Genomic DNA, 57,671 nt, shown 5'->3' on the forward strand with positions numbered 1-57,671 from the left:
TACGCCAACCAGGGAAAATTTCGTCATTGATATTCGGGCCACCTTGCATGTTGTTGGTGGACATTTGCCATAAGAAATTTAGTTTACCGTCTTTTAAGGCACGGCTTTGTTGTACCGCTGGATAGCCAGGTACAGTTGGGATGGTGCCTTTTGGTAATTTCCATTTTTTCTCTGTAATTTCAACGTGTTTTGGATTGGTTACTACCATGTCCGCTGGTAAACGGTGAACGAAAGTACCTACTTCACGTGCTGTACCACAAGCTGAAGGTTGACCAGTTAATGAGAACGGACCACAACCTGGTTTAGAAATTTTACCGGTTAATAAGTGTACGTTATAGATCATGTGGTTAACCCATACACCACGAGTGTGTTGGTTAAAGCCCATTGTCCAGTAAGATACTAAGTTTTGTTCTGGATCTGCGTACATCTTCGCAAGAGTTTCAAGCTGATCTTTTGGTACACCAGAAATACGGTGTGCTTCATCTAATGTATAAGGTGCAACGATTTTCTTGAATTCTTCGAAGTCAGAATCGTGCATTTTACCTGCGGTTTTACGGTTTTTCGCTGCAACTTCAAGTGGGTGTTCTGGGCGTAAACCATAACCAATATCGGTTTCACCACGTTTGAATTTAGTGTGTTTATTAACAAAGTCCCAGTTTACTTTATCGTTTTGGATAATGTAGTTTGCGATGTAGTTAAGGATTGCAAGGTCTGAATGTGGATTAAACACGATAGGCACATCAGCTAATTCAAACGAACGGTGTTCGAATGTTGACATAACCACCACTTTCACATTATCAGAAGAAAGACGACGGTCAGAAATACGAGACCATAAAATTGGGTGCATTTCCGCCATGTTTGAACCCCAAAGCACAAATGCATCGGTTTTCTCGATATCGTTATAGCAACCCATTGGTTCATCCATACCGAATGTACGCATAAACGCAACTGCTGCAGACGCCATACAGTGACGAGCATTCGGGTCGATAGTATTAGAACGGAAACCAGCTTTCCAAAGTTTTACTTTTGCGTAACCTTCGTAGATGGTTGTTTGACCGGAAGAGAACATCCCAACAGCATTTGGTTCTTTTTTCTTCAAGATGTCTTTGATTTTTTCCGCCATGATAGTGAAAGCTTGATCCCAAGAAACGGGTGTAAAGTCACCTTCTTTATGGAATTTACCATCTTTCATACGTAATAACGGAGTTTGTACACGGTCTGCACCGTACATGATTTTAGAAAGGAAGTAACCTTTGATACAGTTTAAACCACGGTTTACCTCTGCATCTGGGTCACCTTGAGTTGCGACAACTCGACCATCTTTGGTTCCTACCAATACGCTACATCCTGTACCACAGAAACGACATGGCGCTTTATCCCATTTGATGCCCATATCTTCTGCCGCATCAACCTGTTTAACAGGGATGGTCATACCGGCAGCCGCTGCTGCTGCAAGCGCAGCATTGGCTTTCATAAAATCTCTACGATTAAGTTCCATAGTTTTCCCCACTCGTTGTTGAATTTTTTAGAATATACAAAATGGCATGTATACCTAAATTATTTATTTTTCATCTAAGTAATTAGAAATTAAAGAAACGACAATTACTCCTGGGATATCTTTAATTTCATCCATAAGATCCGCTAATGCTAATTGACGGTTACTTTCAAGGGTGACCACCAATTTGCCTTCATCAGATTTTTCGCCATGAATCTCAGCGGTTGGAATCGCTAAAATGGCTTCTTTGACTTGGTTAAGTTTTTCTGGTCTGGCTTGCACAACAATGCTGCATACATACCAGTTCTCATTTTCGCTAAATTGACTCATCGATATTTGTTTCAATATTAAAAATTTTTATTGCTTTTGTTGGGCAAACGCTTAAACAAGCACCACAACCATTACAGCTTTCTAAATCTAAAATGGGTTTTGCCACACCACCAAGCTGTAATCGAAAACGGATGGCATTCATCGGACAGCTATCTTGGCAACTTCGACATTCCACTCGATTTTCTGTTAGGCACTGCGTTGTAATCTCAACTTTATGTGTCCAAGGCTCTTCTTCTAATGAGTGAAAAATCGGTTGTTCACAGACTAAAACACATTTTTGACAGAAAGTGCACTCGCCCTTGTCAAATTGTATTTCAGGAAAGCCACCATCGCCTTTTACGATAATTTGGGTTTCACATACCAGTATGCAATCACCGCATCGAGTGCATTTATCTGTAAAGTCTGCTTCGTTTACCGACCAAGGTGGACGGATAGCATTGATACCTTGAATTTTAGCGTTTTCAGAATGTAACGATTGTAAAAATTGCCCACGTAATAATTGTCTGCGAGAAGGATTTTCAATCGCCATATTTTTCTTTAAAGTTCGGTATTTTCAAGGGGAGCATTATCTAGCTCCGATAACAAAATAGTAACTACCTAAAAGGAGTAATTTTTAAGAAATATACACTTTTATTGAGGTAGATCAAGGATATTTTGAAAGGAAATTAGGGATGTAAATAAATTGTTAAAATATAAGTGAAAATGATTATTAAATAGGGCGGATAATCCGCCCTGAAGTATGCTTAAAATATTATGCGTTTTTTGTTGGGTAATCCCACCAAATATCGAATAATTCACTGATTTCGATTTGTTGCAATTTATTCTCTTCTAACCATTTTTGTACTAATTGGCGATGGCTTTCATCACATTTGCCGATTTTCTCTAAGCAAACTAAGCCTTCCCAATGTAAATAGCCGCTACCTTCATAAGCTAAGCCGTTTGGTTGAATCACTTCAGCAATAAAACGATCAACGGTTTCATCGATAGTTTCGATGCTGGTTCCTTCAGCAAATTGCCAATTCACTAAAAAGCCTAATTCTTGGAATTCAGCTAAGTGAAGTTTTTTACGTTGACGTTGATTACGAGTTTTCATTTTCAATGTTCTCCTATGTTAAGGTAATGGGTATAGTCATCATCTCGATGATTATTTTTTCTTAAAGTATAAATCCCACACACCGTGACCTAAGCGATGACCGCGCGCCTCAAATTTTGTAAGAGGGCGGAAATCAGGACGTGGAATATAATCTTGTTCGGCAGTATTGACTAAATTTTCATTAGCTGAAAGAACCTCGAGCATTTGTTCCGCATAGTTCTCCCAGTCCGTAGCCATATGAATAAAGCCATTGGGTTGTAATTTTTGGACGATTTGCTCTACAAAGTGTGGTTGAACAATACGGCGTTTATGATGTTTTGTTTTATGCCAAGGGTCTGGGAAGAAAAGCTGTAAACCGCCCAATTCGCCGTCTTTCACACAATCACGTAAAATTTCAGTGGCATCATGGCAAATCACGCGAAGGTTTTTCACGCCTTTTTCTACCGCATAAGCAATACAGGCACCCACACCAGGTGTATGCACTTCAATACCGAGATAATTTTTATCAGGATTTGCTTCTGCCATATCCACTAAAGATTTCCCCATTCCGAAGCCAATTTCTAATATAACGGGATTCGTATTGCCATAAATCGTGGCAAAATCAAAAGGAGCGTTTTGATAATCTAATCCAAGATCAGCCCAGTGATCGTTCATCATATTTTTTTGAAAATCACTTAAGCGACCCGTCCGCAACACAAAACTACGAACTTTACGTTTATAACGACCATCTTCGGTAAATTCAGCCGTTTCAACGGTTTTACGTTTTTGATCAGCAAAGGTTTTTTGCTCTTCTGTCATGGTTTTTATTCGCTCAATTAAAATTGGCGGCGATTATACACTAAAAGGCAAGGTTGTGGGATTTTTCCACCTAATTCCCGTATAATAGCGAAAATTTTTAATTGTTTTTTGTTATGAATATTGTCCGAGTTGCATTAGCCGTACCGCTTCCCCGATTTTTTGATTATCTCTATTCGCCAGACTTGACGCCAATCGTAGGTGGACGCGTGTTGGTGCCTTTTGGTTCGCAAAAACGAGTCGGGATTGTGGTGGATTTGCCAGCCTCTTCGGATGTAGCAAAAGAAAAGTTAAAACCGATTATTGATGTGCTTGATGTTGAATCACTTTTTAATTCCACAACTTGGGATTGGTTAGCTTGGTCGGCTAATTATTATCGCGCAGCCTTAGGCGATGTGTTGTTTCAAGCGTTGCCAGTCAAACTTCGTAATGGAGAAAGTGCGGTTAAAAATGACCGCACTTTTTGGCGTATTACGGACCTTGGAAAACAAGCATTAGAATCAGGCGAATTAAAACGCGCAAAAAAACAAATTGAAGCCTTAAATTTATTGCTGACGCAAGATCTAGAAAAAGGTAACAATGAGAGCAGTTCCGCAATTTGGTCAGCGCTTAAAGGCAAAGATTATGTGGAAGAGATTATTGTGCCTACTGAACAAAAAAGTTGGCAGCAAGCTTTAGGGGATAATTCTTTAGTTAATCTTGATAATCGATTGACCTTAAACAAGCAACAAGCCCTTGCATTTAGCCAGTTGCTTTTCCAAGAAGGCTTTAATGTGTGGTTGTTAGAGGGCGTGACCGGTTCAGGTAAAACTGAAATTTACCTGCAATACATTGAAGAAGTCTTAAAGAAAGGCAAACAGGTTTTAGTGCTTGTTCCTGAAATTGGGCTTACCCCTCAGACCGTGAGACGGTTCCAAGCTCGCTTTAATGTAGAAATTGATGTATTGCATTCCAACTTGAATGATACACAGCGCTTAAATGTCTGGGAGCGAGCAAGAACAGGACAGAGTGCAATCGTAATTGGCACGAGATCGGCGCTTTTCACCCAGTTTTCAGATCTTGGCTTAATCATTTTAGATGAAGAACATGACGGCTCGTTTAAACAGCAAGATGGTTGGCGTTATCATGCGAGAGATTTAGGTATTGTTTTAGCGCAAAAACTCAATATTCCTATTTTGTTAGGTTCTGCCACCCCAAGTTTGGAAAGTGTGAATAACGTACAAAATGGTAAATATCATCATTTGGTGCTATCAAAAAGGGCTGGAAATGCGACCGCACTTCGCCAGTTTGTGATTGATTTAAAACATCAACGAATTCAAAACGGCTTATCCGAGCCGCTATTGAAACGTATGCAAGAACACTTAGAAAAAGGCAACCAAGTGTTGTTATTCCTTAATCGACGTGGATTTGCCCCTGTGTTGTTATGCCATGAATGTGGTTGGATTGATGAGTGTCATCATTGCGAAAAACCTTATACCTATCACCAACACCAGCGTGTTTTACGCTGCCATCATTGTGGTGCGCAAAAAACAGTGCCAATGCAGTGTGGGCATTGTGGTTCAACGCATTTAGTCACAACGGGTTTAGGTACAGAACAACTGGAGGAAACCCTAAAAGCACGTTTCCCGCAATATAATATTGCTCGTATCGATCGTGATAGTACAGCACTAAAAGGCAAGCTTGAAGGTTATTTAGAGGATATTCAGCAAGGTAAAAGTCAGATTTTAATTGGCACCCAAATGTTAGCCAAAGGACACCATTTTCCGAATGTCACTTTGGTTGCTTTAGTGAATGTGGATAATGCCTTGTTTTCCCTTGATTTCAGAGCCGAAGAACGTTTGGCGCAGCTTTATGTACAAGTGGCAGGGCGCTCAGGCAGAGCCGAAAAACAGGGTGAAGTGGTTTTGCAGACACATTATCCGGATCATCCGTTATTAACTACCTTGCTTGAAAAGGGTTACCAAGCCTTTGCAGAAGAAACCTTAAAGCTACGCCATAATATGGGCTTGCCTCCGTTTAGTTTCCAAGCGTTGTTTAAAGCACAATGTCGTCATTCTGAAGAGGCGGAAAATGCATTGTCGCAATTAGCGTCTTTCTTCTATGAACAAAAAATAGAAGGCTTGCAAGTGTTGGGGCCGATTCCCGCACCGTTTAGCAAAAAAGCGGGGCAATATCGTTGGCAGTTGCTATTACAGCACGCTTCTCGGAAACAATTACAGGCGGCATTAAGTCGATATTCGCCAGAGCTGATAAAGTCTTCTCAAGTGCGGTTGATTTTAGACGTGGATCCATTGGATTTGAGTTAGCAAAAATTCCCTAGAAAAATGCACAGTTTTTCAGTAGAATTAGGCGTTTTTTATACTCTAAGTTTAATTTATCGAATATTTTAGGATTTTATCGTGGCTCATCGAGATTTTGCCGGTCGAAGCGGCTCAAAAAATAATAAAAAGAAAGCAAAGAAAAGTTTTAATCGCAATACCTTAATTGTTCTTGCGTTGGTGGCGGTATTAGGTTTTGGGTTAGGTCTTTACTTCTTAAAAAGTAAAACACCAGCACCAGTAGTGACGACAAATGTTCAGCCGGAAAAACCACAACCGAAAAGTGTGTTACCAAATCGCCCAGAAGAGGTGTGGCACTATATTAAAGAATTAGAAACTCGTACGGTACCGGTGGATAATAATCCTTCTTCAGTTGAAAAAAATATGCGTTTGACGGAAGAACAGCGTCAAGTGCTTATTCAAATGGAAAAAGAACAAAAGGCGGCAGAAGAAGCGAAAAAATTAGAAGCTCAACGTAAAGAGCAAGAAGCGGCGAATGCAGAAAAAGCCGCGGCTCAAGCACAGCAAGTTCAACCAGCACAGACAGTGCAAGCTCAGCCAACACAGCCACAGCAAACAGCAAAAACGGAAGTGAAAAAGCCTGAGCCAGTTAAAAAAACAGAGCCAGTTAAAAAGCCTGAACCTCCGAAAAAAGTAGAAGTAGTGAAGGCGGAACCAGCTAAAACGGAACCTGCTAAAACTGAGCAACCGAAAAAAGCAGAACCGAAACCTGCTGAACAGCAAGTACAGGCTGGCGGCAAAAAATTTGGTTTACAATGTGGTGCATTTAAAAATCGTGCGCAAGCAGAAAGCTTACAAGGTCGTCTAGCGATGGCTGGCGTAAATGCACAAATTGCGACAAGTGAAGAATGGAACCGCGTACGTGTAGGACCATTTGGTAGTCGAGATGCAGCAACAGCAGCACAAGATAAAGCAAAATCAGTGGCGAGTTGCGTTGTGATTGGAATGTAATTCAGAATTTAAAAGTGCGGTTAAAAATAACCGCACTTTTTTTATATTTTCACTTGCCAAAAAACGAAAAATCAATAAAATGAACGTTCATTCATTTTTGATGTTCATCTTAAATGACCTTTCTCATATATAACCCTAAGAATTTAATTTTTTATTATGCGACAAGTAAAAGCCTCTAAAACGAAGCTTGATGTCAGCGAGCAGATCTTTGATGCAACAGATCGTCTTATGGCAAAAGAAGGATTACATTATCTTTCTATGCATAAGTTAGCCAAGGAAGCAGGCATCGCAGCTGGCACGATTTACCTTTATTTTAAGAGTAAAGACGAGTTATTAGCACAATTTGCTCGTCGAGTGTTCAATAAGTTTGTTGTGGCGATTGAAGAAGGTTTTGATGAAAACCAATCTTTTTTCGAGCAATACAGAAAAATGTGGTGGAATATTTGGCATTTTCTGCAAGAAAATCCAACGATTCTGTTAAACATGAATCAATATCGATCTTTGCCAGAGTTTATTGAAACCTGCAAAGAAATGGAGCATTCGTGTTGGGATCAGTTTTGTATAAAGGGACAAGCAGCAAATGTGTTAGCTGATTTAGATCCTCATCTGTTATTTTTGCTGAGTCTTAAAACCGCAATGGTTTTAGCCTCAGATATTAAATATCTCGGTACGGTAGTAACCGATGCGATGTTAGAATCTGTCATTGAACGCTCTTGGCGTGCAATTCAGAAGTAGTCATTTTATTGTCTTAATGGAGTTTTCCAAATGAGTATAACTCAAACTAATAGACCAAAGCGCTCACACGTTTTCTTTTTGAAATTAGCGTTAGGCGTATTTGTGTTAATTTTTGCTGCAATGATTTTTCTTAATCATATGAAAGCAAAAGGTATTGCTGATTTCTTAGCAAATAAACCTGAAACAGCTTCTCCTGTTACCGCAATGACAGTTAAGGCTTCAGAATGGACGCCGATCATTGAAACAACAGGTCTTGTTCGTCCAAATCAAGGGGCGATGTTAAGTGCACAAAGCGCTGGAACCGTGTCTAAAGTGCTCGTGCAAAATGGCCAAAGCGTGAAAAAGGGTGATTTGTTAGTTGAGTTAGATAGCTCGGTTGAGCGTGCAAGCTTACAAGCCGCACAAGCTCAGGTGGTGTCATTGCGTCAAACTTATCAACGTTATGCAAACCTTGCGGGCAGCGGGGCTGTTTCTCGTCAAGAATTAGATAATGCAAAAGCAGCTTATGAAGCACAAGCGGCAAATATTGAGTCATTAAAAGCGGCAATTGAACGTCGCCAAATCGTGGCACCATTTGATGGTAAAGCCGGTATCGTGAAAGTGAATGCTGGTCAGTACGTTTCAAACGGTACTGAAATTGTGCGTGTGGAAGATCGTTCTTCTATGAAAGTGGATTTTGCGATTGCTCAAAACCTATTAGATAAATTGCATATTGGTCAAAAAGTAACGGCTACGGCAGATGCGCGTAAAGGTGAAACTTTTGCCGCGAAGGTTACAGCAATTGAGCCAGCAATTAATTCTTCAACGGGTTTAGTCGATGTTCAAGCAACGTTTGAACCAGAAGATGGAGCAAAATTATTATCCGGTATGTTTACTCGCTTAAATGTTGCTTTACCAACTGAGCATAATCAAATCGTTGTGCCACAAGTGGCAGTGAGCTACAACATGTATGGCGAATCGCTTTATATTTTGACCGCACTTTCCGATGAAGATATTGAGAAATTAGGCGGAGCAGAAAAAGCGGCGAATATGTACCGTGCAAAATCAATCACTGTATTTACGAAAGATCGTCAAGGTATTTATGCACAATTAAAAGGCGATGAAGTTAAAGTCGGCGATAAAATTGTGACCGGCGGTCAGCAAAACTTAAGTAACGGTGCATTAGTCTCTGTTGCAGATAAAGCGGGCGTAGGTACTGAACAACCTGCGAATAAAACGAATCTTTAATTAGGAAAAGCGAATGAAATTTACCGATATATTTATTCGTCGTCCTGTTTTGGCGGTTTCGATTAGCTTGTTAATCATTATTTTAGGTTTACAAGCGATCTCGAAATTGGCTGTGCGCGAATATCCGAAAATGACTACGACGGTGATTACGGTGACCACTGCATATCCAGGGGCGGATGCGAACTTAATTCAAGCGTTTGTTACTTCCAAAATTGAAGAGGCGGTAGCGCAAGCAGATAATGTGGACTATATGTCTTCAAGCTCTAGCCCAAGTACGTCAACTGTCACCGTAAAAATGAAATTAAATACGGATCCGAATGCGGCCTTGGCAGATGTTTTAGCTAAAGTTAACTCAGTTCGTTCTGAATTACCAAGTGGTATTGAAGATCCAACGATTTCTTCATCAACCGGTGGTTCGGGGATTATGTATATTAGTTTCCGTTCTAACAAACTTGATGCAAGCCAAGTGACTGACTATATTCAACGCGTAGTGAAACCACAATTCTTTACCGTAGAAGGTGTGGCGAGTGTACAGATCTTTGGTGCTTCGGAGTACGCACTTCGTGTTTGGTTAGACCCAGAAAAAATGGCGGCTCAAAACCTTTCGGCAACACAGGTGATGTCAGCATTATCGGCGAATAACGTTCAAACAGCAGCAGGTAATGATAATGGCTATTTTGTGACCTATAAAAACAAAGTAGAAACTACGACAAAATCGGTTGAAGAATTAAGCAACTTAATTGTGACATCAAACGGTGATAAGTTAGTACGTTTACGCGATATCGCTGATATTGAATTAAATAAATCAAGCGATAGCTCACGTGCGGTAGCGAATGGCGCAGATTCCGTTGTATTAGCGATTAATCCAACTTCGTCAGCAAACCCATTAACGGTAGCTGCGAAAGTGCGTCCGCTATATGACAGTATTAAAAATAATCTGCCGGATGCTATTGAATCTGACATCTTATATGACCGTACAATTGCGATTAATAACTCCATTAATGAAGTAATCAAAACGATTGTTGAGGCAACGCTGATCGTGTTGGTGGTGATTACCATGTTTATTGGTTCATTCCGTGCGATTTTAATCCCGGTTATCACCATTCCGATTTCATTAATCGGGGTAATTATGTTGCTTCAATCATTTGATTTCTCTATTAACTTGATGACTTTGCTGGCATTGGTTCTAGCCATTGGTTTGGTGGTGGATGATGCGATTGTGGTATTGGAAAACGTAGACCGCCACATTAAGTTAGGTGAAACACCATTCCGTGCGGCGATTATTGGTACGCGTGAAATTGCCGTTCCGGTTATTTCCATGACTATAGCCTTGATTGCGGTATATTCTCCAATGGCGTTAATGGGCGGTATTACGGGTACGTTGTTTAAAGAGTTTGCTTTAACCCTTGCTGGAGCAGTATTTATTTCCGGTATCGTAGCATTAACGCTTTCACCAATGATGACCAGTAAATTGCTAAAATCCAATGAGGCTCCAAGTAAATTGGAACAACGAGTAGAGCATACCCTTAGTAAAGTGAATGCAGCTTATGCGTATGTACTTGATTTGGTGATGGTAAACCGTAAATGTATGTTGATGTTTGCAGCAATCATTTTTGCAACCTTACCAGTGTTGTTTAAATCACTTTCAAGTGAATTAACACCTACAGAAGATAAGGGCGCATTTATAGCGGTCGGTTCTGCACCTTCTAACGTAAACATAGATTACGTGCAAAATGCGATGACACCTTATCAAGAGATTTTAACCAATACGCCAGAAGTACAGTTTGCGATGACGATTTCAGGGGCACCAAGCTCTAACCAATCTTTAAACGTTGTAACTTTAAAAGATTGGAAAGAACGCTCAAAAAGCCAAACAGCTATCATGAATGAGCTGAATGAAAAAGCGAAATCTATTCCTGAAGTGTCTGTACAAGGCTTTGCGTTCCCAGAAATTAATACAGGGGAGCAAGGTCCTCCAATTGGTTTTGTGATCAGCACATCACAAGACTACGGTGATTTAGCAAATGTGGCGGGTAAATTCTTAGAGGATATGCAAAAATCCAGCAAGTTCGTTTATACCAATCTCGATCTTAAATTTGATACTGCTCAAATGCGTATTAAGATCGATCGTGAAAAAGCAGGAACTTATGGCATTACAATGCAACAAATCAGCCGTACGTTAGGCAGCTTCTTATCTGCCGCAACCATTGAACGTGTGGATATTGATGGTCGAGCTTACAAAATTATTTCCCAAGTAAAACGTGACAATCGTTTATCTCCGGAAAGTTTTAATAAGTATTACATCACCGCAGCAAATGGTACCTCTGTTCCATTAAGCAGCTTGGTGACGGCTACATTGGAACCACAACCAAGTACATTGCCTCGTTTCAGCCAGTTAAACTCTGCGGTGATTAGTGCTGTACCGATGCCAGGTACTTCAATTGGTGATGCGATCCAATGGTTACAGGACAATGCGAAAAATACTTTACCACAGGGTTATAACTATGACTTTAAAAGTGAAGCGCGTCAGTTAGTACAAGAAGGTAATGCGCTTGCTGTAACGTTCTTACTTGCGGTAGTGATTATTTTCTTAGTCTTGGCAATTCAGTTTGAATCAATTCGCGATCCAATCGTGATTATGATTTCTGTGCCGTTAGCTGTAAGTGGTGCGTTATTAGCCTTAAATGCCTTTGGATTTGTAGGGATTGCTGGAACGACACTCAATATCTACTCACAAGTGGGTTTGATTACCCTGGTTGGTCTTATTACGAAACACGGTATTTTGATGTGTGAAGTAGCGAAAGAAGAGCAGTTAAACCACGGTAAAACGCGTATTGAAGCGATCACTGAAGCGGCTAAAGTACGTTTACGTCCAATTTTGATGACTACCGCTGCGATGATTGCAGGTCTTGTACCGTTGCTTTATGCAACAGGTGCGGGTGCGGTATCTCGTTTTAGTATTGGTATCGTTATCGTGGCAGGTTTGGCAATCGGTACATTGTTTACCTTGTTCGTGTTGCCAGTAATTTATTCTTACATTGCAAGCGAACACAAACCGTTACCAGTGTTTGATGAAAATGTGAAACCAATCGAAGGTCACATTAACGAACAACATTAATTGAAAATACTATAAAAAAACAAACCGCACTTTGATTTTTCAAGTGCGGTTTTCTTTTAGAGATTAAAAAAGCGAACATGATGTTCGCTTTTTATTTATGAAAGTGCGGTCAATTTTTTGACTGTTTTATTTAGCCATTTTTATTTTTAGCAGCTTTGTAAAGTTCCATCGCTTCAGGTAATAAGCGTTGTAAGTTTTCTTGACGGGACTCATCACTCGGGTGAGTAGAAGCTAACACATCAAGTGCACCTTTAGAACCACCAGAGGCTTTTGCCATTTTTTGCCATAAACCTGGTGCGACTTGAGGATTGTAACCTGAGCGAGCCATTAGCATTAATCCAACTTCATCCGCTTCAGTTTCTGCGCTACGAGAGTAAGGTTTATCTAAAGCAAAGTCTTTGGTTAAACCTACTGCTAATTCACTTGCGCTTGAGCCAATAACAGTAGAAAGGGCGGCATGACCTAAACTTGCTGCAATATTAGTAGCCATACCAAAATTCACTTTTGCTTTACCGTGTTCTTTTAAAGCGTGTGCCATTTCGTGACCCATTACAACAGCAATTTCATTATCGTTTAACTGTAAGGTATCCACTAAACCTGTGTAGAATGCCATTTTACCGCCTGGCATTGCCCAAGCATTCAGTTCTTTTGATTTAATGACATTGATTTGCCAGTTAAATTGTTGTCCAGTTTCATTCGCTTGGTCTGCATAAGGCACCATTTTATTAAACACTGCATGAACACGTTTTGCAGTTTTTGATGAAGTATCAATTACACCATGTGCACGCATATTACCCATTTCTTGGGTATAGCTACTTGCAGCCTGTTGATTGATAGAGGCAGAATCAGCACAGGAAGTTAATACGACACCCGCTAACGCGGCGAAAGCAAAGCTTTTAATTTGTTTTTTCATAATTAAGCCCTTTTTGGTTAAAATATCAATATTATATAAATTTCTTTATTGTTGTCGATATAAAAAGATTGCCTTTTGATTTTGTACTATTATAATAGTGCAAAATTATATTCTAGGACTTTACTATGACAATAAAAAAATCTCCTTCTTTATTAGGCGGCGCCATGATTATTGCAGGTACCGCGATTGGTGCAGGTATGCTTGCAAACCCAACCTCAACGGCTGGCGTATGGTTTATCGGCTCTATTCTTGCTTTGGTTTACACTTGGTTCTGTATGACCACATCAGGTTTGATGATCTTAGAAGCCAACTTACATTATCCTACCGGCTCAAGCTTTGACACCATCGTAAAAGATTTGTTAGGTAAAGGCTGGAATATTATCAATGGTCTTTCAGTTGCTTTTGTGTTGTATATTTTGACTTATGCCTACATCACTTCAGGCGGTGGTATTACACAAAACTTGCTTAACCAAGCTTTTGGTTCTGCTGAAAGTGCGGTCGATATTGGACGTACTTCTGGATCCTTAATTTTCTGTTTTATTCTTGCGGCTTTCGTGTGGCTTTCCACTAAAGCTGTAGACCGTTTCACGACGGTATTGATTGTTGGAATGGTAGTCGCTTTCTTCCTTTCTACCGCAGGTTTATTGAGCTCTGTAAAAACAGAAGTGTTATTCAATACTGTTGCAGAAGGTGAGCAAACTTATTTACCTTACTTATTGACCGCACTTCCTGTTTGTTTAGTGTCTTTCGGTTTCCACGGAAATGTGCCAAGCCTCGTAAAATATTACGATCGCGATGGTAGTCGTGTAATGAAATCGATCTTTATTGGTACAGGCTTAGCCTTAGTGATTTACATCTTATGGCAGCTTGCGGTGCAAGGTAATTTACCACGTACAGAATTTGCACCCGTGATTGAAAAAGGCGGCGATGTATCGGCATTATTAGAAGCATTACACAAATATATTGAAGTGGAATACATTGCGGTTGTATTGAATTTCTTTGCTTATATGGCTATTGCAACCTCATTCTTAGGGGTAACGTTAGGTTTATTTGATTATATTGCCGATTTATTTAAATTTGATGACAGCGTATTAGGCAGAACAAAAACCACATTGGTAACATTCTTACCTCCACTATTGTTAAGTTTACAATTCCCTTATGGTTTCGTGATTGCCATTGGTTATGCTGGATTAGCTGCAACAATTTGGGCTGCAATCGTGCCAGCACTGCTTGCTAAAGCCAGTCGCCAAAAATTCCCAAATGCGACTTATAAAGTGTATGGCGGTAATTTTATGATTGGTTTTGTGATCTTATTCGGTGTGTTAAATATTGTGGCACAAGTAGGCGCAAACTTAGGATGGTTTGCAAGTTTCGCAGGATAAGTTTTCGCGTTAATATTGTAGGGGCGTATCGAATACGCCCTTTTTAATTTTACATAGGAAACGAGATGAGTAACCAAACGAGCGTTTATGATAAAGAAAACTTCTTTGCGCTTTATCAAAAACTTCGATCTAACCCAATCAGTCTCAATGAAATAGTGGAAAAGCCGACGATGCTTTCCCTCTTACCCGATTTACAAGGGAAAAAATTGCTCGATTTAGGTTGTGGAACGGGCGGGCATTTGCAACTCTATTTAGAACGCAATGCGGAGAGAGTAGTAGGAACAGATCTTTCAGCTAAAATGCTAGAACAAGCTGAACAAGATCTGCAAAAGTGCGGTCAATTTTCAGGGTGTTTTTCGTTATATCAGTTACCGATGGAAAAATTAACGGAATTGTCAGAAAGTGATTTTGATGTCATTACCAGCTCTTTTGCTTTTCATTATATTGAAGATTTTCCTGCTTTATTAGCGTCTATTGCCAACAAACTTAAGCCTAACGGCACATTAGTTTTTTCCCAAGAGCATCCGATTACGACTTGTCATAAAGAAGGGGAACGCTGGGAAAAAAATGAGCAAAAACAGCAAGTCGCTTATCGTTTAAATCATTACCGTGATGAAGGATTGAGAGAGCGAAATTGGTTTCAACAACCTTTTAAAACGTATCACCGCACGACAGCAACGATTATTAATGATTTAATTGCCGCAGGTTTTCAAATTGAACAAATGGCTGAACCAATGTTAGCCGAGCAGCCACAATGGCATGATGAATTTAAAGATTTGCGGCATCGTCCCCCTTTATTGTTTATTAAAGCAAGAAAAGTGATGAATTTAACAAAATAAACTGGTTTTTGACCGCACTTTATGGTATAAATCGCACCGCTGTTTTTGGGTTTCAAAAGCAGCGTTTTTAATTATTAACAACACACACATATCATTAAGGCTTAATCGGGGTGCCAAACGGTCGATTAGCTGATATGTGGAGGCTCAACCCCAACAAAAGGAAAATATTATGGCACAAGTTTCAATGCGCGACATGATCAACGCAGGCGTACACTTCGGACACCAAACTCGTTACTGGAACCCACAAATGAAACCTTTCATTTTTGGTGCTCGTAACGGTGTTCACATCATCAACTTAGAAAAAACTTTACCTTTATTCAACGAAGCTTTAGCGGAATTAACTCGCATTGCTAGCAACAACGGTAAAGTATTATTCGTTGGTACAAAACGTGCAGCGTCTGAAGCAGTTCAAGCAGCAGCATTAGATTGTCAGCAATATTACGTAAACCACCGTTGGTTAGGTGGTATGTTGACTAACTGGAAAACCGTTCGTCAATCAATTAAACGTTTAAAAGATTTAGAAACTCAATCTCAAGACGGTACTTTTGACAAATTAACCAAAAAAGAAGCGTTAATGCGTACCCGTGAGATGGAAAAACTTGAATTAAGCCTTGGCGGTATCAAAGATATGGGTGGCTTACCAGATGCGTTATTCGTTATCGGTGCAGACCACGAACATATCGCGGTTAAAGAAGCAAACAACCTAGGTATTCCTGTATTTGCTATCGTTGATACTAACTCAACTCCAGCTGGCGTAGATTTCGTTATCCCTGGTAACGATGATGCGACTCGTGCTATCCAACTTTACGTTTCTGCAGCTGCAGCAGCGGTTAAAGAAGGTCGTGGTAACGAAGCTCAAGTTGCTGAAGAATTAGCAGCTGACGCAGAATAATTTAAGTTTTGCAATAAGGCGAAGCCCTTAATAATCAAACGATTAATTGGCATAGGGGCTAAAATTTAGCCCCTATATTTTTATCTAAAAGTGCGGTCAAAATAAATCGCATTTTCGACAGAGGATTTTTAAAATGGCTGAAATCACAGCATCATTAGTAAAAGAACTTCGTGAACGTACCGGTGCCGGTATGATGGAATGTAAAAAAGCATTAGTTGAAGCAAACGGTGATATCGAGTTAGCAATCGACAACATGCGTAAATCTGGTCAAGCTAAAGCAGCTAAGAAAGCAGGCCGTGTTGCAGCTGAAGGTGTTATCCTTGCTCGTGTAGAAAATGGTTTCGGTGTATTAGTTGAAATGAACTGTGAAACTGACTTCGTAGCAAAAGATGCTGGTTTCTTAGGTTTAGCAAACGAAGTAGCTGATTTCGCAGCAGCACACAAAGGTACCACTATCGAAGCGTTACAAGCACAATTTGAAGAAAAACGTGCTGCATTAGTGGCTAAAATCGGTGAGAACATGAACATCCGTCGTGTTGCTTACTTAGAGGGTCAAGTTATTGCTCAATACTTACACGGTGCGAAAATCGGTGTGTTAGTTGCGGGTGAAGGTTCTGTTGATGAACTTAAAAAAGTGGCAATGCACGTAGCGGCATCTAAACCAGAATTCGTGAATCCAGAAGATGTATCTGCTGAAGTGGTTGAACACGAACGTCAAATCCAAATCGACATCGCAATCAACTCTGGTAAACCAAAAGAAATCGCAGAGAAAATGGTTGAAGGTCGTATGAAGAAATTCACTGGTGAAGTTTCATTAACAGGTCAACCATTCGTAATGGATCCTTCTGTATCTGTAGGTGACTTCTTAAAATCAGTAAACACTTCAGTGTCTAACTTCATCCGTTTAGAAGTGGGTGAAGGTATCGAGAAAAAAGAAGAAGATTTCGCAGCTGAAGTTGCAAAAATCACTGGCGGTAACGCTTAATTTTCTCCATTGAGATATAAAAAAGCCGATATTGAATATCGGCTTTTTTGTTGTCTTAAATTTAAGATATTTCTCTATTTATTCGGACGAATATCAATGGCAGGGTCTGCATCTTTACGATATTTCTCTTCAATCAGTTTTTTCAGTCCATAATCGTCTTTGTCAGCTTGTTCAGAGAATAAATCTTCTTCTAATGTTAGCTTCGGATTTTTAATCCCTATCCAATTAGCGATGCCTTCTAAGAAATTTAAACCAGATTTAAAGGTTTTGTATTCCTTACGCTCGGCATCATCAGATGAAATTTTAAAGAGCGGAATATTATGATGTAATTGGCTATGGCAGTTTTGATTAAATAAAGTCACACCATGTTTATCATCTTCCTGATGACACAAACCATGATCTGAGAAATAAATCATCGAGAAAGTGCGGTGTGTTTTTTGCTCGTTTTCTTTGAGGGTTTCATACACTTTCTTAATAAAATCATCGGTTTTCTTAATGGATGAAATATAGCAATTCAAGTACTCGTTCTTTTTCTCAATGTCATTATCATTGAAAATTTTCGGATAATCTTCAACACGATCGCAAGCAAGCGGATGTGAACCATAAATGTGTAACACAATAAAGCGTTTACCTTGTGTTGGATCTTCTAAAACTTGGGTAAATTTAGGGATTAGATCAAAGTCGCTGTAGTTTGTCGAATTAAAGCTCCCACCTTTTTTCAAGAAAATGGTTTCATCAGATTTTGATGCAAGCGAGGCGACTGGTGTGTCATATTCACCTAAGAAACCTTGATTAGACAGCCAGTAAGTTTTCAGACCTGCAGACTTAATGAGATCCACTAGGCTTAAATCATAGTTTGGTTCCCATTTTTCTTTATCAGGTAACGTTAACATTAAGCGTAATGAGGCGACAGTGTTGGTTCCGGCGGATGTCATGCCATCAATCAGAGTACCATTTGCTGATGACATAAATGGTGTGTCATTGACGGGGTATCCATACGCATGCAAGTAGTCTTTTCGCGCACTTTCACCTAAAATAATCACATAATCTTGGTATTTAGAATTTTCTAATGTGGATTGTCCCCAGCTGCTTTCCTGTGACATTTTTTTCAATTTTTGCCATTCATTAACAATTTCTACACTCGAATCTATTGTTTCTTTTAATGGCGCAGCAATCGGTAAGTTGTAGCCAATCAACAGGGTAGCGAGGGCAATGAATGTTTTATTGCGATAAAATTTCACCCCAAATTTGACCGCACTTTTGTAATGTAAAAAGACTAAAACTGGAATAGCTAATGCTGCTAAATAGCTGCTCACAGGGATTTGCATGAGAAACTCTTTGGTCTCTAACATATCTGTCGCGAGAACCGATGCAATATATTGGTAGCTTGGCGCACCAAAATTTAAGCCTGTCGGCGTATAAATTGCGTGTAAGCAAACTAAGGGTAATAAAATAAAATAGAAAGATTTTCGGCTACTACTTAATAAAATAATGAAAATAGCCGTGAGTAAAATCAGACTAATAGATGGCTCAGGAAACATCCCTGAACCTCGTAAAATCAGGTAACCCGCAAGAATGGCACAAGCCAAAGAAAAAAGTGCGGTTAAAATTTGTGAGGTTTTTGATATCTTCATAAAGTTTGCCTATAAAATCAAAAGTGCACCATTTTATCGCACTTTTCTGACCAATTTCCATTTTTAACTTTTTCGCTCTTTTGCTAGAATAAGCCAATTTTTGTAACCGACAAAGGAAAAGACAAATGAGCCAACCAATTTACAAACGTATTTTATTGAAATTAAGTGGTGAAGCATTACAAGGGGATGAGGGCTTCGGTATCGATCCTTCAATCCTTGATCGTATGGCGTTAGAGATTAAAGAATTAATTGAAATGGGCGTGGAAGTTGGTGTTGTGCTCGGCGGTGGTAACTTATTCCGTGGCGCAAAATTAGCTAAAGCCGGCATGAATCGCGTGGTGGGCGACCATATGGGGATGCTTGCAACGGTGATGAATGGCTTGGCAATGCGTGATGCGCTTCACCGTGCAGATGTGAATGCAAAATTAATGTCTGCGTTCCAACTAAATGGTATTTGCGATACCTATAACTGGTCTGAAGCCATCAAAATGTTGCGTGAAAAACGTGTAGTCATTTTCTCTGCAGGTACGGGGAGCCCGTTCTTTACCACAGATTCGGCGGCATGCTTACGTGGTATCGAAATTGAAGCGGATATCGTGTTAAAAGCGACTAAAGTTGATGGTGTGTATGATTGCGATCCAGCAAAAAATCCTAACGCAAAGCTATACCATAAATTATCTTATGCAGAAGTGATTGATAAAGAATTAAAAGTAATGGATTTAGCCGCATTCACACTTGCGCGTGACCACGGTATGCCAATTCGTGTATTTAATATGTGTAAACCAGGTGCGTTACGTAAAGTCGTACTCGGTACAGAAGAAGGTACAACGATTTGTTAATTTGATAAAGTAAAAATGAAAAACGGTAGAAATGATTTCTACCGTTTTTTGTTAATTAAAATAAGTTCTTTTCCCCAGCATTAAAAATGTCATCTTGACCATTTTTGCCTGGTTTGGCTAATTGTGGTTTATCAAAGAAGCATTGTTTATCTTGTTCATAATCGCATGGCGTAGAACATGCAGGATAAATATTTGATACTTGGCAATTTGAAGCACCATCTTCTTTGCAATTTGCTAAGGCATCATCTCTGGAACGCTGACCAAGAATCCCTAATCCGAAATAAGATGTCGGTCCATTTTTCTCTGCATGTGCAACACTTAAACAAGCATTACTAAACCCAAATAGAAATTCGCAACGTTCACCACTTTCTTTTTCACACTGACTAATGGCTTCTTTTTTGGCATTTGCTAAATTTGAAGCAGGAACATCATTCCCCCATATTCCTTGTTTTTTATTTCCTTGTCTTACTGCAACTGCAGACCAAGTACGAGGTTTTAATTCTAGTTTGCTTGTATCGTAATATCCATTACATTTGAATTCTTTATCAATATCACCAAACCCAGTTTCAGCACGATGAGATTTAATTTTGCCATTCATATCGGTAAAGACATAAGTCCATTTATGGTTACCTGTAAAGACTTTTTCTTTTTTGGTATAAATGGTTGTGCCATAAGCATGATGGCCACGCCCTACCTCATATTCTAAGACATTGTAAAGCGGTCTAGCAAAACCATAAATTAAGAAAGCCTCCTTTTCACTAGAGCATTGCTTAATATCATCTGGATAAAGCCCTTTGCTTTCCATAAATTCATTGACATCTTTTCCTGACCAATAAAGTGTTGTACCAAGATGAACATAAGTGGAGCAACTGCTTAAGAATCCGCAAATAGAGGTAAAAAACACGAATTTTAATAATGGTTTTATTGAATATTTCATATGAGACTTTTTATGTTGAATCTTTTAGTGAAAATATAACCGCTTACCTTAACGATAAGCGGTTTGTTTTTATATTATGGTTTAATCCATTTTGGTTCAGGTAAGATACATCCCGTCTCATGCTCCATGTCACAAGCTGTTGCACAGAGTCCCTCAACGACAATTTTGCAATCTTTTCCTCCTTTAGACTTACATTGCTCAATGACATCTTTATTTGCTTGTTCTTTATTCCAACCAAAGCCAAAAATATCAAAATAAGTACCATTGCGCGCACCAATTCCACTTGATAAACAAATATTGCTATAAGAAGCCATTACTTTACAGTTTTTGTTACCTTCATCTTTACATTGTTCTAGCGCATCTTTTTCAGCTGCTTTTTGAGTGGAATGTGCTTTATTAGAAGCCCAGACCATTTTATTGTTATCTGCTGAATTAACTATACTCATCCATAAACTTTCTCGAGTTAATATAGAGGTAAGTTCTTTGTCATCTGTTTGCCCAAGTGCACGACAATTAAATTCTTTATCTAAGTCTCCAAATCCTGTTGCGGCACGATAAGATGTAATGTTACCGCTTAGGTCTGTAAAGGCATAAGTCCAATAATTACCAGTAAAAACATTTTCTCTTTGAGTGTAAATAGTTGTACCAAAAGCATTATAAGATCGGCCAACTTCTCGATCAAAAATTTGATACATAGGTTTTGCAAAACTATAGATAAAAAATGCTTTATCTTTTTCTTTACAAATTTTTGTTTCATTAACTGCTAACTCTTTATCTTCTATAAATTCCTTAATATTTTTACCTTTCCAATATAAACTTGAAAAAGGATTAACATAAGTGGAACAACTTGATAACCACGCTGAAGCGCAAACTATAGCAGCAATACGGAATACGTTTTTCATGTTATAAATCATACTAAAATCCTCTGTTATTAATTGAGAGCCAAGATACTATCAAATCATACTTTAAGCAATCGGAATTTATATTCAAAATAAAAGATTTAAAACTCCCTAAAAATCCAGTAAAATCACTATGTTTTATCTTTATTATTTATTGAAAAGGACAGATGAATGATTAATGAAATTAAACAAGATGCTGAAGCTCGCATGGAAAAAAGCCTCGAAGCGTTGCGTGGGCATATTGCAAAAATCCGTACAGGTCGTGCTCAACCTAGCTTATTAGATGCGATCCAAGTGGAATACTATGGTGCAGCGACACCACTTCGTCAATTAGCTAACGTTGTTGCAGAAGATGCGCGTACTTTAGCGGTAACGGTATTTGACCGTTCTTTAATCAGCGCAGTAGAAAAGGCGATTTTAACTTCTGATTTAGGTTTAAATCCATCTTCAGCGGGTACAACGATTCGCGTACCTCTTCCTCCATTAACTGAAGAACGTCGTCGTGATTTAATTAAAATCGTAAAAGGCGAAGGTGAACAAGGTAAAGTCGCGATTCGTAACGTGCGTCGTGATGCAAATGATAAAATCAAAGCATTATTAAAAGACAAAGAAATCAGCGAAAACGATCAACACAAAGCAGAAGAAATCATTCAAAAAGTGACTGATAGCTATATCAAAAAAGTGGATGAGATCTTAGCAGATAAAGAAAAAGAATTAATGGATTTCTAATTGTCGAACCATGTTTTGGGGCAGGCCAAGTGTCTGCCCTTGTTCTATTCTGATAAAAAAATAAAAGCACAAAGTGCGGTCGAAATTTTATGCAAAAACAAAATCTTGTTATTTTAGGATCAACGGGTTCTATTGGTCATAGCACCCTTTCTGTTATCGAACATAATCCCGACAAATACCATGCCTTTGCATTAGTGGGGGGCAAAAATGTTGAGACAATGTTTGAACAATGTGTGAAATTTCAACCTCACTTTGCTGCATTAGATGATGAAAATGCAGCAAAGGTATTGCGAGAAAAATTAGCTTCACACCACATTAAAACGGAAGTCTTAGCTGGACAAAAAGCCATTTGTGAGCTAGCAGCGCATCCAGATGCAGATCAAGTGATGGCAGCCATTGTTGGGGCGGCGGGATTGCTACCGACTCTTTCGGCAGTAAAAGCGAGTAAGAAAGTCTTGCTTGCTAATAAAGAATCCTTGGTAACTTGTGGCCAGATCTTTATTGATGCAGTGAAGCAGTCGAAAGCAAAATTATTGCCAGTTGATAGTGAGCATAACGCGATTTTTCAATCTTTACCGCCTGAAGCACAAGAAAAGGTTGGGTTCTGTCCTTTGAAAGAATTGGGCGTCAGTAAAATTGTCTTAACTGGTTCTGGTGGTCCTTTCCGTTATACACCATTAAACGAGTTTGAACATATTACACCAGAACAAGCCGTCGCTCACCCAAACTGGTCAATGGGTAAAAAAATCTCCGTGGATTCTGCCACGATGATGAATAAAGGTTTAGAGTACATTGAAGCCCGCTGGCTCTTCAATGCATCGGCTGATGAAATGGAAGTGATTATTCATCCTCAATCTATTATTCATTCAATGGTGCGTTATGTAGACGGCTCGGTCATTGCTCAAATGGGCAATCCGGATATGCGCACGCCCATTGCGGAAACCATGGCTTATCCAAATCGTACAGTCAGTGGTGTGGAACCATTAGATTTCTTTAAAATCAAAGAATTGACGTTTATCGAACCTGATTTTAATCGTTATCCAAATTTAAAATTAGCGATTGATGCTTTTGCAGAAGGACAATATGCGACAACCGCTATGAATGCAGCAAATGAAATTGCAGTACAAGCCTTTTTAGATGGCTATATTAAATTTACGGATATTGCGAAAATTAACCAAGTATCAGTTGAGCAAATGCCATCTTCTATAATTTCAAGCATTGATGATGTATTAGCCGTAGATAAGCAAGCACGTGAATTAGCAGCTTCGCTGATTAAAAAGTTAATGTAGAATACACCAAAGTGCGGTCATAAAATCCGAATATTTTAGAATGAAAGAACTTGATAACAATAATATTCCCGAACACGTTGCCATCATAATGGATGGTAATGGGCGCTGGGCGAAGCAACAAAATAAGCTACGCATTTTTGGCCATACAAATGGTGTGGCAGCCGTGCGCCGTGCGGTGAGTTATGCACGACAAACTGGTGTTAAATTTTTGACGTTATATGCGTTTAGCAGCGAAAACTGGAATCGCCCTGAGCAAGAAGTGAGCGCTTTAATGTCGCTCTTTATGCAAGCGCTTGATCGAGAAGTCAAAAAATTACATAAAAATAATATTCGTTTAAAGATTATCGGTGATGTTTCTCGTTTTAGTGAAAAATTGCAAGAGAAGATCGCAAAAGCAGAAAATTTAACGGGAAATAATACCGCACTGACTTTAAATATTGCGGCGAATTACGGTGGTTGTTGGGATATTGTTCAAGCGACCCAACAATTAGCTGAAAAAGTAAAAAATAATGAGATTTCGGTGAGTGATATTAATGAATCACTTTTCCAGCAACATTTAGTCACACAAGATGAGCCGCCGGTCGATTTGTTAATTCGGACGAGCGGTGAGCAACGCATTAGTAATTTCTTACTTTGGCAAATTGCGTATGCGGAATTGTGTTTTTTAGATGTGCTTTGGCCGGATTTTAGTGAAAAAGATTTTAATCAGGCAATTGCCTGCTATCAACAACGTCATCGCCGTTTTGGCGGGACAGAATAAGCGGAGAACTTATGCTTAAAGAACGTGTATTATCAGCCATTGTGTTGATTGCTTTGGTATTATGTGCCTTGTTCTTATTTACCCCATTTTATTTTGCCCTAGCCTTGGGCTTTGTGGCGACACTTGGTATTTGGGAGTGGGCTCAATTTGCTCGTTTTAAAAATCCTTTAGCGCGCCTTTGTATCGCGGCATTTTTAGGCGCATTTATCTTCCTTTGGCTTTATAACGAAGGTAATTATTTAGATGCGGGGCGAGTATTTGAAAACTACTTGCCGCTTTTATTGTTAAATTCAGTCGGTTGGTGGGCACTTGCATTAGTATTAGTGGTGACTTATCCAAGTTCAGCGAAGTTTTGGGGTAAAAATATCCCTTTACAAGTGTTGTTTGCTTTCTCTACGCTGATCCCTTTTGTTGCCGCAGTCTTACGTTTACGTTTAGATAATTATACTGCTGATCCTCATCATGGTTTATTCTTATTGCTTTATGTGTTTGTATTGGTATGGGCGGCTGACTCTGGTGCCTATTTTGCGGGACGAGCCTTTGGTAAGCACAAGCTTGCGCCGAAAGTCTCACCGGGAAAAACATGGCAAGGCGTATTTGGAGGCATGATCACCGCGGCGGTATTGGCATTTGTATTTATCCATTTCTCAGGTGAAACCTTATTAGGTAGCCGTTCAATGAGTGGTTTTGTTGTGCTTTCTGTGGCAACTGTGGCTATTTCTGTATTAGGTGACTTAGCAGAAAGTATGTTTAAACGTGAATCAGGCATTAAAGACAGTAGTCAATTAATTCCGGGCCATGGCGGTATTTTAGATCGTATTGATAGCTTAACAGCCGCAGTACCATTCTTCACATATTTCTATTTCTTTGTGTTATAGGATAGAACATGTCATTTTTGTGGTCGCTTGGCTCATTTATTATTGCAATTGCTGTGCTAGTTGCCGTGCACGAATACGGCCACTTTTGGGCAGCAAGAAAGTGTGGTATTAAAGTTCATCGTTTTTCGATTGGCTTTGGTAAAGTGATTTGGCGACGCACAGATAAATTGGGCACCGAATTTGCTATTTCAGCTATTCCGCTTGGCGGTTATGTCAAAATGCTTGACGGGCGAAATGAAGAAGTTCCAGCAGAATTAAAATCGCAGGCATTTGAAAGTAAATCTGTCGCTCAACGTGCTTTTGTCATTGCTGCAGGCCCGCTTGCTAATTTTATTTTTGCGATTTTGGCATATTGGGTGATTTATTCTGTAGGGATTCCGAGTGTTAAACCGGTCATTGAAAACGTCACGTCAAATTCACCGGCTGCAATAGCTCAAATTGAACCGAATACCCAGATTTTGGCAATTGATGGGAAGAATACCCCTGATTGGGAAACCATTAATTTATTGCTCACTGATAAGTTAGGTTCTGATTCTGTTGAGCTCACATTAACGCCTTTTGGTGAAAACCGACCTTATCAACGAACCATTAATCTGCAAAATTGGACATTTGAGCCGGATAAAGAAACAGCATTTGAAACATTAGGAATCAATCCAGTTTCAAGTAAAGTGGAGATGACTTTATCAAAAGTGGTGGAGAACTCACCAGCTAAAAAAGCGGGCCTATTGATTGGCGATAAAATTTTAGCAGAAAATTCGACCACACTTGATTGGAAAGCTTTTGTCGCACAGGTACAACAAGGTCAACCTTTTACAATCAAGGTTGAACGAAATCAGGAAATTTTTGACAAAACCTTGCAACCGGAGAAGAATCAAGATGGTAAATGGTTTGTAGGGTTAAGTCCGACGTTCTTAAAAGTTGGCGAACAGTATCGAACTGAATTAAAATATGGTATTCTTGATGCGCTACAAAAAGGTGTGGAAAAGACAGGCCAAATTTCTTGGTTTATTGTGAAGGCAATCGGGAAATTGCTTAGTGGTGAACTTTCATTTTCCAGTTTGGCTGGGCCAATTTCAATTGCTCAAGGGGCAGGCGCATCTTCTAATGCCGGCGTGATTTATTTCTTAAGTTTTCTCGCGTTAATTAGTGTTAATTTAGGCATAATGAATTTATTTCCGTTGCCAGTTTTAGATGGTGGACATCTCGTTTTTTTGGCGGCGGAAGCTATCAAAGGAAAACCTGTTTCAGAACGGGTACAAAATTTAAGTTATCGTATAGGGCTAACAATCTTGTTAATTGAAACAATTTTTGTGCTTTTTAATGATTTCTTACGTTTATAACTATTATTTTTTATAGGATAAAGTCGATGAAAAAACTTCTAATCGCAAGTTTATTATTCGGTACTACAACGAGTGTATTTGCGGCACCATTTGTAGCAAAAGACATTCGTGTTGACGGTGCTCAAGGAGACTTAGAACAACAAATTCTAGCGAGCCTTCCTGTTCGTAGCGGTCAGCGTGTAACGGATAAAGACGTAGCCAATATTGTACGTTCATTGTTTGTAAGTGGACAGTTTGATGATGTCAAAGCTTTCCAAGATGGTGATGCGTTAGTTGTGAGCGTTATCGCGAAACCAATCATTTCTGAAGTGAATATTAAAGGCAATTCATCTATTCCAACAGAAGCTTTAAAACAAAATCTTGATGCAAATGGGTTCAAAAGTGGTGATGTATTAAATCGTGCGAAATTAGAAGAGTTTGCGAAAACCTTAAGAGAACATTATAAGAGTGTAGGCCGTTATAATGCGAAAGTTGAACCAATTGTGACAACTTTACCAAATAACCGTGCAGAAATTACCCTTCAAATTGATGAGGATGATACGGCAAAACTTCGTTCAGTGACTTTTAATGGAAATGAAGCGATTTCGAGCAGTAAGTTACAAGAACAAATGGAGCTTCAACCAGATTCTTGGTGGAAACTTTGGGGTAATAAGTTTGATGGTTCTCAGTTTGATAAAGATGTTCAAGCTATCCAAGATTACTACCAAAATAATGGTTACGCAAAAGCAAAAGTAACTAAAACAGATGTTCAATTAAATGAAGATCATACAAAAGCGGATGTGACCATTGATGTAAGTGAAGGTGAAAAATATAATTTAATTTCAGCTCGTATTGTTGGTAACTTAGGTGGTATGGCTAATGAGTTACAACCATTATTGCGCGAGCTTCACTTGAACGAAACATTCAGACGTTCAGATGTGCAATACGTAGAAAGCTTAATTAAAGATAAATTAGGCGAGCGAGGTTATGGTAGCGCAACAGTTAATTCTGTACCAACTTTTGATGATGCGAATAAAACACTGGCTTTAACATTTGTTGTGGATGCGGGTCGTCGTCTATCTGTACGTCAAGTTCGTTTTGAAGGTAATACGGTTTCTGCGGATAGTACATTACGTCAAGAAATGCGTCAGCAAGAAGGGACTTGGTATAACTCACAATTAGTTGAGTTAGGTAAAGTGCGTTTAGATAGAACAGGCTTCTTTGAAAGCGTAGAAAATCGTATTGAACCAATCCAAGGTTCTAACGATGAAGTTGATGTAGTATATAAAGTCAGAGAACGTAATACGGGTAGTATCAACTTTGGTATCGGTTATGGTACAGAAAGTGGTATCAGCTATCAAGCGAGTGTGAAACAAGATAACTTCTTGGGGACAGGTGCGGCGGTAAGCCTAGGTGGTACACGTAATGACTATGGCACTAGTATAAACTTAGGCTATACAGAACCGTACTTTACTAAAGATGGCGTAAGTTTAGGTGGAAACGTATTCTATGAAACTTACGATAACTCAAAAAGTGATACCTCATCAACCTATAAACGTACCACTTATGGTGGTAACATGACATTAGGTTTCCCAGTCAATGAGAATAACTCATATTATGTGGGATTAGGTTATACTTATAATAAAATCAGCAACTTCGCGTATGAATATAATCGTGATTTATACATGAAATCGATGAATTTGACTGGCAACTCAATTAAAACCAGTGACTTTGATTTCTCATTTGGTTGGAACTATAACAGCTTAAACCGTGGTTATTTCCCAACTAAAGGGGTAAAAGCTAATCTAGGTGGTCGCGTAACCATTCCGGGATCTGACAATAAATATTATAAATTAAGCGCTGAGCTTCAAGGTTTCTACCCATTAGATCGTGATCACCGTTGGGTGTTATCAGGAAAAGCAACCGCCTCTTATGCAAATGGCTTAGGTGGTAAACGTGTACCGTTCTATCAACTTTATACGGCTGGTGGTATCGGTTCATTACGTGGCTTTGCTTACGGTGCGGTAGGTCCTAATGCGATTTATCAAGACAAATATGGTCAATGGTATCAAAGCACTGATGTCGTTGGTGGTAACGCGATGGCTACAGCAAGCGTGGAGCTTATTGTTCCAACTCCATTTGTTGGAGATAAAAGTCAAAATAGCGTAAGAACCTCACTTTTTGTTGATGCAGCAAGCGTTTGGAATACAAAATGGAAATCAGATAAAGAAGGCTTAAAATCATCTCCGATTTATGCAACATTACCTGATTACAGTAAAGCAGGTCGAGTCCGTGCTTCAACTGGTGTTGCTTTCCAATGGCAATCACCAATTGGACCATTGGTATTCTCTTATGCGAAACCAATCAAAAAATATGAAAATGATGATGTAGAACAATTCCAATTCAGTATTGGTGGTTCTTTCTAATAAATTGAACTTTTAGGTTCTATTTAAGTCAAAATCTTCGTTCTGTGTCAGTGAGTTAGCTGGCACAGAAATATTTACTAAACTAATTTAAGGAAATTCAAACATGAAAAACGTAGTAAAAGTTACCGCACTTTCTTTAGGTCTTGCACTTGCATCAGGTTTTGCTGCTGCAGATGAAAATATCGCATTCATCAATGCGGGTTATTTATTCCAAAATCACCCAGATCGCCAAGCTGTAGCTGATAAATTAGATGCTGAATTTAAACCAATGGCAGATAAACTTGCTGCAAGCAAAAAAGAAATTGATGATAAAATCGTTGCATCTCGTAAAAAAGTAGAAGCAAAAGTTGCCGCTTTACAAAAAGATGCACCTCGTTTACGTCAAGCTGAAATTCAAAAACGCCAAGAAGAAATCACTAAATTTGGTTCAGATGAAGAAGCTGCATTAAGTAAATTAATGGAAGAGCAAGATAAAAAAGTGGCAGAGTTCCAAGAGTTAAACGAAAAACGTCAAACTGAAGAGCGTGGTAAATTACTAGAAAGCATTCAAGTTGCAACGAATAATTTAGCTAAAGCTAAAGGTTATACTTATGTTTTAGATGCAAACTCTGTCGTATTTGCGGTAGATAGTAAAGATATTACTGAAGAAGTATTAAAATCTATTCCTGCAACTGAGAAAGCCGCTCCAGCAAAAACTGAAGAGAAAAAATAATAGGTTCTCATAATGCAAAAATCCTATTCTTTACAGGAATTAGCAACAAAAGTCGGCGGTACCCTTCGCGGTAACGCCGACGTTGTCGTTAATAGTATTGCTGCTCTTTCAAAAGCAGATGCAAATCAGCTTACGTTCATTTCTAATGCAAAATTTCGCCCTTTATTAGCTGAATCTAAAGCAGGTATTCTTGTGGTGTCAGAAGCGGATGTGGAATTTTGCTCACCTGAAAGTAATTTACTTATCGTTAAAGATCCTTATGTTGCTTATGCAGTATTAGCGCAATATATGGATACTACCCCGAAAGCAGCTCAAAATATCCACCCAAGTGCGGTTATTTCTGAAAAAGCTTCAATGGGTGAAAATGTATCAATTGGTGCAAATGCTGTTATTGAAGAAGGCGTTGTATTAGGCGATAACGTAATTATTGGCGCCGGTTGTTTTGTAGGTAAATTCACCAAAATTGGTGCAGGTACACAGCTTTGGGCAAATGTAAGCGTTTATCATGAAGTAGAAATTGGACAAAATTGCTTAATTCAATCAGGTGCTGTGATTGGTAGTGATGGCTTTGGCTATGCGAATGATCGTGGTCGCTGGGTAAAAATTCCACAAGTAGGACAAGTGATTATTGGTCATAATGTCGAAATCGGTGCTTGTACCTGTATTGACCGTGGCGCCTTAGACGCAACAGTCATTGAAGATAATGTCATCATTGATAACCTTTGTCAAATTGCGCATAACGTTCATATCGGCACAGGTACAGCTGTAGCTGGTGGTGTCATTATGGCGGGTAGCCTAAAAGTGGGGCGTTATTGTTTAATTGGCGGAGCAAGTGTGATTAATGGTCACATGGAAATCTGCGATAAGGTAACCGTGACTGGCATGGGGATGGTAATGCGTCCAATTACTGAACCAGGCGTTTACTCATCGGGTATCCCATTACAAACTAATAAAGAGTGGCGAAAAACAGCCGCACTTACCTTGGGGATCGATGGTATGAATAAACGACTGAAAGCCCTTGAGAAAAAACTTGGCTAAGATTTTTAAAACGTACCCTAGGGTGCGTTTTATTTTTATACAGAAATATCGTATAATTCCAGTGTTTTATTATTATTTATTTTAAAGGTATTAGACGTGTCAGAGAATCAAGTAAGTAAAGTAATTGAAGCAAAAGAAATTATGACCTTATTGCCACATCGTTATCCATTTTTATTAGTGGATCGTGTGTTAGACTACAAAGAAGGTGAATGGTTAAAAGCAATTAAAAATATCAGCGTAAACGAACCTTGTTTTACCGGTCATTTCCCTGGAGAGCCAATTTTACCAGGTGTGTTAATTCTTGAAGCTTTGGCGCAATCAATGGGGATCCTTGCATTTAAAACCCATGAATTAAAAGGTGGCGAATTATTCTATTTCGCAGGTATTGATGAAGCGCGTTTCAAACGCCCAGTATTACCTGGAGATCAAATGGAATTGAACGTTCAAGTGATTAAAGAACGTCGTGGTATTACAGCATTCACAGGTATTGCAACCGTAAACGGTGAAGTTGCTTGTGAAGCCAAATTAATGTGTGCTCGTCGATAATTAAAGAAAATTAAGGGGTAAGTATGATCCACCCAAGTGCAAAAATTCACCCAACCGCGCTTGTTGCTGATGGCGCAGTTATTGGCGAAGACGTTGTTATCGGTCCTTTCTGTATTATTGAAGGGAGCGTTGAGATTAAAGCGCGTACCGTTTTAAATTCTCATATTGTCGTGAAAGGCGACACCGTGATTGGTGAGGATAACCAGATTTATCAATTCGCCAGCATCGGTGAAGTCAACCAAGATTTAAAATATAAAGGCGAAGCAACTAAAACCATTATTGGTAATGGCAACCTTATTCGAGAACATGTGACGATTCACCGCGGCACAATCCAAGGTGGCGGTGTAACACGTATTGGTAACAACAACTTATTGATGATCAACGTCCACGTTGCTCACGATTGTCAAATTAAAAATAACTGTATTTTGGCAAACAATGCAACCCTTGCAGGTCACGTTGAATTAGATGATTTTGTTATTGTAGGTGGTATGTCTGCGATTCACCAATTTGTGATCGTCGGTGCGCACGTAATGCTAGGTGGTGGTTCTATGGTTAGCCAAGATGTGCCGCCTTATGTGATGGCTCAAGGTAACCATGCACAACCTTTCGGTGTTAACCTTGAAGGATTAAAACGTCGTGGTTTTGATAAACCAACCATGCACGCGATTCGTAACGTCTATAAAATGATTTACCGCAGTGGTAAAACCCTTGAAGAAGTGTTGCCTGAAATTGAACAAATTGCGCAAACAGAATCTGCAATTAGTTTCTTTGTGGAATTCTTCAAACGTTCTACCCGTGGCATTATTCGTTAATTAACGTTTCTTTTCTCGTTAAGAGAAAATGATGAATAACAAAGAGACCGCACTATGATTTGTTCAAAGTGCGGTCGTTTTTTAGGATAAATTTAATGATAAAAGAAAATCCGACTATTGCAATTGTTGCCGGTGAAGTGTCTGGTGATATTCTTGGTGCAGGTCTCATTCAAGCGCTTAAACGCCACTATCCGCAAGCTAAATTTGTCGGGATTGGTGGTGAGCGAATGATTGCTCAAGGTTTTGAAAGCTTTTTTGATATGGAAGAGCTCTCTGTCATGGGGCTAGTAGAAGTACTTAAACATTTACCTCGATTGCTTAAAATTCGTCGCAGTGTCATCGAACAACTTTCTGCTATTAAACCAGATGTATTTATCGGTATTGATGCACCGGATTTTAATCTTACCGTTGAACTTAAATTAAAAGAAAAAGGGATTAAAACCATTCATTACGTGAGCCCATCTGTATGGGCTTGGCGTCAAAATCGTATCTACAAAATAGCTAAAGCAACTCATCAAGTATTGGCTTTTCTTCCTTTTGAAAAAGCTTTTTATGATCGTTTTAATGTGCCTTGCCGTTTTATTGGCCATACCATGGCAGATGCGATTCCATTAAAACCAAATCGTACAGAAGCTTGCCAGACTTTAGGTATTGATGAAAAAGGACGTTATCTTGCTATTTTAGTAGGGAGTAGAGGTAGTGAAGTGGGCTTCCTTACTGAGCCATTTTTAAAAACTGCTTTGTTATTAAAAGAAAAATATCCAGACTTGCAGTTTTTAGTCCCTTTGGTTAATGAAAAACGTCGCCAACAATTTGAGGAAATAAAGGCTCAGATTGCCCCCGAACTCGATATGCATTTAATTGATGGTAAAGCACGCCAAGTGATGATTGCCGCCGAAGCGACTTTACTTGCTTCGGGTACCGCAGCGCTTGAGGCGATGTTGTGTAAATCGCCAATGGTAGTGGGGTATCGAATGAAACCTTTCACGCATTTCTTGGCAAAACGATTGGTCAAAACAAAATATATTTCATTGCCTAATTTGTTAGCGGATGAAATGCTTGTGCCAGAAATGATTCAAGAAGATTGCGAACCGCAAAAATTGGCAGAACGACTTTCTCAGTATTTAGGCGATGACGAAAGTGCGGTCAAATCTCGCAGTGTTTTAATTCAACGTTTTACAGAGTTGCATAAATTAATTCAATGTGATGCGGATAGCCAAGCCGCACAAGCTGTGGTTGATTTATTGGAGCAAAAATATGACTGATTTTGTTTATCCTGAAGGTTATCAACTATTTGCTGGGGTGGATGAAGTAGGCCGTGGTCCTTTAGTGGGTGCAGTTGTAACGGCAGCGGTAATTTTAGATCCGAATAATCCGATAACTGGTTTGGCGGATTCTAAAAAGCTCAGCGAGAAAAAACGCCTTGCACTCGCAGCAGAAATTAAAGAGAAGGCTTTAGCTTGGGCAATGGGGCGAGCAGAGCCAGCAGAGATCGATGAACTGAATATTCTGCATGCCTCTATGCTAGCAATGGAACGGGCCGTAAAAGCCTTAAAAATTCAACCGCACTTTGTGTTGGTGGATGGTAATCGTATTCCGCCTAATCTAGGTTTGCCAGCTCAAGCCGTGGTGAAAGGGGATTCACTTGTGGCTGAAATTAGCGCTGCTTCTATTTTGGCAAAAGTCGCACGGGATCAGGAAATGGAAGAATTAGATAAAAAACACCCTGAATATGCTTTTGCTCAACATAAAGGTTATCCCACTAAATTACACTTAGAAAAATTAGCGGAACTGGGTCCTTTACCAGAGTATCGTCGTAGTTTTTCACCCGTGAAGAAAGCATTAGGCATAGAAGAATAGTTAGAGTGAAAGGTCTTAAGATTAAAGGATAGAGTATGAACACCATTTTTGAGCATGCACTTTGGGTGAGTCCATTATTTTGGACATTAATACTGCTTGGTGCGGCCATTATTTTATTTGTACATAATAAAATTCGTATGGACGTGGTGGCATTATTGGTGATGCTCTCTTTTTATCTAAGTGGTATTCTCAGCATTCAAGAGATCTTAGTTGGCTTTAGTGATCCCAATATTATCCTCATTGCTTTGCTCTTCATTGTGGGGGAAAGCTTGGTTCGGACAGGAATTGCTTATCGTGTGAGTGACGGCATCTTGAAAGTTGCGGGAAATAGTGAAGCTAAAGTGCTTATTTTACTGATGCTTTCAGTGGCTGGATTAGGTGCATTTATGAGTTCTACTGGCGTGGTTGCGGTGTTTATCCCTGTTGTGATTATGATTTGCCGTCAAATGAATATTTCCCCAAAACGATTAATGATGCCATTAAGCGTGTCGGGATTAATCAGTGGGATGATGACGTTAATCGCGACAGCCCCTAACCTTGTGGTGAATGCGGAATTAGTGAAAGATACGAATCTTCGTCTTGAGTTTTTTGATTTCACACCGATCGGATTATTGATCTTAGCGTTGGGTATGGGCTATATGCTTATCGCTCGTCGATGGCTTTCAGATAATAACGATGAAAGCAATCAAGATACCATGCAAAGCTCCATGAATGAGCTAATTAATGAATATGGTTTGAAAGATCGTACCAAACGTTTGGTGGTGAAAAGTACGTCTCCTTTCGTGGGTAAAACCTTAGATCAACTTCATTTGCGTTCTAGCTATCAATTAAATGTGTTGGCGATTGAGCGTTGGAAACATTTCCGTCCAAGTTACATCATGCCTCTTGGCACATCAGAGATAAAAGCAAAAGATATTCTCATGGTGGATTTGGAACGCTGTGATTTCAATTTTGATATGTTTTGCCAGGAATTTCATTTAGAACCTGCCGAAATTAAATCCCAATCGTTTGATCAGCAAGCTCGTTCTATCGGAATGGCCGAGTTAATTATTGTGCCGAACTCTGCCTGTATTGGTAAAACCACTGCAGAGCTACAATTCCGCACAAAATATGGCTTAAATGTGGTTGGGATTAAACGAGATGGTGTGGTATTGAGTGATGCTTTTAAAGAAAAATATCGCTCAGGTGATCTACTTTTAGTAATTGGTGATTGGCGTCTTATTCAAGCAATGCGTGATCGTCGAAAAGATTTCCTGGTATTGAATTATCCGAAAGAAATGGAACGCGCTGTGCCAGCTCAACGTCAAGCACCGCTCGCCTTGATGTCCATTTTAACCATGGTAGTATTAATGGTTTCAGGTGCCATGCCTAATGTTGTGGCGGCCTTAATTGGCTGTTTAATGCTGGCTTATTTCCGTTGCGTGGATGCTAAAAGTGCTTATGACTCCATTCAATGGCCGAGTCTTATTCTGATTATCGGAATGATGCCATTTTCGACTGCTCTTCAAAAAACAGGTGGCGTTGAGTTTGCGGTGAAATGGTTAACACAAATCATTGATGGATGGGGAATGTATCCAGTATTGATTGTGCTCTTTGTATTTTGTGCATTAGTCGGGTTGTTTATATCGAATACTGCTACTGCAATTTTGATGGCACCCATTGCGATTTCTCTTGCTACACAACTTAATGTGTCTCCCGTACCATTCGCAATGGTCGTCGCAATTGCAGCTTCAGCTGCATTTATGACCCCAGTCTCTTCTCCAGTAAATACCATGGTGGTGGGACCAGGTGGCTACAAATTTGCTGACTTTATTAAAATCGGCGTACCTTTTACCTTAATTGTTATGCTGGTGACTGTTTTTATCGTGCCAATATTGTTTCCATTTTAAATGAAAGACTAGTTAACAATATAAATTTATTTACTCATAGTTTACTCTTTATTAATTCTTGAGTTGTTTACTAGATTATTTTTTGTTATGCTACCTTGCATCATCCATGATGATAAATAGTGATTATCTTTTATTTTTAACTGTTTAGTCGAGGAATTCCTTTATGAGAAAAGTAACACTTTCCGCATTAGCTATAGCTCTTGCTATGGGATTATCAGCTTGTTCATCAAGCCAAGAAGAAAGTTATGACCCGTCTTCTAATGATGTTGCAACTTTCCAACCGAATAAATCTTCATCAGAAAATAATTCGTCAAACCAATCTGCATCAAAAAATGATTCAGCAAATCAATCTGCATCAAAAAATGATTCAGCAAATCAAACAAACGAATCAAATAACCAAAAACAATCAACCCGACCTCACTTGACAATAATTGAAAAGGGACCGTTAAGTAAAGGGCACCCATCATCAGCGAAAGATTACGCTATTCCAACAACTGGTAAATTTAATGGGATTGCTTATGAGTTTCGCAGCCACTATAACACTGACAGAATTGAGAATCCAAAAGTACATCAATTATCAACGGATAATATCTACGTCTTAAACATTAATGGTAAACGCATTGATATTGCGCCAGAGGGTGTGAATCCAGCATATACTTATGTGGATAAGGATGGAGAAATTCAGTTAAGCACAGGGGCTTTTGTTAATGGTGTAGTTTTCCAAGACAGTATGCAAAATGGGATTTATCAAAGCAAAAAAGATGGAAAAACCTACGTTTATATCCAAGGTGAACTCACTCCGACAGATAATATTCCGAAAAGTGGCACAGCTCGTTATCTTGGCCTGAGTAGCTACCATGTGAATAATGATACACTACTTGAAGGTGCTCTTGATCCTGTTGAGGGCGCTCCTCCAAGATTTGGTATTGTGGGTGTTGATATGACGGCAAATTTTGAAGATAAAACGGTTGCTGGCCACCTAGTTCATACCAGTGCAGCGAAGAATAATAATGTACTAGCTGAATTAGAGGGAACTATCTCTGGAAACCAATTCAGTGGTACAAAAAATGATACAAAACTGCAAGGCGCATTCTTTGGTGAAAATGCTAATGAAATGGGTGGTGTTTATATCAATCAGAGAGAAGGTTTTAGTGGCGCATTTAGTGCGAGACATCAATGGTAGTTAAGTGCCATTAATCATATTTTAACGAGATGTTAAGAAAAAAGAGCGGTCAAAATTGACCGCTCTTTTTATCTCTCTGCGAGATTATTTATTTAATTTCGCTTTGTAAGTTGGGTTCATTAAGTTTTCTACAGAAAGGATGTCATCCAATTGTTCTTTCGTTAATAAACCTTTTTCTAATACCACTTCACGTACGCCTTTACCGGTTTGTGCACAGATTTTACCGACTAAGTCACCGTTGTGGTGGCCGATGAATGGGTTCAAGTAAGTCACGATACCAATAGAATTGTAAACGTAGTTTTCACAAGTTTCTTTGTTTACGGTAATGCCATCAACACATTTATCACGTAAGTTCACACATGCATTGCCTAAAATCTCAATAGATTCAAACATTGCTTGTACGATAACTGGCTCCATTACGTTTAATTGTAATTGACCCGCTTCTGATGCGAAGGTTACAGTTGTATCGTTACCAATTACTTTAAAGCATACTTGGTTAACCACTTCTGGCACAACTGGGTTTACTTTTGCAGGCATGATAGAAGAACCCGCTTGTAATTCAGGTAAGTTAATTTCTTTAATACCTGCACGAGGACCAGAGGAAAGTAAACGTAAGTCGTTACAGATTTTTGATAATTTCACTGCTGTGCGTTTTAATGCGCCATGTACAGAAACATAGTCGCCACAGTCTGAAGTTGCTTCGATTAAGTTCTCAGCACCAGTGCAATGTAATCCAGTTACATCAGATAAGTGTTTAACAACAGAAGGTACATAACCTTGTGGAGTATTTAAGCCAGTACCGATGGCAGTTGCGCCCATGTTTACTTCTAGTAAGTGTGCTGCAGCTGCTTTTAAGTGTTTCACTTCTTCAGCCATTAATACAGCAAAAGCTTTGAATTCTTGACCCACGGTCATTGGTACAGCATCTTGTAATTGGGTGCGGCCCATTTTTAATACTTTCTCGAATTCTTTCGCTTTATTTTCAAAACCTTGTTGTAAATAAGCCACTTTTTCAAGAAGTTTAACTACACTGTTGTAAACCGCAATATGGAAACCGGTAGGATATGCGTCATTAGTTGATTGGCTCGCATTCACATGATCCATTGGGTCAAGGTATTTATATTCACCTTTTTTGTGACCTAAAATTTCTAATGCTAAGTTTGCAATCACTTCGTTAGTATTCATGTTTACAGAAGTACCTGCTCCACCTTGATAAATATCAGATGGGAACTGATCTAAACATTTACCGTTTACTAATACTTCATCACAAGCTTTTACAATCGCTTCAGCAATGTTTTGTGGAATTGCACCCAATTCACCGTTAGCTAATGCAGCTGCTTTTTTCACCATTACCATGCCGCGTACAAATTCCGGTACATCAGAAATGGTTACATTAGAAATGTTGAAGTTTTCGACCGCTCTTAATGTGTGGATACCCCAATATGCATCCGCTGGCACATCACGTTCGCCTAATAAATCCACTTCTTTTCTGTATTGAGTCATTTTAATCACCTTTTTGGTTGTTAATTAATTTGAGGTAATTATAGGAATTTACATCGAAAATAAATTTGATATGGATCACATTTCAAATAAAAGGTGTAAGAGATATTTTCATTTCTCACATAAGTTTTTTTAGGGGAAATTAATTCAGCTATATTAATTTTATGCTGATTTTAGTTGTTCACCTATTTTCTCAAACAGTTTCTGGATGAGTTCGGCACGATGTCCTAATACTCGCACAACAAGTCCACCTTCATTTAACTGAGAAATGCCAATAAGTAGCGATTTTTCGCTTTCCTGTTGTTGAAGTATTTGGACGATTTGCTTAACTTCAGTTGGTGTTTTCTGTAAATTGAGATAAATCAATGAACCTTGATGTGAAAAATCTTCCATTTGGCTTAATGAGGTCAATTTCATTTGTTCAGGCTGCCATTGAATACAATCCAAAACAAGCAGTTTAGTTTGCCCATTGTTTTGCAAAAGCTGAATTTTCAGATGAGAAGAAAATTGACGAAATTCAAAACGTTCATTGTTTGCTACGCGGCCAATAGCCACAATCTCGCCGTAAATCAGAGTGCTATTAGGCTGCATATTGATGAATGTTTTTTGTTTAAATGCAGAATCCTTATGCAATACCAATGGGTGAGGCAAATAAAATAAACGGCTATTCTCTTCAAGCTGAATGAACGTGTTTTGTTCAGCAAAATCGCCTTCATTCATCGCCTGAACACGAGTAAAAGCCTGTGTGTTTAAAGAAAGTGCAGTCGATTCTGCGAGTGTTATTTGAATATCGATACGATCCCCAGATAAGAGCCCTGGCGAAGAAGACATCTGAATAGCATTAAGTCCATCCGTCCAAGCATCCGCATAAGCAGGTAATGTCATGACTTTAAAAGGTGGGGTAGCAAAATATTCCGCAAGCTGAGTTTTACCGCTTGGAGAAAGTTTAGTTGAGAGTTTGAGCGTACTATTCATAATTGATTAAATTTGTAAAAGTCCCCCTCCTAAAGAAGAGGGTGAGTGCTTTATCTCACTAAGGCTTTAGGTTCTTCTATATTTTTCAATAAAGCATATTTTTCAATCCAGCCAATCACACCGTCTAAATTTTCTTTCTTCATTAAGTTGGTAAAGATAAACGGCTGACCGTTACGCATACGGCGGGCATCGCGTTCCATGATACTTAAATCAGCCCCAACGAATGGCGCTAGGTCAGTTTTGTTAATCACTAATAAATCAGAACGAGTAATACCTGGGCCACCTTTACGCGGGATTTTTTCGCCTTGTGCCACGTCAATCACGAAAATAGTCACATCCGCCAAATCTGGGCTAAAGGTGGCCGATAAGTTATCACCACCAGATTCGATAAAGACGATTTCTACATCGGGAAAACGTGCAACCATTTCATCGACTGCTTCTAAGTTCATTGACGCATCTTCACGAATTGCCGTATGCGGGCAACCGCCTGTTTCCACGCCCATAATACGCTCTGGCAGAAGTAGGCTGTTTTTCGTTAAAAATTCCGCATCTTCTTGGGTATAGATGTCGTTGGTAATCACTGCGACGCTATATTTTGACGCAATTTCACGAGTCAGTTTTTCGATTAACGCCGTTTTACCCGCGCCAACAGGGCCTGCTACGCCAATTTTAATGTAGTTACGCATAATGTTCCTTTTGTGTTGATTATCGTAGAGGCGCTTTTTATATTCTCAACGATAAGTAAAAATTTAATAAAAAATGACCGCTCTTACGACATATAAAGTCGCGTATAAAGCACTTCGTGCTGCATGGAGCGGATGTCATTTGCGAGAGTTGCTGCACCCAGCCAATCAAGATTAGGCTCAAGGCTTAATTCGACAGCTTGCAAGAGCGCACTACGCAAATCAAACAGAATATCTTGCCCATCCATTTGGCTAAGTGGAATGAGTTTCACGCCATTGGTAATGGTACCAACTGCCGCATTGTAGTAAAACGCATACAGGGTATCCGCTTTGCTGAGCCCCATCGCTTGCGCTACCATCGCAAACACAATCGGGAAATAACCTTGCACGGTTTTATTCTGAATCGCTTGCTGAAATTGGCTCAACATCGGGTGTTGTTCATAGCGGATAAAAATTTTTAATAACCGCACGCCGAGTTTAAAACTGCCTTCGCGACTTTCTCGCGCAATTTTGGTCGCAGATAGCGAATGGTCTAATTCGCACAAATGGTCAAAATCATTGATAGCCATGGCTTCAAATGCGAGCGAAAGATAAGCGCCATCGTTATACACCCAGTTTTGCAAAAGCTGAGTTTGCACATATTCTTCTAAGCTTGGTTTCGTTGAAACAACACCTTGTTGAACAAAGGTTTCTAAACCGTTTGAATGGTTAAAGCCCCCGATTGGCAAAGTCGGGTCAACCAAGTGCAACAATGCGCCTAAATCTGCCAGACTTCGGTTTAATGTTGGTGCCAATTGCCGTCTCCATGATGGTGATAGCCATGATGATCGTGCGAATGACTATACGAATGCCCGTGCCCTTGTGCGGAGTTCGCTCTTAACGCTTGGCTTAAACGGCGTTCCGCTTTTTGCGGATGAAATCCTGCCGCTTGTAACCATTCAAACATCGGCTTATCGTAAGGCAATGTTACTTCATCGCCATCTAAAAACAGCGGCGAATGTTTATTGCCTATTTCATAACAAGCGCGAGCCATTTCAGGCAAGGTTTTCGGCGATAGCACAATCACTTCACTTGGTAAAATTTCAATCGCAATCACTAATTCATCGCTGATAAACACAACATCATCGTGTTTTAAACGTTGCCCTTCTTTTAGCAAGCGAAAGGCAACTTCGCGCCCCGTATTTGTGGTTTTACGCAGAATATTCCGTTCGCTTTCATACCACTGCAATGCCACGCGTTCAATGGTTTGATGCGTAATCTTGCCTTCAGCTTGAAGGCTAGTTAAATCGCCTAAAATGGTGTCCATAATAGGCAAAATAGGGTTAATGATTTTCATATTTTATATTGTTTAATTTCTTCGTTAATTGAGGCAGCCAAATCTCCCCTACCCCTCTTTGCTAAAGAGGGGGATTTTCTTTATAAATTTGCTGCCATCTGACTAATTTATATTTGCCATATCAAAGTAGAACAATGATGTAAAACCTCGCCCATTCTTTCCCCTCTTTGTTAAAGAGGGGATTTTCTTTATGAATTTGCTGTCATCTGACTAATTTATATTTGCCATATCAAAGTAGAACAATGATATAAAATCTCGCTCATTCTTTCCCCCCTCTTTAGCAAAGAGGGGTAGGGGAGATTTGGCAGAAGAAAAAACAGAGAAATTAGGTTATTTAGACCAATTTCGTAACGCAAAAAAATGGTTACGAAGTAGGCTTTGTTTCTCTTAAAACCTCATATTTTTCATTCATCTCTGCTGCCCAAGCGGTTAAATTTGGAAATTCTTTTGCAAGATCTAATCCAATTTTTTCTGCTCTAAATAAGAACCAATCAATGACTGCAACCGCCGTTAACGTACCAATGTTTAATTCCGTACCAAACGGTTTTAAATCTTGCTCAAGTCTTACAAAACTTTGACGATTACGTTCGGTTAGTTGTTGATGTCGAGCTGTCCACCATTCACTTTCAGGGCGAAGCATTTTTTCAGCCATCATCGGCACGGTGTTTTCCATAATGCCATCTGCTAAGTTATGTAAGGCGAGCGCCGCCCAACGTGGCTTGCCACTTTCTGGAATGAGTTTAGGCTCTACCTTGCCTTTTTGGTCGAGATATTCGCAAATGAGCAAACTGCCATAAAGCCAATTACCACAATTACGTTCTAACGCTGGCACTCGACCTAGTGGATTTGCCTGATTATGCGGAGAGCTTGCATCAAATGATGAACCAATTTTAATCAGTTCTGTTTTGTCTAATAGTTGTTGATATTTCAACGTTACCAGCACTTTACGTACATACGGGCTGGTGGTGGAGTACCAAAGTTTCATTGTAAATTCTCCTTAAAATTTGACCGCTCTTTTCTGCTTAGAACAAGAAATATCGTTGTCCTAATGGCACCGTATCCACGGGTTCGCAAGTAATGAGCTCACCATCTACACGCACTTCATAGCGTTCTGGATCCACCGTGATTTCAGGTGTTGCATTGTTGTGAACGAGATCTTTTTTACCCACACTGCGACAGCCTTTCACAGCAATGGTTTCTTTGTGCAAGCCGAATTTCGCACGAATATCGGCTTTTTCAGCAGCTTGCGAAACAAAGAATACTGCGGTTTGTGCTGTTGCCAAGCCTTGTGCTCCGTACATTGGACGGTAGAATACAGGTTGCGGCGTTGGAATAGAGGCATTTGGGTCGCCCATTTTTGCGTAGCTAATAAAGCCTTTTTTAATTACCACTTCCGGTTTTACCCCAAAGAACATCGGTTTCCACAACACGATATCTGCAATTTTGCCCACTTCTAATGAACCAATATGATCCGCAATACCATGTGCAATCGCAGGGTTGATAGTGTATTTCGCAATATAGCGTTTAATGCGGAAGTTATCGTTTCCTTCATTTCCTAACTCACCACGTTGCATTTTCATTTTATCTGCCGTTTGCCATGTACGAATAACGACTTCGCCAATACGTCCCATTGCTTGAGAGTCTGAACTCATAATCGAGAATACGCCCATATCATGCAAAATATCTTCCGCTGCAATAGTTTCAGGACGAATACGGCTATCGGCAAAAGCTACGTCTTCTGGCACGCGTTTATCTAAGTGATGGCAAACCATCAACATATCTAAATGTTCATCAATGGTGTTTTTCGTAAATGGACGAGTCGGGTTGGTTGAAGCGGGTAATACGTTTGGATACATCGCCGCTTTAATGATGTCAGGCGCATGGCCTCCACCTGCACCTTCCGTGTGGAAGGTGTGAATCACACGTCCATCAATCGCTTTCATCGTATCTTCTAAAAAGCCACTTTCATTTAGCGTGTCTGTGTGAATGGCCACTTGAATATCCATTTCATCTGCGACTTTTAAGGCAGAATCGATTACTGCAGGTGTTGCGCCCCAGTCCTCATGGATTTTTAAACCTAATGCCCCCGCTTCAATTTGTTCGCGTAGCGGATCTAAAGTTGAGCAGTTTCCTTTGCCGAAAAAGCCCACGTTGACTGGTAAAGCTTCTGCCGCTTGGAACATACGTTCCATATACCATGCGCCCGGTGTACAAGTAGTCGCGTGAGTACCATCAGCCGGGCCTGTTCCGCCACCAATTAAAGTCGTAACCCCACTTTCAATCGCATGTTGTGCTTGTTGCGGACAAATAAAGTGAATGTGCGTATCAATACCGCCAGCGGTCGCAATTAAATGTGCGCCATTATGTACTTCCGTGCTTGCACCGATAATCATGTTTGTCGTGACGTTATCCATGGTATCAGGGTTGCCTGCTTGTCCGATGCCGACAATACGACCATCGCGAATACCAATATCGGCTTTGATAATGCCTAATTTAGCATCAATGATCATCACGTTGGTAATGACAAAATCCAATACATTTGGATTGTCACGAATTGCCGTACCACTTTGCGCCATGCCATCACGCACGCTTTTACCGCCACCAAATTTGCACTCATCTCCTTTGGTTAATAAATCTTGTTCAATGGTTGCCCATAAATTGGTATCGCCTAAACGGACTTTATCACCAACGGTTGGGCCATAAGTTGCTACATATTGTGCTCTTGAAATTGTTAATGCCATTTTGCCCTACCTTATAATTTGCCATCAATTTGATTATGGAAGCCGTAAATGGTTTGCGAGCCTCCAAAAGCGACTAACTCGACTGATTTCACTTCACCCGGTTCAAAACGTACTGCGTTGCCAGACGGAACATTTAAGCGCATTCCACGCGCTAAAGTGCGGTCAAATTTAAGCGCATTATTGGTTTCAAAGAAATGGTAATGGGAACCGACTTGAATTGGGCGGTCGCCTGAATTGGTTACTTCGATTGTGACGGTTTTTCTGCCAACATTGGCAATAATATCGCCTTCAGCTAATTGGTATTCACCTGGGATCATTTTTAATTCCTTAGTTGTAAATTTTTTCCGATTTTTAACCGCTTGTACTTATTATCTAATCGGATTGTGCACAGTAACAAGCTTCGTACCATCTGGAAAAGTTGCTTCAATTTGTACTTCATGCACCATCTCAGCGACGCCTTCCATCACATCTTCAACGGTGAGCAAGGTTGCTCCATATTGCATGACTTCCGCCACACTCATGCCATCTCTCGCAGCTTCTTGTAAATGGCTAGCAATATACGCGATTGCCTCAGGATAGTTTAATTTTACGCCACGCGCTTTGCGTTTTGCCGCAAGCTCACCGGCTAAAAAAAGCATCAATTTCTCTTGTTCTCTTGATGTTAAGTGCATATTGTTATTCCTTGTTTTGTTTATTATGCAAGACGGGCTGAATTTTACGTAAAAAATGGCTAAATAGGAAAAACATTTTGTCATAAATTTTTTAATAACAGCCCTTGAAATCATAAAAATCTTCCTTATATAGGGTACGAACTTACAAATTTTTAAGAAGGAAATTAATCATGAATATTCGTCCTTTACACGATCGTGTAATCATTAAACGTGAAGAAGTAGAAACCCTTTCAGCTGGCGGTATTGTATTAACTGGTTCAGCAGCGACTAAATCAACCCGTGCAAAAGTATTGGCAGTAGGTAAAGGTCGTATTTTGGAAAATGGTACCGTTCAACCATTAGATGTAAAAGTTGGTGATACGGTCATTTTCAATGATGGTTATGGCGTGAAAAGTGAAAAAATCGATGGTGAAGAAGTGTTAATCATTTCTGAAAACGATATTTTGGCGATTGTGGAATAATTTAAATTAAGGAAAAAAAGAAAATGGCAGCAAAAGACGTAAAATTTGGTAACGATGCACGCGTAAAAATGCTTAAAGGTGTGAATGTACTAGCAGATGCGGTAAAAGTTACCCTTGGCCCTAAAGGTCGTAATGTAATTTTAGATAAATCATTTGGTGCACCAACCATCACTAAAGATGGTGTGTCTGTTGCACGTGAAATTGAATTAGAAGATAAATTTGAAAACATGGGTGCACAAATGGTGAAAGAGGTTGCCTCTAAAGCCAATGATGCAGCGGGTGACGGTACAACGACTGCGACAGTTCTTGCTCAAGCTATCGTAAATGAAGGTTTAAAAGCGGTGGCTGCGGGCATGAATCCAATGGATTTAAAACGCGGTATTGATAAAGCAGTAAGTGCGGTTGTTTCTGAGCTTAAAAATTTATCTAAACCTTGTGAAACTTCTAAAGAAATTGAGCAAGTAGGGACAATTTCTGCTAACTCTGACAGCATTGTGGGTCAATTAATTGCTCAAGCAATGGAAAAAGTGGGTAAAGAAGGCGTGATTACCGTAGAAGACGGTACAGGCCTTGATGATGAATTAGCGGTTGTGGAAGGGATGCAATTCGATCGTGGTTACTTATCACCTTATTTCATCAACAAACCAGAAACGGCAACTGTTGAATTAGATAACCCATACATTCTTTTAGTGGATAAAAAAGTATCAAACATTCGTGAATTACTTCCAGTATTAGAAGGTGTCGCAAAAGCGGGCAAACCATTATTAATTATTGCTGAAGATATCGAAGGTGAAGCACTTGCAACCTTAGTAGTGAACACTATGCGCGGTATCGTAAAAGTGGCAGCAGTGAAAGCACCTGGTTTTGGTGATCGTCGTAAAGCAATGTTACAAGATATTGCGATCTTAACAGCGGGTACTGTGATTTCTGAAGAAATCGGTATGGAACTTGAAAAAGCGACATTAGAAGATTTAGGTCAAGCAAAACGTGTAGTCATCAACAAAGACAATACCACGATCATCGATGGTGTGGGTGATGAAGCACAAATTAAAGGTCGTGTGGCTCAAATTCGTCAACAAATTGAAGAATCAACGTCTGATTATGACAAAGAAAAACTTCAAGAACGCGTGGCTAAACTTGCCGGCGGTGTCGCTGTAATCAAAGTTGGTGCAGCAACTGAAGTTGAAATGAAAGAGAAAAAAGATCGTGTGGATGATGCGTTACACGCAACTCGAGCCGCGGTTGAAGAAGGTATCGTTGCAGGTGGTGGCGTTGCCTTAGTTCGTGCTGCAGGTAAAGTGGCTGCAACCTTAAAAGGTGATAACGAAGAACAAGATGTAGGTATCAAACTTGCATTACGTGCAATGGAAGCACCACTTCGTCAAATCGTCACTAATGCAGGTGAAGAAGCATCAGTTGTAGCAAGTGCGGTTAAAAATGGCGAAGGAAACTTCGGTTATAACGCGGGTACTGAACAGTACGGCGATATGATCGAAATGGGTATTTTAGATCCAACTAAAGTCACTCGTTCTGCGTTACAATTCGCCGCTTCAGTAGCGGGCTTAATGATTACCACAGAATGTATGGTTACCGATCTTCCAAAAGATGATAAAGCCGATTTAGGTGCTGCCGGAATGGGCGGTATGGGAGGCATGGGCGGAATGATGTAATTCTTCCCTTTGCGAAAGAAAGTGCGATCGTTTTTCTTTATAGAAATGCGATCGCATTTTTATTTGTGTGGTGCTACACTTTAACGGTTTTCGATGATTTTATAGGTATAACAATGACAATTTCCCAAACTGAACTTAATCAACAACTCAAATCTGCCGGTATTGGCATTAATGCAACAGAATTACATGGCTTTTTGAGCGGCTTAATTTGTGGTGGGCTAAAAGACCAAAGTTGGTTACCGCTTCTATATCAATTCAGTAACGATAACCACGCTTATCCAACCGCATTAATTCAGCCAATTACCGAAATTTATGAGCAGATTGGTAAAACCTTATCGGATGTAGAAGGGTTTGATTTTGAATTGGGCTTAACAGAAGATGAGAGCGTGTTTGCTCGTGCAGACAGTTTATCAGACTGGGCAAACCAATTTTTACTGGGTTTAGGTCTTGTTCAGACAGAATTGGATAAGGAAAAAGGCGAAATTGGCGAAGCGGTAGATGATTTACAAGATATTTGTCAGCTTGGTTATGATGAAGAAGATGACGAAGAAGAGCTTGCCGAAGCCTTAGAAGAAATTATTGAATATGTTCGCACCATTGCGATGTTGTTTTACACCCATTTCAACGATGATGCGCAAGAAATAAAACCGATATTACATTAAAAGGAGCGAAACATGGATCTCGCATACATGGCGGCATTACCGCAAGAGGAATTTACAGAACGTCGTCAAAAAGTGTTAGCACAAATGCAGCCAAATTCTGCCTTATTGCTATTTTCCGAAATTGAAAAACGTCGTAATAACGACTGCGATTTTCCTTTCCGTCAAGACAGTTACTTTTGGTATTTAACGGGTTTTAATGAACCCAATGCTGCATTGTTATTGATTAAAACGGAAGATGCGGAAAAGGCGGTTGTATTTCTTCGTCCGCGAGATCCTTTGCTTGAAACGTGGAATGGTCGCCGATTAGGCGTTGAGCGAGCACCGAAAAAACTCAATGTCGATGAAGCCTATTCTATTGATGATTTCAAAACTGAATTTCCAAAATTAACGGAAAAATTGACCGCGCTTTATCATGTGTCAGATCGTCATCCTTGGGGCGATAAATTATTAGTTGAAAGTGCGGTGAAATTTTACGCTGTTTTTGATTGGCAGCCGATGTTAAGTGAAATGCGCTTAATTAAATCTCCAAACGAAATTCGCTTAATGCAACAAGCGGGACAAATTACAGCGTTCGGACATATTAAAGCGATGCAAGTGACTCGTCCAAATCGTTTTGAATATGAAATTGAAAGCGAAATTCTGCATGAATTTAATCGTCATGGGGCAAGATTCCCGTCTTACAATTCCATTATTGCCGGGGGCGATAATGCCTGTATTTTGCACTACACCGAAAATGATCAACCATTAAAAGATGGCGATCTTGTGTTGATTGATGCAGGTTGTGAGTTTGCTATGTATGCAGGTGATATCACGCGTACGTTCCCAGTGAATGGTCAATTTACCCAGCCTCAACGTGAGATTTATGAATTAGTGTTAAAAGCACAAAAACGCGCGATTGAGTTATTAGTGCCAGGTAATTCAATTAAATTGGCAAATGATGAAGTGATTCGTATTAAAACTCAAGGCTTGGTGGATTTAGGCATTCTGAAAGGGGATGTAGATAAGCTGATTGAAGAAAAAGCCTATCGCCAATTTTATATGCATGGTTTAGGCCATTGGCTTGGCTTAGATGTGCATGATGTTGGTCGCTACGACGATGATCGTAGCCGCACGCTTGAAGTGGGGATGATCATCACTGTTGAGCCAGGTATTTATATTTCAGAAGAGGCGGATGTGCCAGCTCAATATAAAGGCATTGGCGTGCGTATTGAGGATAACTTGCTAATGACTGAATATGGCAATAAAAATCTGACCGCGGCGGCACCAAAAGAAATCGATGACATTGAAAATTTAATGAAAAATTGAGAAGAATTCTCAAAATTGTGATCTAGTGCAAGTTTTTTGTGCAGTTAAGGTGCTAATATACTGTTAGATAAAAAAGACCAATCAAATCAGTAAGGAGTCGATTATGTACAAACACGTTTTAGTTGCGGTAGATCTTTCTGATGAAAGTGAATTTCTACTCAAAAAAGCCGTGGGAATTGCAAAACGCAATGATGCGCAACTTTCCATTATCCATGTAGATGTAAACTTCTCGGATCTCTATACTGGTTTGATTGATGTCAATATGTCATCAATGCAAGATAGAATTTCGAGCGAGACACAAAAAGCGCTAATTAATTTAGCAGAACATGCTGGTTATCCAGTGAAAGAAAAATTGAGCGGTAGCGGTGATTTAGGTCAAGTTTTGACGGACGCTATTGATCAGTATGATGTAGATCTACTAGTGACAGGTCATCACCAAGATTTCTGGAGTAAATTAATGTCTTCAACACGTCAAGTGATGAATACCATTAAAATTGATATGTTGGTTGTGCCACTTCGCGACGAATAGTGATCAAAAATTATTTTAGCTCTATTAAAATAACGTAAATTTTAACCGCACTTCTCAATCAATGCAGTAGAGTGCGGTTTTCTTTTTTAAGATCAGTGAAAAAGCCTTTTTCTCTAGGTCAAAATATGCAAGAATAGCAAGCTTATTTTATAAATCGTGATCGAGATAGAGACACAAGGTTTTATCAATGAAAACAACAGCAGAAATTAGACAGTCATTCCTTGATTTTTTCCATAGCAAGGGGCATCAGGTCGTCGCAAGTAGTTCACTTGTACCTGAAAACGATCCGACATTGCTTTTTACCAATGCCGGGATGAACCAATTTAAAGACGTGTTCCTTGGTATGGACAAACGTCCTTACTCACGTGCGACAACTGCACAACGTTGTGTGCGCGCAGGTGGTAAGCATAATGACTTAGAAAACGTCGGTTATACGGCGCGTCACCATACTTTCTTTGAAATGCTCGGCAACTTCAGTTTTGGCGACTATTTCAAACATGATGCGATTAATTTTGCCTGGGAGTATTTGACTTCTCCACAATGGCTCGGGTTACCAAAAGAAAAATTATGGGTAACCGTGTATGAAACCGATAATGAAGCTTATGATATTTGGCATAAAGAAGTTGGTGTGCCAGCAGAACGTATTATTCGTATCGGTGATAACAAAGGTGCGCCTTATGCATCAGATAACTTCTGGGCAATGGGTGACACAGGTCCTTGTGGTCCATGTACTGAAATTTTCTACGATCACGGTGATCACATTTGGGGTGGCCCTCCAGGCTCACCAGAAGAAGATGGTGACCGCTATATTGAAATTTGGAACGTGGTATTCATGCAATTTAACCGTCAAGCAGACGGTACAATGGAAAAATTACCACGTCCATCGGTTGATACCGGGATGGGTTTAGAGCGTATTTCTGCTGTATTACAGCACGTAAACTCTAACTATGAGATCGATATTTTCCAAAAATTAATTGCAAAAACAGCAGAAATCGTAGGAACAACAGATTTAACTAATAAATCATTACGCGTAATTGCTGACCACATTCGTTCTTGTGCATATTTAATTGCAGATGGCGTGATTCCATCAAACGAAGGTCGTGGTTATGTATTACGTCGTATTATTCGTCGTGCAGTGCGTCATGGCCACTTGTTAGGGGCAAAAGAAGCCTTCTTCTATAAACTTGTGCCGACTTTAATCGAAGTCATGGCTGAAGCAGGAAAAGAAGTTAAAGAAAAACAAGCGAATGTCGAAAAATTACTTCGTTTAGAAGAAGAACAGTTTGCTCGTACATTAGAACGCGGATTAAGCTTATTAGACGATGCGCTTGCTCAAGTGAAAGATGGTGTGTTATCAGGTGAAGTAGCCTTTAAACTTTATGATACTTATGGCTTCCCACTTGATTTAACCGCAGACGTATGTCGTGAGCGTGATATTGCAATTGATGAAGCCGGTTTTGAACGTGAAATGGAAGCACAACGTTTACGCGCACAATCTGCAAGCCAATTCGGCATGGATTACAACAATGTTATTCGTGTAGAAGGTGAAACGAAATTTGAAGGTTATACTGAATCAGAATCTTTAGCCAAAGTGACCGCACTTTTCCATGATGGTAAATCAGTAGAAAGCATTACTGCAGGTCAAAGTGCCGTGGTGATTTTAGAAAATACCCCATTCTATGCGGAATCAGGTGGTCAAATTGGTGATAGCGGTTATTTAACCTCGCAAGATATTCAGTTTAATGTAAAAGATACTCAAAAATATGGTCAAGTATTTGGTCATATTGGTGAGTTGGAGCAAGGTAGTTTAAAAGTCGGACAAACAGTCAATGCGGTTGTGGATGCAGCAAGACGTCATCAAACGTCACTTAACCATTCTGCAACACACTTATTACACGCCGCATTGCGTCAAGTTTTAGGTCACCATGTAGTGCAAAAAGGATCGTTAGTATCTGATACAGCATTACGTTTTGACTTTGCTCATCCGGAAGCGATTACCAAAGCACAGCTTAACGAAATTGAAACGCTGGTAAACCAAAAAGTACGTGAGAATTTTGTGGTTCAAACGGACGTAATGGATATCGAAGCAGCAAAAGCAAAAGGTGCAATGGCGTTATTCGGTGAAAAATATGCTGATGTGGTACGTGTTTTAACAATGGGTGATTTCTCCGTTGAACTTTGTGGTGGCATTCATGCTAAACGTACCGGTGATATCGGTTTATTTAAAATTGTGGCGGAAACTGCAGTTGCAGCAGGTGTTCGTCGTATTGAAGCGGTAACGGGTGAAAATGCAATTAATTGGTTACATAATCAACAACGCATTCTTACTCAAAGTGCAGATTTATTTAAATCTGACGTTAATACCCTTGTTGAGAAAATTCAGCAACTTCAAGATAAAGCGAAGAAAGCAGAAAAAGAATTACAAGGATTAAAAGAAAAAGCCGCAATGCAAGCGGGGTCCGATTTAGTGAAAAGTGCGGTTAAAATTAATGATGTTTCTGTAATCGTACATCAACTAGACGGAATTGAAACTAAATCGTTACGTGTGATGGTTGATGATTTAAAAAATCAACTTGGTTCAGGCGTAATTGTATTTGCATCTATTTTAGATGATAAAGTCAACCTCGTCGTTGGCGTAACAAGCGATTTAACTACTAAAGTGAAGGCTGGTGAGCTAGTGAATTTAATGGCTCAGCAAGTTGGTGGGAAAGGCGGTGGTCGCCCTGATATGGCAATGGCAGGAGGCTCCCAACCAGAAAATGTGAATCTAGCATTAACTGTCGCACAAAACTGGTTAAGCAATAATCTGTAGTACAAGCAGGTCGGTGGGATGCCGATCTTTACTTGATTGATAGGGATATCTAATAAATGCAAACTAAGGAGATAAAAGATGTTAATCTTAACTCGAAAAGTTGGCGAAAGTGTTCTCATTGGAGACGATATTTCTATCACGGTTTTGAGTGTACGTGGAAACCAAGTCAAACTCGGTGTGCAAGCGCCTAAAGAAGTATCCGTTCACCGAGAGGAAATTTACCAACGAATTCTGCAGTCAAAAGATGAACATATAGATGGGGCATCTTAGACCGACGAGTTTTATGAATGTTTTACATTCTATTTATAATTTAATTAACGTTTTTCAAAAAATTAAACCCATTGGTTTGCAAGATTTTAAAAATAACGGAATTTGAGTTATAAAGGTAGAGAAGGAACTTTTCCAACTTAAATCTATCAAAATTTAATAAATAATGACCGCACTTTTGTGTTACAGAAGTGTGGTCATTGAATATTTAAACAAAAAGGAAAATCAATGAAAGTCATTATTCCCGTAGCAGGTTTAGGTACTCGAATGTTACCCGCAACGAAAGCAATTCCAAAAGAAATGTTAACGCTTGTGGATAAGCCACTTATTCAATATGTTGTGAATGAGTGTGTTGCTGCAGGCATTAAAGAAATCGTGTTAGTCACACATTCTTCTAAAAATGCGATTGAAAACCACTTTGATACGTCTTTTGAGTTGGAAACCATGCTTGAGAAACGTGTTAAACGTCAACTTTTGGAAGAGGTTCGTTCTATTTGTCCTAAAGATGTAACTATCATGCATGTTCGTCAAGGTAATGCGAAAGGCTTGGGCCATGCTGTGTTATGTGGTCGTCCTGTCGTTGGAAACGAGCCGTTTGCAGTGGTGTTACCTGATGTGCTTTTAGCGGATTTTACGGCAAATCAAAAGAAAGAAAATCTTTCAGCAATGATTAAACGTTTTAAAGAAACACAAGCAAGCCAAATCATGGTAGCGCCTGTTGCTGCCGATGAAGTGAGTAGCTATGGTATTGCTGATTGTGGTGGCGTAGAATTAAAAGGTGGTGATAGCGTTAAAATTAACAGCATTGTTGAAAAACCATCTGTTGAAGAGGCACCATCAAATCTTGCTGTTGTTGGACGTTATGTCTTCTCTGCTGCGATTTGGGATTTATTGGAAAGAACACCTGTTGGTGTAGGTGATGAAATCCAATTAACGGATGCAATCGATATGCTTATTGAGAAAGAGACCGTTGAAGCATTCCATATGACAGGCAGAAGCTTTGACTGTGGTGACAAGATTGGCTATATGGAAGCCTTTGTAGAATATAGTCTTCGCCATGATAAATTAGGTAAAGAGTTTAAAGCTTTCCTAAAAGATCTTGCAAAAACCTTATAATAGACTGAAACCACCGAAAGGTGGTTTTTATTTATATATTTGGATTACACAATATAAAAGATAAAAAAAGAAGGCAGCTAATGATGCCTTCTTCTTTTTCTATGAAACGAAATCTTAGTTATTTTTCGCTAATAAAGTGCGGTAGATAATACCACCTAAAATACCACCGATAATTGGCGCAACCCAGAATAACCATAATTGGTCGATTGCCCAAGAACCTTGGAATAGCGCAACAGCAGTACTACGCGCTGGGTTTACAGAGGTATTTGATACAGGAATGCTGATTAAGTGGATTAAGGTTAAACCTAAACCAATTGCGATTGGCGCAAAACCAGCTGCTGCATTTTTATGCGTTGAACCCATGATGATTAATAAGAAGAATGCAGTCAATAATACTTCTGCTACGAATACCGCTTCTAAAGAATAACCTTCAGGAGAGTGTTCGCCGTAGCCATTAGATGCAAAACCTGCAGTCACATCAAAGCCCGCTTTACCTGATGCGATAAGATAAAGTGCAGCACCCGCTACTAAACCACCAACTACTTGAGAAACGATGTATGGAAGAGCATCTTTCGCAGAGAAACGACCGCCTACCACTAAACCAAGTGTTACAGCTGGGTTAAAGTGACCACCAGAAATGTGACCTATAGCATAAGCCATGGTTAATACGGTTAAACCAAACGCAAATGCAACGCCTACATAACCGATACCTAGGTTGACAGAAGCGGCAAAGATTGCACTACCACAACCACCAAACACTAACCAAAATGTGCCGAAGAATTCAGCAAAAAGTTTTTTTGACATAATAGACCTCAATATTAAACATGTCGTTATCTTCAAATAACAATAATGTATTGCGAATGCAACAGGCATTTAGTCAAAGGTAATAATTTTTAGTTCTGCAAATTATTGTAAATGTTTGTAAGTGAATGTAAGGGAAATAGCATGCTATACTTTTAGCCGTCTAGATTGTCATTTTGCTTATTTTTCATTAAAATACGGATAAATTATCAGGTTATTTAAGGTGCATTATGGCAAACTGGGATGGCAAATATATTAGCCCTTATGCAGAGCATGGCAAAAAGAGCGAGCAAGTCAAAAAAATTACAGTTTCTATTCCAATTAAAGTATTGGAAATTTTGACGAATGAGCGCACGCGTCGTCAGCTAAAAAGTTTGCGCCATGCAACAAATAGTGAATTGCTTTGTGAGGCATTTTTGCATGCTTTTACGGGGCAGCCATTACCGACTGATGCGGATTTAATGAAAGAACGCCATGATGAGATTCCTGAAAATGCCAAAGAGATCATGCGTGATTTAGGCATCGATCCTGAAAGCTGGGAATATTAATTTATCCTTTTAATCCTTCCAAAATACTGCATTCAGGGCAATCATTGCCCTGACAAGCGTTATGCCATCGTTCCAATTCCTCTACCATTTTTTGCAAGTGATGAATTTGCTCATTCAATGTTTTAATATGCTGCGTCGTAAGTGCTTTAACTTCTCGGCTACTACGATTGGGATTATCCTGTAATTGCAAAAGTTGGTGAATTTGTTGGAGTGAAAACCCAACATCTCGAGAGTGACGAATAAAACGTAGTCGTTCTAAATCCTTTTCTTCATAATGGCGATAACCGGAAAGGCTTTGCTGTGCTGGTTTTAATAAGCCGGACTTTTCATAATCCCGAATTTGTTTACTTGATAAACCGACTAATTTTGCCACTTCACTGATGTTCATAAAAAATCCTTGACCTTAACCTTATGTTAAGGTTTATAGTAAACTCAATTTCAATCTATATCAATAATTAAGGAGTAAATATGAAATCAATTACATTACATGTAACAGGAATGACTTGTGGTGGTTGTGTGAAAAGCGTCACAAGAGTGTTAGAAGAACTTAATGGTGTAGAAAAAGCCGTAGTAACACTTGATGATGGTAAAGCAGTGGTTACCTTTGATGAAAGTGCGGTCAGTATTCCACAATTAATTGAAACAATTGAAGACGCAGGTTTTTATGCAACAGAATAAAAAAATAGCCATTCAAATCGAGGGGATGACCTGCCAATCCTGTGCTAATCGGATTGAGAAAGTATTGAATCGAAATGATTTTGTCTCTGACGCGGGCGTGAATTTTGCGGCAGAGGAAGCGCACGTAGTATTTGATTCATCTCAGGCTTCAGAACAAGATATTTTGACAATTATTCAAAAAGCGGGATTTAATGGCATTCTAAAGCAAAATGTGCTGCCTAGCGCACCTAATGAAACGAAGATTAGTCCGCGTTTATGGTTGCTTTTGTTCATTAACATTCCTTTTTTAATCGGAATGATCGGGATGATGTTTAATCATCATTCTTGGATGATACCACCAATGTGGCAATTTGTTCTTGCGAGCATTGTGCAACTTTGGTTAGCCATTCCTTTTTATAAAGGTGCGATTGGTAGTATTCGAGGTGGTTTGGCCAATATGGATGTACTCGTGAGTACTGGTACGTTGGTGATTTATCTCTATTCGGTCTTTATGCTGTTTTATTATCAGTCAATGGGGCATGATGGCGCATCTCATGTCTATTTTGAAGTATCGGTGATGGTCATCGGTTTCGTCAGCCTTGGGAAATTTCTTGAGGAAAGAACGAAGAAACAAAGCTTAAACAGTTTAGGGCTATTATTACAACTCACCCCAAAACAAGTCAGTGTTCAACGTGAAAATCGTTGGGAAACGATTCCTCTCGATCAAGTAAAAATAGGCGATATTTTACGAGCTAATCAAGGTGAACGTATTGCAGCTGATGGCGTAGTTGAACAGGGGAGTGGTTGGTGCGATGAGAGTCATTTAACCGGTGAATCTCACCCATTAGAAAAAATGTCTCAAAGCCCTGTGCTTGCAGGGGCAATGGTGACACAAGGTAGTCTTATTTATCGAGCTAATCAACTCGGACAGCAAACGCTATTGGGCGATATGATGAAAGCGCTTTCCGAGGCGCAAGGTACAAAAGCACCGATTGCTCGTTTTGCCGATAAAGTTGCTGCTGTATTTGTGCCAGCCGTGTTATTGATTTCCGCGATAACATTTGGAGCAACCTGGTGGATAAAAGGTGATTGGGTTACCGCTTTAATTCATGCGGTTGCCGTGTTAGTTATCGCTTGTCCTTGTGCGTTAGGGCTTGCTACACCTGCTGCCATAATGGTGGGAATGGGGAAAGCAGTCAATGCAGGGATTTGGTTTAAAGATGCAGCATCCATGGAAGAGGCAGCGCATGTGGATACGGTGGTATTAGATAAAACAGGAACGATAACTCAAGGAGAACTCAAAATTGCCGCTGTTTGGCAACCACAAAGTGCGATCTATTCTGAGGAAGATTTATATCGCATTGCGGCTTCCGTTGAGCAAAATGCCAATCACCCTTTAGCTAAAGCGATAGTCCTGGCTGCACAGGAAAAATCACTTGAAATTCCGACCGCACTTTCGGTTCATTCTGAAGTGGGGCAGGGGATTTCTGCTCATGTTGACGGAATAGGTTTGGTTAAAGTCGGTAAGCCGACTTATTGTGAATTAACCTTACCAGATAATATGCCTCAAATTTGGCAAATCGCGAGTATTGTTGCGGTATCTGTAGATAACAGTCCAATCGGTGCTTTTGCATTAGCAGACAGTCTAAAAGAGGATAGTTTGCAAGCGATTCAACGCTTACATCAACATAATATTGATGTGGTGATGATGAGTGGTGATCAACAATCTGTCGTTGATTATGTTGCCCAGCAAGTAGGTGTGAAAACTGCACAGGGTAATTGCAGTCCACGTGACAAAGCGACTTATATTGAGAGATTACGTCAGCAAGGCAAAGTGGTCGCAATGGTTGGTGATGGTGTGAATGATGCACCCGCATTAGCAATGGCTAACGTAAGCTTTGCGATGAAATCGGGTTCTGATGTTGCAGAACAAACTGCATCGGCGACACTCATGCAGCATTCGGTGGATCAGTTAGTCGATGGATTAATGATTTCTCGTGCGACATTAAAGAATATTAAGCAAAACTTATTCTTTGCTTTAATTTACAATGTGTTAGGTATTCCACTTGCCGCATTGGGCTACTTAAGTCCTG

At 39.6% G+C, this 57,671-nt stretch carries 55 protein-coding genes (2 of these 55 cut by a window edge); 35 read left to right on the forward strand and 20 right to left on the reverse strand.

From position 1 onward, the window contains the following. The 5 genes from napA to trmB all read right to left on the reverse strand — a co-directional run. Window positions 1–1,498, reverse strand: partial view of a nitrate reductase catalytic subunit NapA gene (gene napA, locus QP437_RS06995; protein WP_285267391.1) — the 5' portion only. It extends 989 nt beyond the left edge of the window; the window shows 1,498 of its 2,487 coding nt (coding positions 1–1,498); the start codon lies at window positions 1,496–1,498; its stop codon lies off the left edge, out of view. Window positions 1,499–1,561: 63 nt separating this feature from the next. Then, window positions 1,562–1,825 carry a chaperone NapD gene (locus QP437_RS07000; protein ID WP_049367905.1) on the reverse strand — a complete coding sequence of 88 codons (264 nt, stop codon included), beginning with the start codon at window positions 1,823–1,825 and terminating at the stop codon, window positions 1,562–1,564. Then, a complete protein-coding gene (napF, locus tag QP437_RS07005; RefSeq protein ID WP_285267392.1) occupies window positions 1,812–2,354 on the reverse strand; it encodes a ferredoxin-type protein NapF in 543 nt (180 codons plus the stop codon). Before napF ends, QP437_RS07000 begins: the two co-directional genes overlap by 14 nt. 222 nt (window positions 2,355–2,576) lie before the next feature. After that, the gene (locus tag QP437_RS07010; protein WP_005696799.1) at window positions 2,577–2,918 is read right to left on the reverse strand and encodes a YggL family protein; all 342 of its coding nucleotides are present in this window, start codon (window positions 2,916–2,918) and stop codon (window positions 2,577–2,579) included. Between the two features lie 51 nt (window positions 2,919–2,969). Continuing rightward, window positions 2,970–3,716, reverse strand: coding sequence for a tRNA (guanosine(46)-N7)-methyltransferase TrmB (gene trmB, locus QP437_RS07015; protein WP_285267393.1), 747 nt, complete (start codon window positions 3,714–3,716; stop codon window positions 2,970–2,972). Between the two features lie 113 nt (window positions 3,717–3,829). Here trmB and priA point away from each other — a divergent pair, with 113 nt between their 5' ends. The 5 genes from priA to QP437_RS07040 all read left to right on the forward strand — a co-directional run bounded on the left by priA (window position 3,830) and on the right by QP437_RS07040 (window position 12,083). Further along, the gene (gene priA, locus QP437_RS07020) at window positions 3,830–6,019 is read left to right on the forward strand and encodes a primosomal protein N' (protein WP_285267394.1); all 2,190 of its coding nucleotides are present in this window, start codon (window positions 3,830–3,832) and stop codon (window positions 6,017–6,019) included. A gap of 93 nt (window positions 6,020–6,112) precedes the next feature. Further along, window positions 6,113–7,003, forward strand: a complete 891-nt coding sequence (gene ftsN / locus QP437_RS07025; RefSeq protein WP_285267395.1) for a cell division protein FtsN — start codon at window positions 6,113–6,115, stop codon at window positions 7,001–7,003. Between the two features lie 156 nt (window positions 7,004–7,159). Beyond that, entirely contained in the window at window positions 7,160–7,738 is a 579-nt protein-coding gene (locus QP437_RS07030) for a TetR/AcrR family transcriptional regulator (protein WP_285267396.1), read from the forward strand. 30 nt (window positions 7,739–7,768) lie between these two features. Then, entirely contained in the window at window positions 7,769–8,965 is a 1,197-nt protein-coding gene (locus QP437_RS07035) for an efflux RND transporter periplasmic adaptor subunit (protein WP_285267397.1), read from the forward strand. Window positions 8,966–8,978: 13 nt separating this feature from the next. Continuing rightward, on the forward strand, window positions 8,979–12,083 hold the full coding sequence (locus QP437_RS07040; protein WP_285267398.1) for an efflux RND transporter permease subunit: 3,105 nt from the start codon (window positions 8,979–8,981) through the stop codon (window positions 12,081–12,083). A 130-nt stretch (window positions 12,084–12,213) separates the two neighbouring features. Here the strand turns inward: QP437_RS07040 and QP437_RS07045 are convergent, their stop codons facing one another. Then, window positions 12,214–12,996 carry a M48 family metallopeptidase gene (locus QP437_RS07045; protein WP_285267399.1) on the reverse strand — a complete coding sequence of 261 codons (783 nt, stop codon included), beginning with the start codon at window positions 12,994–12,996 and terminating at the stop codon, window positions 12,214–12,216. Window positions 12,997–13,121: 125 nt separating this feature from the next. Between QP437_RS07045 and mtr the strand changes: the two genes are divergently transcribed. The 4 genes from mtr to tsf all read left to right on the forward strand — a co-directional run bounded on the left by mtr (window position 13,122) and on the right by tsf (window position 17,094). After that, the gene (gene mtr / locus QP437_RS07050; RefSeq protein ID WP_197547452.1) at window positions 13,122–14,378 is read left to right on the forward strand and encodes a tryptophan permease; all 1,257 of its coding nucleotides are present in this window, start codon (window positions 13,122–13,124) and stop codon (window positions 14,376–14,378) included. Between the two features lie 65 nt (window positions 14,379–14,443). Continuing rightward, the gene (locus tag QP437_RS07055; RefSeq protein ID WP_285267400.1) at window positions 14,444–15,217 is read left to right on the forward strand and encodes a class I SAM-dependent methyltransferase; all 774 of its coding nucleotides are present in this window, start codon (window positions 14,444–14,446) and stop codon (window positions 15,215–15,217) included. A gap of 169 nt (window positions 15,218–15,386) precedes the next feature. Further along, window positions 15,387–16,109 carry a 30S ribosomal protein S2 gene (rpsB, locus tag QP437_RS07060; RefSeq protein WP_046949980.1) on the forward strand — a complete coding sequence of 241 codons (723 nt, stop codon included), beginning with the start codon at window positions 15,387–15,389 and terminating at the stop codon, window positions 16,107–16,109. A 133-nt stretch (window positions 16,110–16,242) separates the two neighbouring features. Beyond that, complete coding sequence (gene tsf / locus QP437_RS07065; RefSeq protein WP_285267401.1) at window positions 16,243–17,094, forward strand: translation elongation factor Ts; 852 nt, start codon at window positions 16,243–16,245, stop codon at window positions 17,092–17,094. A gap of 74 nt (window positions 17,095–17,168) precedes the next feature. Here the strand turns inward: tsf and QP437_RS07070 are convergent, their stop codons facing one another. Continuing rightward, on the reverse strand, window positions 17,169–18,728 hold the full coding sequence (locus tag QP437_RS07070) for a phosphoethanolamine transferase (RefSeq protein WP_285267402.1): 1,560 nt from the start codon (window positions 18,726–18,728) through the stop codon (window positions 17,169–17,171). 125 nt (window positions 18,729–18,853) lie between these two features. Here QP437_RS07070 and pyrH point away from each other — a divergent pair, with 125 nt between their 5' ends. Continuing rightward, a complete protein-coding gene (gene pyrH / locus QP437_RS07075) occupies window positions 18,854–19,567 on the forward strand; it encodes a UMP kinase (protein WP_197570464.1) in 714 nt (237 codons plus the stop codon). 55 nt (window positions 19,568–19,622) lie between these two features. Here pyrH and QP437_RS07080 read toward each other — a convergent pair whose 3' ends face one another. Continuing rightward, complete coding sequence (locus tag QP437_RS07080; RefSeq protein WP_285267403.1) at window positions 19,623–20,504, reverse strand: DUF4189 domain-containing protein; 882 nt, start codon at window positions 20,502–20,504, stop codon at window positions 19,623–19,625. Between the two features lie 74 nt (window positions 20,505–20,578). Then, window positions 20,579–21,406 carry a DUF4189 domain-containing protein gene (locus QP437_RS07085; RefSeq protein ID WP_230845713.1) on the reverse strand — a complete coding sequence of 276 codons (828 nt, stop codon included), beginning with the start codon at window positions 21,404–21,406 and terminating at the stop codon, window positions 20,579–20,581. Window positions 21,407–21,574: 168 nt separating this feature from the next. Between QP437_RS07085 and frr the strand changes: the two genes are divergently transcribed. The 14 genes from frr to QP437_RS07155 all read left to right on the forward strand — a co-directional run bounded on the left by frr (window position 21,575) and on the right by QP437_RS07155 (window position 36,844). After that, complete coding sequence (gene frr, locus QP437_RS07090) at window positions 21,575–22,132, forward strand: ribosome recycling factor (protein ID WP_049356323.1); 558 nt, start codon at window positions 21,575–21,577, stop codon at window positions 22,130–22,132. A gap of 89 nt (window positions 22,133–22,221) precedes the next feature. Beyond that, a complete protein-coding gene (ispC, locus tag QP437_RS07095) occupies window positions 22,222–23,421 on the forward strand; it encodes a 1-deoxy-D-xylulose-5-phosphate reductoisomerase (protein WP_285267404.1) in 1,200 nt (399 codons plus the stop codon). A 40-nt stretch (window positions 23,422–23,461) separates the two neighbouring features. Beyond that, window positions 23,462–24,181 carry a polyprenyl diphosphate synthase gene (gene uppS, locus QP437_RS07100; RefSeq protein ID WP_285267405.1) on the forward strand — a complete coding sequence of 240 codons (720 nt, stop codon included), beginning with the start codon at window positions 23,462–23,464 and terminating at the stop codon, window positions 24,179–24,181. An 11-nt stretch (window positions 24,182–24,192) separates the two neighbouring features. Then, window positions 24,193–25,059, forward strand: a complete 867-nt coding sequence (locus QP437_RS07105) for a phosphatidate cytidylyltransferase (RefSeq protein ID WP_054419254.1) — start codon at window positions 24,193–24,195, stop codon at window positions 25,057–25,059. Between the two features lie 8 nt (window positions 25,060–25,067). Further along, window positions 25,068–26,399 (forward strand): sigma E protease regulator RseP, encoded by a 1,332-nt coding sequence (gene rseP / locus QP437_RS07110; RefSeq protein WP_285267406.1) that lies wholly within the window; start codon window positions 25,068–25,070, stop codon window positions 26,397–26,399. A gap of 26 nt (window positions 26,400–26,425) precedes the next feature. After that, complete coding sequence (gene bamA / locus QP437_RS07115) at window positions 26,426–28,804, forward strand: outer membrane protein assembly factor BamA (RefSeq protein ID WP_285267407.1); 2,379 nt, start codon at window positions 26,426–26,428, stop codon at window positions 28,802–28,804. 103 nt (window positions 28,805–28,907) lie between these two features. Then, window positions 28,908–29,516: an OmpH family outer membrane protein gene (locus tag QP437_RS07120; RefSeq protein ID WP_285267408.1), complete on the forward strand. Its 609-nt coding sequence runs from the start codon at window positions 28,908–28,910 to the stop codon at window positions 29,514–29,516. Window positions 29,517–29,528: 12 nt separating this feature from the next. Continuing rightward, window positions 29,529–30,554, forward strand: a complete 1,026-nt coding sequence (lpxD, locus tag QP437_RS07125; protein WP_285267409.1) for a UDP-3-O-(3-hydroxymyristoyl)glucosamine N-acyltransferase — start codon at window positions 29,529–29,531, stop codon at window positions 30,552–30,554. Between the two features lie 96 nt (window positions 30,555–30,650). Next, entirely contained in the window at window positions 30,651–31,100 is a 450-nt protein-coding gene (gene fabZ / locus QP437_RS07130; RefSeq protein ID WP_014064844.1) for a 3-hydroxyacyl-ACP dehydratase FabZ, read from the forward strand. A gap of 23 nt (window positions 31,101–31,123) precedes the next feature. Then, on the forward strand, window positions 31,124–31,912 hold the full coding sequence (gene lpxA, locus QP437_RS07135) for an acyl-ACP--UDP-N-acetylglucosamine O-acyltransferase (protein ID WP_049381727.1): 789 nt from the start codon (window positions 31,124–31,126) through the stop codon (window positions 31,910–31,912). A 95-nt stretch (window positions 31,913–32,007) separates the two neighbouring features. Further along, window positions 32,008–33,177, forward strand: coding sequence for a lipid-A-disaccharide synthase (gene lpxB / locus QP437_RS07140; RefSeq protein ID WP_285267410.1), 1,170 nt, complete (start codon window positions 32,008–32,010; stop codon window positions 33,175–33,177). Beyond that, entirely contained in the window at window positions 33,170–33,772 is a 603-nt protein-coding gene (gene rnhB / locus QP437_RS07145) for a ribonuclease HII (protein WP_049381725.1), read from the forward strand. The genes lpxB and rnhB overlap by 8 nt, the downstream gene beginning before the upstream one ends. Window positions 33,773–33,807: 35 nt before the next feature. Next, a complete protein-coding gene (locus QP437_RS07150; RefSeq protein ID WP_285267411.1) occupies window positions 33,808–35,661 on the forward strand; it encodes an SLC13 family permease in 1,854 nt (617 codons plus the stop codon). Window positions 35,662–35,824: 163 nt separating this feature from the next. Continuing rightward, on the forward strand, window positions 35,825–36,844 hold the full coding sequence (locus QP437_RS07155; protein ID WP_285267412.1) for a transferrin-binding protein-like solute binding protein: 1,020 nt from the start codon (window positions 35,825–35,827) through the stop codon (window positions 36,842–36,844). A gap of 84 nt (window positions 36,845–36,928) precedes the next feature. On the opposite strand, the gene aspA is transcribed toward QP437_RS07155, so the two are convergent. From aspA to ureA, 9 genes are all read right to left on the reverse strand, one after another. Continuing rightward, the gene (gene aspA / locus QP437_RS07160) at window positions 36,929–38,347 is read right to left on the reverse strand and encodes an aspartate ammonia-lyase (RefSeq protein ID WP_285267413.1); all 1,419 of its coding nucleotides are present in this window, start codon (window positions 38,345–38,347) and stop codon (window positions 36,929–36,931) included. A gap of 159 nt (window positions 38,348–38,506) precedes the next feature. Then, window positions 38,507–39,319, reverse strand: a complete 813-nt coding sequence (locus QP437_RS07165; RefSeq protein WP_285267414.1) for an urease accessory protein UreD — start codon at window positions 39,317–39,319, stop codon at window positions 38,507–38,509. Between the two features lie 50 nt (window positions 39,320–39,369). Further along, window positions 39,370–40,005: an urease accessory protein UreG gene (ureG, locus tag QP437_RS07170; protein WP_285267415.1), complete on the reverse strand. Its 636-nt coding sequence runs from the start codon at window positions 40,003–40,005 to the stop codon at window positions 39,370–39,372. 83 nt (window positions 40,006–40,088) lie between these two features. Further along, window positions 40,089–40,796 (reverse strand): urease accessory protein UreF, encoded by a 708-nt coding sequence (locus QP437_RS07175; protein WP_285267416.1) that lies wholly within the window; start codon window positions 40,794–40,796, stop codon window positions 40,089–40,091. Continuing rightward, window positions 40,781–41,338 (reverse strand): urease accessory protein UreE, encoded by a 558-nt coding sequence (gene ureE / locus QP437_RS07180; RefSeq protein ID WP_285267417.1) that lies wholly within the window; start codon window positions 41,336–41,338, stop codon window positions 40,781–40,783. Before ureE ends, QP437_RS07175 begins: the two co-directional genes overlap by 16 nt. 364 nt (window positions 41,339–41,702) lie before the next feature. Beyond that, window positions 41,703–42,323 (reverse strand): glutathione S-transferase, encoded by a 621-nt coding sequence (locus tag QP437_RS07185; protein ID WP_285267418.1) that lies wholly within the window; start codon window positions 42,321–42,323, stop codon window positions 41,703–41,705. 37 nt (window positions 42,324–42,360) lie between these two features. Continuing rightward, window positions 42,361–44,079, reverse strand: a complete 1,719-nt coding sequence (gene ureC / locus QP437_RS07190; RefSeq protein ID WP_285267419.1) for an urease subunit alpha — start codon at window positions 44,077–44,079, stop codon at window positions 42,361–42,363. A gap of 11 nt (window positions 44,080–44,090) precedes the next feature. Continuing rightward, window positions 44,091–44,396 carry an urease subunit beta gene (gene ureB / locus QP437_RS07195; protein WP_005629499.1) on the reverse strand — a complete coding sequence of 102 codons (306 nt, stop codon included), beginning with the start codon at window positions 44,394–44,396 and terminating at the stop codon, window positions 44,091–44,093. Between the two features lie 51 nt (window positions 44,397–44,447). Next, the gene (gene ureA / locus QP437_RS07200; protein WP_049356356.1) at window positions 44,448–44,750 is read right to left on the reverse strand and encodes an urease subunit gamma; all 303 of its coding nucleotides are present in this window, start codon (window positions 44,748–44,750) and stop codon (window positions 44,448–44,450) included. A gap of 170 nt (window positions 44,751–44,920) precedes the next feature. Between ureA and QP437_RS07205 the strand changes: the two genes are divergently transcribed. From QP437_RS07205 to galU, 8 genes are all read left to right on the forward strand, one after another. Continuing rightward, window positions 44,921–45,211, forward strand: a complete 291-nt coding sequence (locus QP437_RS07205; protein ID WP_005696765.1) for a co-chaperone GroES — start codon at window positions 44,921–44,923, stop codon at window positions 45,209–45,211. Between the two features lie 23 nt (window positions 45,212–45,234). After that, a complete protein-coding gene (gene groL / locus QP437_RS07210) occupies window positions 45,235–46,881 on the forward strand; it encodes a chaperonin GroEL (protein WP_065244178.1) in 1,647 nt (548 codons plus the stop codon). 113 nt (window positions 46,882–46,994) lie between these two features. Further along, window positions 46,995–47,543 carry a YecA family protein gene (locus tag QP437_RS07215; protein WP_285267420.1) on the forward strand — a complete coding sequence of 183 codons (549 nt, stop codon included), beginning with the start codon at window positions 46,995–46,997 and terminating at the stop codon, window positions 47,541–47,543. A gap of 12 nt (window positions 47,544–47,555) precedes the next feature. Further along, window positions 47,556–48,848 carry a Xaa-Pro aminopeptidase gene (pepP, locus tag QP437_RS07220; RefSeq protein WP_285267421.1) on the forward strand — a complete coding sequence of 431 codons (1,293 nt, stop codon included), beginning with the start codon at window positions 47,556–47,558 and terminating at the stop codon, window positions 48,846–48,848. 103 nt (window positions 48,849–48,951) lie between these two features. Further along, window positions 48,952–49,377 (forward strand): universal stress protein UspA, encoded by a 426-nt coding sequence (uspA, locus tag QP437_RS07225; protein WP_014064852.1) that lies wholly within the window; start codon window positions 48,952–48,954, stop codon window positions 49,375–49,377. A 187-nt stretch (window positions 49,378–49,564) separates the two neighbouring features. Beyond that, window positions 49,565–52,189 (forward strand): alanine--tRNA ligase, encoded by a 2,625-nt coding sequence (gene alaS / locus QP437_RS07230; protein WP_285267422.1) that lies wholly within the window; start codon window positions 49,565–49,567, stop codon window positions 52,187–52,189. A 78-nt stretch (window positions 52,190–52,267) separates the two neighbouring features. Continuing rightward, window positions 52,268–52,459 carry a carbon storage regulator CsrA gene (csrA, locus tag QP437_RS07235; protein ID WP_049363188.1) on the forward strand — a complete coding sequence of 64 codons (192 nt, stop codon included), beginning with the start codon at window positions 52,268–52,270 and terminating at the stop codon, window positions 52,457–52,459. A 225-nt stretch (window positions 52,460–52,684) separates the two neighbouring features. Beyond that, window positions 52,685–53,572 (forward strand): UTP--glucose-1-phosphate uridylyltransferase GalU, encoded by an 888-nt coding sequence (galU, locus tag QP437_RS07240; RefSeq protein ID WP_177990917.1) that lies wholly within the window; start codon window positions 52,685–52,687, stop codon window positions 53,570–53,572. Window positions 53,573–53,686: 114 nt separating this feature from the next. Here galU and aqpZ read toward each other — a convergent pair whose 3' ends face one another. After that, entirely contained in the window at window positions 53,687–54,376 is a 690-nt protein-coding gene (aqpZ, locus tag QP437_RS07245) for an aquaporin Z (RefSeq protein ID WP_285267423.1), read from the reverse strand. Between the two features lie 227 nt (window positions 54,377–54,603). Between aqpZ and metJ the strand changes: the two genes are divergently transcribed. Continuing rightward, window positions 54,604–54,921, forward strand: coding sequence for a met regulon transcriptional regulator MetJ (gene metJ, locus QP437_RS07250; protein ID WP_005696757.1), 318 nt, complete (start codon window positions 54,604–54,606; stop codon window positions 54,919–54,921). Window position 54,922: 1 nt separating this feature from the next. Here the strand turns inward: metJ and cueR are convergent, their stop codons facing one another. Next, the gene (cueR, locus tag QP437_RS07255; protein ID WP_285267424.1) at window positions 54,923–55,309 is read right to left on the reverse strand and encodes a Cu(I)-responsive transcriptional regulator; all 387 of its coding nucleotides are present in this window, start codon (window positions 55,307–55,309) and stop codon (window positions 54,923–54,925) included. An 80-nt stretch (window positions 55,310–55,389) separates the two neighbouring features. Between cueR and QP437_RS07260 the strand changes: the two genes are divergently transcribed. Then, window positions 55,390–55,599, forward strand: coding sequence for a heavy-metal-associated domain-containing protein (locus QP437_RS07260; protein ID WP_049368937.1), 210 nt, complete (start codon window positions 55,390–55,392; stop codon window positions 55,597–55,599). Continuing rightward, window positions 55,586–57,671: the 5' portion of a cation-translocating P-type ATPase gene (locus QP437_RS07265; protein ID WP_285267425.1), read on the forward strand. It continues 83 nt past the right edge of the window; 2,086 of the gene's 2,169 nt are visible here — the first part of the coding sequence; the start codon lies at window positions 55,586–55,588; its stop codon lies beyond the right edge, outside the window. The genes QP437_RS07260 and QP437_RS07265 overlap by 14 nt, the downstream gene beginning before the upstream one ends.

The organism is Haemophilus sp. UMB1048, assembly GCF_030218125.1.
Lineage (GTDB): Bacteria > Pseudomonadota > Gammaproteobacteria > Enterobacterales > Pasteurellaceae > Haemophilus_D.

Bases quoted from the DNA above. Each gene is read 5' to 3' on its own strand.
- QP437_RS07000 (WP_049367905.1), bottom strand. From the start codon at position 1,825: ATGAGTCAATTTAGCGAAAATGAGAACTGGTATGTATGCAGCATTGTT.
- napF (WP_285267392.1), bottom strand. From the start codon at position 2,354: ATGGCGATTGAAAATCCTTCTCGCAGACAATTATTACGTGGGCAATTT.
- QP437_RS07010 (WP_005696799.1), bottom strand. From the start codon at position 2,918: ATGAAAACTCGTAATCAACGTCAACGTAAAAAACTTCACTTAGCTGAA.
- trmB (WP_285267393.1), bottom strand. From the start codon at position 3,716: ATGACAGAAGAGCAAAAAACCTTTGCTGATCAAAAACGTAAAACCGTT.
- priA (WP_285267394.1), top strand. From the start codon at position 3,830: ATGAATATTGTCCGAGTTGCATTAGCCGTACCGCTTCCCCGATTTTTT.
- QP437_RS07030 (WP_285267396.1), top strand. From the start codon at position 7,160: ATGCGACAAGTAAAAGCCTCTAAAACGAAGCTTGATGTCAGCGAGCAG.
- QP437_RS07035 (WP_285267397.1), top strand. From the start codon at position 7,769: ATGAGTATAACTCAAACTAATAGACCAAAGCGCTCACACGTTTTCTTT.
- QP437_RS07040 (WP_285267398.1), top strand. From the start codon at position 8,979: ATGAAATTTACCGATATATTTATTCGTCGTCCTGTTTTGGCGGTTTCG.
- QP437_RS07045 (WP_285267399.1), bottom strand. From the start codon at position 12,996: ATGAAAAAACAAATTAAAAGCTTTGCTTTCGCCGCGTTAGCGGGTGTC.
- mtr (WP_197547452.1), top strand. From the start codon at position 13,122: ATGACAATAAAAAAATCTCCTTCTTTATTAGGCGGCGCCATGATTATT.
- QP437_RS07055 (WP_285267400.1), top strand. From the start codon at position 14,444: ATGAGTAACCAAACGAGCGTTTATGATAAAGAAAACTTCTTTGCGCTT.
- rpsB (WP_046949980.1), top strand. From the start codon at position 15,387: ATGGCACAAGTTTCAATGCGCGACATGATCAACGCAGGCGTACACTTC.
- tsf (WP_285267401.1), top strand. From the start codon at position 16,243: ATGGCTGAAATCACAGCATCATTAGTAAAAGAACTTCGTGAACGTACC.
- QP437_RS07070 (WP_285267402.1), bottom strand. From the start codon at position 18,728: ATGAAGATATCAAAAACCTCACAAATTTTAACCGCACTTTTTTCTTTG.
- pyrH (WP_197570464.1), top strand. From the start codon at position 18,854: ATGAGCCAACCAATTTACAAACGTATTTTATTGAAATTAAGTGGTGAA.
- QP437_RS07080 (WP_285267403.1), bottom strand. From the start codon at position 20,504: ATGAAATATTCAATAAAACCATTATTAAAATTCGTGTTTTTTACCTCT.
- QP437_RS07085 (WP_230845713.1), bottom strand. From the start codon at position 21,406: ATGAAAAACGTATTCCGTATTGCTGCTATAGTTTGCGCTTCAGCGTGG.
- frr (WP_049356323.1), top strand. From the start codon at position 21,575: ATGATTAATGAAATTAAACAAGATGCTGAAGCTCGCATGGAAAAAAGC.
- ispC (WP_285267404.1), top strand. From the start codon at position 22,222: ATGCAAAAACAAAATCTTGTTATTTTAGGATCAACGGGTTCTATTGGT.
- uppS (WP_285267405.1), top strand. From the start codon at position 23,462: ATGAAAGAACTTGATAACAATAATATTCCCGAACACGTTGCCATCATA.
- QP437_RS07105 (WP_054419254.1), top strand. From the start codon at position 24,193: ATGCTTAAAGAACGTGTATTATCAGCCATTGTGTTGATTGCTTTGGTA.
- rseP (WP_285267406.1), top strand. From the start codon at position 25,068: ATGTCATTTTTGTGGTCGCTTGGCTCATTTATTATTGCAATTGCTGTG.
- bamA (WP_285267407.1), top strand. From the start codon at position 26,426: ATGAAAAAACTTCTAATCGCAAGTTTATTATTCGGTACTACAACGAGT.
- QP437_RS07120 (WP_285267408.1), top strand. From the start codon at position 28,908: ATGAAAAACGTAGTAAAAGTTACCGCACTTTCTTTAGGTCTTGCACTT.
- lpxD (WP_285267409.1), top strand. From the start codon at position 29,529: ATGCAAAAATCCTATTCTTTACAGGAATTAGCAACAAAAGTCGGCGGT.
- lpxA (WP_049381727.1), top strand. From the start codon at position 31,124: ATGATCCACCCAAGTGCAAAAATTCACCCAACCGCGCTTGTTGCTGAT.
- lpxB (WP_285267410.1), top strand. From the start codon at position 32,008: ATGATAAAAGAAAATCCGACTATTGCAATTGTTGCCGGTGAAGTGTCT.
- rnhB (WP_049381725.1), top strand. From the start codon at position 33,170: ATGACTGATTTTGTTTATCCTGAAGGTTATCAACTATTTGCTGGGGTG.
- QP437_RS07150 (WP_285267411.1), top strand. From the start codon at position 33,808: ATGAACACCATTTTTGAGCATGCACTTTGGGTGAGTCCATTATTTTGG.
- QP437_RS07155 (WP_285267412.1), top strand. From the start codon at position 35,825: ATGAGAAAAGTAACACTTTCCGCATTAGCTATAGCTCTTGCTATGGGA.
- aspA (WP_285267413.1), bottom strand. From the start codon at position 38,347: ATGACTCAATACAGAAAAGAAGTGGATTTATTAGGCGAACGTGATGTG.
- QP437_RS07165 (WP_285267414.1), bottom strand. From the start codon at position 39,319: ATGAATAGTACGCTCAAACTCTCAACTAAACTTTCTCCAAGCGGTAAA.
- ureG (WP_285267415.1), bottom strand. From the start codon at position 40,005: ATGCGTAACTACATTAAAATTGGCGTAGCAGGCCCTGTTGGCGCGGGT.
- ureE (WP_285267417.1), bottom strand. From the start codon at position 41,338: ATGAAAATCATTAACCCTATTTTGCCTATTATGGACACCATTTTAGGC.
- QP437_RS07185 (WP_285267418.1), bottom strand. From the start codon at position 42,323: ATGAAACTTTGGTACTCCACCACCAGCCCGTATGTACGTAAAGTGCTG.
- ureC (WP_285267419.1), bottom strand. From the start codon at position 44,079: ATGGCATTAACAATTTCAAGAGCACAATATGTAGCAACTTATGGCCCA.
- ureB (WP_005629499.1), bottom strand. From the start codon at position 44,396: ATGATCCCAGGTGAATACCAATTAGCTGAAGGCGATATTATTGCCAAT.
- ureA (WP_049356356.1), bottom strand. From the start codon at position 44,750: ATGCACTTAACATCAAGAGAACAAGAGAAATTGATGCTTTTTTTAGCC.
- QP437_RS07205 (WP_005696765.1), top strand. From the start codon at position 44,921: ATGAATATTCGTCCTTTACACGATCGTGTAATCATTAAACGTGAAGAA.
- groL (WP_065244178.1), top strand. From the start codon at position 45,235: ATGGCAGCAAAAGACGTAAAATTTGGTAACGATGCACGCGTAAAAATG.
- QP437_RS07215 (WP_285267420.1), top strand. From the start codon at position 46,995: ATGACAATTTCCCAAACTGAACTTAATCAACAACTCAAATCTGCCGGT.
- pepP (WP_285267421.1), top strand. From the start codon at position 47,556: ATGGATCTCGCATACATGGCGGCATTACCGCAAGAGGAATTTACAGAA.
- uspA (WP_014064852.1), top strand. From the start codon at position 48,952: ATGTACAAACACGTTTTAGTTGCGGTAGATCTTTCTGATGAAAGTGAA.
- alaS (WP_285267422.1), top strand. From the start codon at position 49,565: ATGAAAACAACAGCAGAAATTAGACAGTCATTCCTTGATTTTTTCCAT.
- csrA (WP_049363188.1), top strand. From the start codon at position 52,268: ATGTTAATCTTAACTCGAAAAGTTGGCGAAAGTGTTCTCATTGGAGAC.
- galU (WP_177990917.1), top strand. From the start codon at position 52,685: ATGAAAGTCATTATTCCCGTAGCAGGTTTAGGTACTCGAATGTTACCC.
- aqpZ (WP_285267423.1), bottom strand. From the start codon at position 54,376: ATGTCAAAAAAACTTTTTGCTGAATTCTTCGGCACATTTTGGTTAGTG.
- metJ (WP_005696757.1), top strand. From the start codon at position 54,604: ATGGCAAACTGGGATGGCAAATATATTAGCCCTTATGCAGAGCATGGC.
- cueR (WP_285267424.1), bottom strand. From the start codon at position 55,309: ATGAACATCAGTGAAGTGGCAAAATTAGTCGGTTTATCAAGTAAACAA.
- QP437_RS07260 (WP_049368937.1), top strand. From the start codon at position 55,390: ATGAAATCAATTACATTACATGTAACAGGAATGACTTGTGGTGGTTGT.